Consider the following 57671-nt stretch of genomic DNA (forward strand, 5'->3'; position numbering starts at 1 on the left):
TAGCAGCGACTTTATGTCGCGAAAAAGCACACCGTGGCAGCGACTTTATGTCGCGAAAAAATACATCGTAGCAGCGACTTTATATCGCGAAGAAACACATCGTAGCAGCGGATTTTACGTAGCGGAAAAACACATCGTAGCAGCGACTTTATGTCGCGACCAACAATAAAAAAGCGGCCAATAGGCCGCAGTTAGGAAGTGAATTGGTACTAGCCTATTAAAATTACAAAACCTTAAAACACGTACTTCACTGAAAGTTGCAGTCTATCTAAATCACCTTCGAGGCCACTTTCTGTTTCCCGAGTACCCATCTTATATTCAGCACCAAAGGTAAGTTTTTTCACGGGTGAATAAAGTAGGTTTGCGCTGTAACTCATACTTGATTTTGTCGGATCGCCAGTTACCGCCAGCAAATCGCTTTCGTTATCAGCATTAAAGAATGAGTATAAGAATGTTGAGCGGAACTGATCATTCCAGCTATGTTGGTAAGCAATAAAGCCCGACGTCGAGTCAATTGCATGTAACGAGTTACCGTCGTATACCGCACCATTAGCAACGTTCAGTCCTACATAACGACCAAGCCCTTGGCCTTGGGTCAGCATAAACTTCAAGTTATTGTTGCCAAAATTAACACGACCAGATGCACTGACCCCAAATGAGCTTTCAGACTCATCAGCTCCACCGACTTTATAGGTTATTTGGCGCGCAAGTGCCGCTACCGCAATATGACCCCAATCTGCATTGTGTGTGTAACGTGCAGTGAAATCAGGCATGCTAGCGTCATCAGTGACGACACGGCCACTATCTGCAGTGGTAACCGTGCTTTCTGGGTTTTCAATAGAGAAAGACCAGTTTCCCGTGGTGTATTTAGCCATGGCTTGGCGTACGAAAACAGTGCCTTCAGCTGGGCCAACGAAATCTAAAGTCTCTGGTAGCGCGCTAACATTTTGGAAGTTTGACCAAGCTTGACCGAACAAGAAGCCTTTGTAGCTCACAAAGGCTTGGCGAATACGAGGTGAGTAGGAGTTACTCACACGCTCATTGCCTCCAGATGTAGAAATAAAGTCTAGCTCGATTTTAGTCTTGATACTGCTGCCATCATCAAGCTTAGTATCGGTCCCGAAGCTAAAGCGAGATTGGCGAGCGTGCATATCAAACACAGCATCGCTATCTGAGTTAACCCCGACAGGAGTCGTACCAGGAACGTAAAAGTCTCGGCCGATATTTTGCGCACCCAGCGCGCCGTCAGAAAAGTCACTCCAAATGGCATCTAGCTTGATATAACCACCATAGTTAACTTTAGTATCGCCAATCTCAGCCGCAGTGGCAGGGAGAGCGCAGAGGCTACTGATAGCAACTGCGAGCAGTTTTTTATTAATGTTATTCGTTGTCATAATCCAGTTCCTCAATAGCTGTGCTTTGCAGTTGGCAGCAGCCGATATTCATATTAATCATCACTAACTGTTGTTTAAGGTTGGTTTTTACTCAATTACCTATTGGTCTATTAGACTAAGGTGGCATACAGTAAATGAGCGGAGGATAAGGCGATCATAACGTTTGAATTAGGTACAGTCGGTAAGTTGTATGAAACTTTTACGTTTGCAGCTGTTCTACAACTAAGGTCTAATACTTAAACACCCAAGGCTGGGTGATCCTTAGGAAAAGCGTGTCTAGCAGACCTAGACCTCTAAATATAATGGAGATGACTATGTCACAGAGCATTTATCCAGTTCCTGAAAAAATCAAGAACGCAGCATTAATCAACGACGAGCAATATCAAGAACTATATCAAAAGTCGATTGATGACCCCGCAGAGTTTTGGAAAGAGCACGGTCAACGTTTAGATTGGTTCAAACCTTATAGTAAAGTTAAAAATACCTCATTTGATAAAGGCCATATCAATATTAAATGGTATGAAGACGGCGTACTAAATGCCTCTTATAACTGTATCGATAGACACCTCGAAAAGCGCGCCGATAAAGTTGCGTTGATTTGGGAAGGTGATAACCCAGAACAAACAGAAAATATTACCTACCAACAACTGCATGATGAAGTCGCAAAGCTTGCCAATGGTCTTAAGAGTCTGGGCGTTACAAAGGGTGACCGCGTGGCAATCTACATGCCGATGACTCCACAAGCAATTTATGCCATGCAGGCCTGTGCAAGAATTGGTGCTATCCATTCCGTTGTGTTTGGGGGCTTTTCACCTTCTGCGATTGCAGACCGTATTAAAGATTCTGGCGCCAAAGTGGTCATCACCTCAGATGAAGGTCGTCGCGGTGGTAATTGTGTGCCGCTTAAGGCTAATGTTGATGAAGCGGTAGCACAAGTTGGCGTCACCACTATTGAGCATGTGATTGTACATCAATTAACAGGTGGCGATGTTGAATGGAATGCTCACGATGTATGGTGGCATGAATTAGTTGCTGATAAGCCAGCCGAATGTGAACCTGAAATGATGAATGCGGAAGATCCGCTCTTTATTCTTTATACCTCGGGCTCTACCGGTCAGCCGAAAGGGGTAGTGCATACTACGGGTGGATATCTAGTGTATGCATCAATGACCCATGAGTATGTATTCGACCTTCAAGAAGATGATATTTACTGGTGTAGCGCGGATGTGGGCTGGATCACAGGTCATAGTTATATTGCTTATGGTCCACTGGTGAATGGTTGTACTCAAGTTGTATTCGAAGGCGTGCCGACCTATCCGACGTCTGGTCGCATGGGTGAAATCGTTGATAAACATGGCGTTACTATTCTCTATACTGCGCCTACCGCGATCCGTGCTTTGATGGCGAAAGGGGACGAGCCGACAGCAAGTTCTAAGCGTGATAGTTTACGTATTTTGGGTTCAGTCGGTGAGCCAATTAATCCAGAGGCTTGGTCTTGGTATTATGAGCAAATTGGTAATAGTGACTGTCCTATCGTAGATACTTGGTGGCAAACTGAAACGGGCGGCATCATGATCACGCCACTACCTGGCGCGACTGCACTTAAGCCGGGTTCTGCGACCCGTCCATTCTTTGGTATTGCTCCTGCACTATTTGACGCGGAAGGCAATACGCTGACAGGCGCGACTGAAGGAAATCTGGTGATTTTGGATAGTTGGCCTTCACAAGCCCGTACGGTTTATGGCGACCATGAGCGTTTTGAACAAACGTACTTCTCGGCTTATCCGGGCGTTTATTTTACGGGCGATGGTTGTCGCCGTGATGAAGACGGTTACTACTGGATCACCGGTCGCGTGGATGATGTACTTAACGTTTCAGGTCACCGCCTCGGTACTGCTGAAATCGAAAGTGCGTTAGTCGCTCACGAAGCGGTTGCTGAGGCGGCTGTGGTAGGCTATCCACACGACATTAAAGGTCAAGGGATCTATGTCTATATAACGCCAAATGAAGGGGTAACGGTATCTGACGAGTTAACTAAAGAGGTGAGAAATTGGGTGCGTAAAGAGCTAAGCCCAATTGCAACCCCTGACATGATCCAATGGTCTCCAGGTTTACCTAAAACCCGTTCTGGTAAAATCATGCGCCGTATTTTGCGTAAGATTGCAGCCAACGAGTATCAACAGTTAGGGGATACTTCTACACTTGCCGATCCAAGTGTGGTTGATGAATTAATCGAGAATAGATTGAATCGTTAACTGAATAACTTGAATTGCGACCTAATATAAACATACTATAACGGCTGTTATCTTTACGATAACAGCCGATTTTTTAGGAGCATAGCATGTATCAGTTTTTAATCGCGGATGATCATCCTCTATTTCGAGAGGCGCTTAAGGGGGCTCTAAAAGCGCAGTTTGAAGGACTAGAGGTATTCGAATCTGAAAACTTTGACACTACGCTCTCGGTCTTACAACAACAAGAAGAACTAGACCTACTCCTGCTCGATTTACATATGCCGGGCAATGGTGATTTATATGGACTAATTCGGATCCGTGAGGATCACCCAAGTCTTCCAGTTGTTGTGGTTTCGGGAAGCGAAGACCTTTCTATCATTTCTAAAGTGATGGGATACGGCGCGATGGGTTTTATCCCAAAAGCGGCGTCAGTAGAACAAATTACCGAAGCCATAGAGCAAGTGCTCGAAGGTGACACGTGGTTGCCTGAAGGCATGAAAGACAAAGTGGCTGAACTTGAAGGGGAGGACAAAGAGCTTGCCCAACAAGTGGCCTCGCTCACGCCGCAGCAATATAAAGTGCTACAATATTTACACGAAGGCTTGCTGAATAAGCAAATTGCCTACGAGCTAAATATTTCAGAGGCAACGGTGAAAGCACATATCACCGCTATCTTCAGAAAGTTGGGTGTCTATAATCGTACTCAAGCCGTATTGATTGCTTCAAAACTACAACTAGAACCTATCGAAGCGAGTGACTAATTTCGCATCATTGCTTGCAAGGTGCTTACCTTGCAAGCAATGATGCTTTAGCTTAACTCTTTAAACGCCTGACTTAGTCCCTCTATTGTTAGCGGATACATTCTGTCTTGCATTAATTGATTTATTAGCTCTATCGAATGGTAATAAGACCAATAGCTTTGCGGCTGAGGGTTAAGCCAAGCCACCTTACTAAAGTGATTGGTTAAACGATTCAGCCAAGTAGCACCTGCTTCTTGATTCCAATGCTCTACGCTACCTCCGGGATAGGTGATTTCATAGGGGCCCATTGTCGCGTCACCAACAAATATTAGTCGATAGTCTGAACCGTAACGGTTAATTAGCTGATAAGTATCAAGCAATTCGCTGTCACGACGGTCATTATCGTGCCAAACATGTTCGTACACACAATTATGAAAGTAAAAAAACTCAAGGTGCTTAAATTCACTGTGTGCGGCACTGAAGAGTTGTTCACAAAGCTGGATATGGTCATCCATAGAGCCGCCAATATCAAACAGCATCAATACCTTCACTGAGTTATGTCGCTCAGGAGCCATTTTCACATCCAGCATGCCGCCTTGTCTTGCGGTAGCGCGAATGGTTTCATTAAGATCGAGCTGAACGCTTGCTCCACTGCGCGCAAATTTACGCAATTGCTTGAGTGCAAGCTTAATATTGCGGCTGCTGATGTCGGTATTACTGTCAAGATTGCGATACTGCCGTTTATCCCAGACTTTTACTGCTCTGCGATGGCGATTTCCATCTTGGCCAATGCGGATCCCTTCAGGATTATAGCCGTAAGCGCCAAAAGGCGAAGTGCCTCCTGTACCAACCCATTTATTGCCGCCTGCGTGACGTTTTTGTTGCTCAGCCAAGCGTGCTTTCAACGTTTCAAGGAGCTTATCGAGTCCACCCATGGCGTTAAGTTTGGCTTTTTCTTCTTCAGACAGCGACTTCTCAAACTCTTTACGCAACCAATCCTCAGGCAATTGCTGCTGTTGAAGTTGTGAGAAGAGATCAATTGACTCTATTCCCTCAAAGTAATCAGCAAACGCACGGTCGAATTTATCAAACAAGGTTTCATCTTTCACGAAGATGGTTTTTGCCAAAAAGTAAAAGCCGTCCAGATCGGCAAAGCAAACTTCTTTATCCAGCGCCTCTAAACAGTCTAGTAATTCGCGCAGGCTCGCTTTGATACCGTAACGTCTAAGCGTGAGTACAAAATCGATGAGCATGATCAGCGGCGGCTCATAAAGGCAAGTTTCTCAACCAAAGAAACATCTTGCTCGTTTTTAAGTAGCGCACCAAATAACGGCATTAGGCCACCTTGGTTAGATTTGTCATGCAACGCGTCAGGGGAAATATCTTCCGCTAATAATAGTTTTAGCCAGTCGAGTAATTCACTCGTGCTTGGCTTTTTCTTTAGGTTTGGTGTGTCGCGTAATTGGAAAAAGCTTTCGAGTGCTCGTTGTACTAAATTTGCTTTAATATGTGGAAAATGCACGTCTACAATCTGCTGCATCTCTTCTTTGCTCGGAAAGTCGATGTAGTGGAAAAAGCAGCGGCGTAAAAAGGCATCTGGTAGCTCTTTTTCATTGTTTGAAGTGATAATAACGATGGGGCGCACCTTTGCCTTTATTTGCTCGTTAGTTTCGTAGACATGAAACTCCATTTTATCGAGTTCTAACAGCAGATCATTGGGGAATTCAATATCGGCTTTGTCGATTTCATCAATCAGCAGAACGGGGCGCTTTGTGGCGGTAAATGCCTGCCACAGCTTACCTTTGATGATGTAATTGCCAACGTCATTAACGCGAGGATCGCCAAGTTGACTGTCGCGTAAACGCGAGACCGCATCGTATTCGTACAGGCCTTGCTGGGCTTTGGTTGTTGACTTTATATGCCATTGAATTAGTTCGGTATCTAAACTTTTTGCCAATTCTTCGGCGAGTAAGGTCTTGCCAGTACCAGGTTCACCTTTAATGAGGAGTGGTTTTTCTAAAACGATGGCCGCATTCACGGCCTGTTGTAGAGCAGAGGTAGCAATATATTGATCAGTACCTTTAAACATAGTTCAACTTCTTGTGGTCAGATGAGATAGGCTCATCTTGCCACAATCAGCTTTTCGCTGCCAACCCTGCTTCGGTTTCGATTAAGGTAAAGCGAGGCACCGCTTCGCCTTCGACCATAACGTCTTCTAAAAACATTTCAAGTGGTCGAACCCAAAAGCTCATATCTCCATATAGGGTTTGATAAACCACTTGCTTCTCTTGCGTTTCACTGTGCGTTGCCAAGGCGTGCACTCGATATAATTTTCCTTTGTAGTGGCGGTAAATTCCAGGTGTGATATCCACTAATTCAAGCTCCAAAAAATAAAAGCCGTACGTGACGGGCTGAAATGTTATAATCCGTGCCATTAAGACTGAAGGTGTTTAAAGATGAATTATATTGCGCTGGACGATTATAAGAAAGCTTGGGTTTTCAAACATAAAGATCTTCCAATCGAAGAATCCGACCTGGCATTGATAAAACCAATGTCAGCGGCGCGCGCTGCGGTGCTTTGGAGCACTATGGTAAGCAACGAAAAAGATCACCCTGATTTCTTTGATAAAACTGACTGGGTTGGTAAAGCGGACTCATGGCAAGAAACCCTCAATTGGGAGCAACCGTGGGAAGCGGGAGAAGCATTTCCTGAAACTATCGAGCAATTTCTTGATTGGCAAGCTAATACTACCGTGTATTTTTGTCTCTCTCGAGATGATGTGATCGAGACCCGCTTTGACGTGTTTAAGCGATGTTGGCAGAACTTTATGTTTTTGACTGATGGTAGTTTCTTAATAGGAAAAAAACGCAGTTCGGTAGTACAATTTATGGCTGAGGGGCAAGCAAAATTAGGAACCAAGCCGTAAGCAAGTACAACTGAGCAGTTTGCTTTGATTTGAAACATGGCTAGTGTATAAAGGATGTACACCAGTCTACTAAAGTAGATTGCATTGACGGGAGGCGTTTTGGAGCAACAGCAAAATACAATCTGGTATGACGAAGCATCTCGCCTTGTATTTGCCGAGCTTGTAAACGTATTTTATGCCAGAGAGTTGCCGAAACTTGCTGAACTCTCAGATCATACTCGCCTTCAGCGTTTGTTAAACAGCCTGCCGTATTATGTTGAGCGCGCGGCCACACATATTATTCATGGTGATGTCCCGCTTGAGCTAGATAGTTTCAATGGATGTTGGTTAGCAAAGCAAAAATCACAGCCTAAATGTGATGACGCTGCCAACGCAGCATTTTTTACTACTAAGGTGAAAGTGGGGCTGGTGGTTCCCGTGCTATATGCAGACTCGACGGGGACAACCGTGAGGCTCGACAGTGTTGACCAAGTGGGTGAGGCTGACAAATTGCACTGCAACCAATTTGGCTGGTTTAGTGTTAGTGGCAATAGCTTACAAGCAAGTGATGAAGCGCGTGTACAACTGCTAAAACCGACGAAAGCGTTAATGACAGCTGCCTGTTGTGGCCATTCTTGGCACTTTGGCAAGGCGGTAGTACCACGAAGGCTGACGCTAAGGGAAATGCTACTTGCCAGTGCAATTAATTGGCCACAAGTACAAAAAACAAAAACGAGTCAACGATCCTAATCGACTCAAAAAACAGAAGTTTGGATTAAGCAATGCGATTTTTTCAGTTAGCGCTGTTGGTTTTAGCGCTATTTATTCAGTACAGACTTTGGTTCGGCCACAACGGCGTGGAGGACTACACTCGGATAAAATCCGTGGTTAAATCGCACCAAGAAACCAATGCCAACCTCAGTAAACGAAATAAACTATTAAAAGCGGATATCGAAGATTTAAAACTCGGCCTTGAAGGTGTTGAGGAGCGCGCTCGTCATGAGCTTGGCATGATTAAGCCTGGCGAAACTTTTATCCGTGTATTACCGAAAGTACCTCATGAAAAGAAACGATAAACTTGCAGTCGTCATCCCCGCAGCTGGGGTTGGCAGTCGTATGCAGGCGCAGATGCCTAAACAATATATTCCACTATTAGGTAAACCGATCTTAGTACATACACTGGAAAAACTAGCCGGACTTGAGTGCGTCAATCAATTTATGGTTGCCGTTTCCAAAGAAGATGGATATTTTTCATCGGCGTTACTACCTGATAGCCGTTTTAGCTACTGTGAAGGTGGACAAGAACGTGCCGACTCCGTTTTATTGGCGCTAAAAGCGTTAGCACCAAGTTGCCCTGACTGGGTGTTAGTTCATGATGCGGCTCGACCTTTAGTTGCGCTGGACGATATTCATCAGCTGATTTCACAATGTATAAATCAACAGCAAGGTGGCATACTGGCTGCCAAGGTTAAAGATACCATCAAACGCGGTGCGGAGTTGGTACAGGAGACCGTACCTAGAGCGTCGTTATGGCAGGCTTTTACGCCTCAAATGTTTAGGTATGAAGAGTTATTGGCTGCGCTGGAGCTTGGACTTTCTCAAGGTGCAAATATCACAGATGAAGCATCAGCGATGGAATTACAAAATCAGCCAGTCCAACTCATTGCCGCGCGTACAGATAACATTAAGATCACAACGCCGGAGGATTTACCTCTGGCGGAGTTTATAATTCAACAACAAGGTAAACAGCATGATTAGAATTGGCCACGGATTTGATGTTCATAAATTTGGTGGAGCTGGCCCATTGACGATTTGTGGGGAAAAAATTCCTTACGAACAGGGGTTTATTGCTCACTCCGATGGTGATGTGGCAATTCATGCATTGTGTGATGCCTTGTTGGGAGCGCTTGCGCTGGGAGATATTGGTAAGCACTTTCCTGATACCGCGAGTGAATTTGAAAATATCGACAGTCGTATTTTATTACGCCGCGTGATGGAACAAGTGAAAGCGCTTGGCTATCAAATAGGCAATATCGATATCACGATTGTCGCGCAAGCACCAAAAATGCGACCACATATTGATGCGATGCGCGGTAAAATCGCAAACGACTGTGAAGCGCAGCTGGACCAAGTTAATGTTAAAGCAACCACTACTGAAAAGCTGGGTTTTGAGGGACGTAAGGAAGGGATCTCAAGCCATGCTGTGGTGCTATTGGTAAAAGCATGAAGACACTAAATTATCTTTACGGCAAACCGTTATCTGATGGCGATTATAAGTCACAACCAGAAGACTTTAGAGTCGAAGAAATTTTAGATATTCCTTTTACTGGCGAAGGTGAGCACGTTTGCTTGCAGATCATAAAAAAGGGAGAAAACACTGCATTTGTCGCTAAAAAGCTTGCAGAATTTGCTCAAATTTCACCGCGAGATGTCAGTTATGCAGGAATTAAAGACAGACACGGCGTATGTACGCAGTGGTTTAGTGTGCCGGTGCCAATTAAAAAGTCGGTAGATTTTAGTGCATTAAATAGTGACTCTATTTTTGTGGTGCAACAAATACGGCACAATCGAAAGTTAAAAACAGGCTGTCATAAGGGTAATCGCTTTGCCATTACCCTCAGAAACGTGACTGCTCCACTTGATATTCTGTCGCGTATTAATGCCGTACGCCAAGGGGTTCCTAATTATTTTGGAGAACAACGTTTTGGTCATGATGGCCACAACTTAGCCATGGCAGATAGGTTATTTGACGGCGAAAAGATCCGCGATAAAAAGCTCAGAGGGCTGGTGCTTTCAGCCGCCCGCTCTCATCTGTTTAACGAAGTCGTCAGTCGCCGCGTGGCAGAGCATGGTTTGGCAACGACTTGGCATCGTGAAATCTTTTTACTGAGCGGTAGTAACGCCTTTTTTGATTCAGAAATTGATTGCGAGCTCATCGAACGGTTACTGAATGGCGACATTTTGCTTTCGGCGCCATTGGTTGGCAAAGGTGAAAAGGGCTTGTTGCCGCAAGAGCGTGAATGGTTGGCTCCTTTCGCTAAATGGCACGAAGGGTTGGCTGAATTTGGGATGAAAAATGAGCGTAGAGCGCTTAGATTAATACCCGAAGCACTTAAAGTGAGTATGGCTGACAACAGTACGCTCACCCTAGAATTCAGTTTACCAAAAGGAACTTTTGCCACGGCGCTGCTCAGAGAGCTTGTTAATCATAAAGATGCCAGTAAAAAGTTTAATAAACATGAAGAGTCGATACAGCAGTGAGATACTCATTGTCTAACAAGAAAAAGAGGTGAAATATGAAGATCCTATTGAGTAATGACGATGGTGTTCACGCCAAGGGTATTGCTATCTTGTATCAAGCGTTATCACAAATCGCGGACGTAACCGTCATTGGTCCAGATAGAAACTGTAGCGGTGCGAGTAACTCGTTAACATTATTAAACCCGCTCAGAGCGACTACGCTAGATAATGGTTTTATCTCCGTGAATGGCACGCCCACCGACTGTGTTCACCTTGGAGTGAACAAACTGATGGATGAATTGCCGGATTTAGTCGTTGCAGGGATCAACAATGGCGCTAACCTTGGCGATGATACGCTGTACTCTGGCACTGTTGCGGCGGCCACTGAAGGTCGACATGTGGGCTTACCTGCGATTGCCGTTTCTCTTTGCTCTAAAAATGAAGCCCACTACGAAACTGCAGCGCATGTCACGGTAGAGATCATTAAAAAGCTTGCAAACCACCCGCTACCAAAAGACCAAATCATTAATATCAACGTCCCTGATATTCCATTAAGTGACTTAAAAGGGATTAAAGTCACTCGACTAGGCTCACGTCATAAAGCGGATACCATGACCGAACAAATCGACCCATGGGGCCGAAGTGTGTACTGGTATGGCACGTTAGGTCATGAAAGTGACGCTGGTGAAGGCACGGATTTTCATGCTGTAAACAATGGTTATGCCGCTATCACACCGCTCAAGGTGGATATGACGGCTTACGAGAGCTTAGATGCTGTGGCGAGCTGGTTATCTTAAGAGGCGTATGTGCTGAATAATTATCAGGGCAGTGCCAACGCGCTGGTGGAACTGCTAACACAGCAAGGCGTAGAAGATAAAATGGTACTCAATGCCATCGCTAACACGCCTAGACACTTGTTTGTCGATGAAGTGCTTAAACATAAGTCATATGAAAATACTGCACTTCCTATCGGTCAAGGGCAAACGATATCACAACCTTTTATCGTCGCAAAAATGACTGAAGTGTTAAAACAAGTGGGTGTTAAAGGGCGCATTTTGGAAGTGGGGACGGGCTCTGGTTATCAGACCGCCATACTGGCACAAGTGTTTGAACAGGTTTTTAGCATCGAGCGGATCAAGTCGCTGCAGTGGCAAGCGCGCAGAAGGCTGCATTTGCTGGATTTATACAATGTTACCATGAAACATGGTGACGGTTGGAAGGGCTGGGCTTCAAAAGCGCCCTTTGCGGGGATCATTGTTACAGCCGCTGCACAATCAGTTCCAGATGATTTGTTGACGCAACTAGAAGATGGCGGTGCCATGGTCATTCCAATTGGGATTGAAGAGCAAATACTCACGTTATTTGTTAAACAAGGTGAGCAGTTTATTCGCCATGCTCTAGCTCCCGTGCGCTTTGTGCCTTTAATCGCTGGCGAAGTCGGTTAATTTGCTGGTTTTAAAAACAACTCCATAAAATATAACTATTTTTCCAGTAGAATGTGAAAACCAAGCAAAATTAAGTTAGATTGATATGATAGTCGTTGATAGTAGCACTGGAAAATATAAGTAATGCGCAAGTCTCAGGTCATCATATCGATTTATTTAAGCGGCCTGCTTGTTGCCTGTTCGTCGAATCATACGCCTGCACCTGTAACAACTTTATACTCTGGTAAGACCACCTCGTCACATAAAATTAATATTAACGGAAGCAGTTACAAAGTAAAAAAAGGCGATACTTTATTTGCAATTGCATTTAGCGCGAACAAAGATGTAAGAACACTTGCGAAAATCAATAAAATTAAGCCTCCGTACACGATCTATCCCAATCAGATCATTCGTCTAGAATATCCCAGAAATAAAAACAAAAAGAACATAAAATACACGAAAGTAAACCGCAAGTCTCAGTCTTTAAAACAAAAAAGTAACAAAACCTCCAAAAAAGAGCTTGATAAGCCAAATCAACGAGAGTATGTTCAAAGACAAGCCACACAAAAATCTAGTAGTACCAAGGCTTTGTATAATAATAAGGTACTATGGAAATGGCCTGCTGAAGGCAAGGTGACTCGTCACTTCTCTGTTAAAGAGAATGGTTATAAGGGATTGGAGATCTCAAATAAACTGGGCACTTCAGTTAAGGCTGCTGCTGGCGGTGTAGTTGTATATGCAGGGAGTGCGTTGCGTGGGTATGGCAATTTAATCATTCTGAAACATACAGATGATTATCTAAGTGCGTATGCCCACAACGCTAAGTTACTCGTCAGAGAACAGCAAAAAGTTAAAGTTGGGGAAAAAATTGCCGAAATGGGTAGTACAGATGCTTCTAAGACGGCGCTTAGGTTTGAGATCCGTTTTAAAGGTCAAGCTGTAAACCCGGCAAAATACTTGCCATAAAGTAATGCGAGTACATCGATTGGTTCGAGTACCCTTACTTTTATTCGCTTGGGGAGAATACTTATGGCTCACACTGCAAAATTACCTACAAAATCTACTCCTGAGTTAGACAAGCTCGAAGATGATAATATTGACGAACCGAAAGACGAATTACTTGAAGACCTCGAAGACGACGAAGAAGTTTTTGCCAAAGAAGAAGTGGTTAAAAACTTAGATGCCACTCAACTCTATTTAGGTGAAATTGGATTTTCCCCACTGCTCAGTGCAGAAGAAGAAGTTTACTTTGCGCGTAAAGCGTTAAAGGGGTGTGAAGCCTCACGTAAACGGATGATAGAGAGTAACTTGAGATTAGTGGTTAAAATCGCTCGTCGTTATAACAACCGTGGTTTGGCATTACTTGACCTCATTGAAGAAGGTAACTTAGGTCTGATCCGAGCTGTAGAAAAGTTTGATCCGGAACGTGGATTTAGATTTTCTACTTATGCAACTTGGTGGATCCGTCAAACCATCGAACGCGCTATCATGAACCAAACTCGTACCATTCGTTTGCCAATTCATGTTGTCAAAGAGCTCAACGTTTACCTACGTACAGCACGTGAATTGACGCAAAAGTTGGATCATGAACCTACCGCAGAAGAAATCGCTGAATGTCTCGACAAACCTGTCGAAGAGGTCAGCAAGATGCTGCGTCTGAACGAAAAGATTACTTCGGTTGATACGCCTATTGGTGGTGAAAATGACAAAGCACTGCTCGATATAATCGCGGATGAAAAGGGCGGTGGTCCAGAAACCGAAGTGCAGAGCAACGATATTAATAAGCACATTGTTGATTGGCTTGGAGAGTTAAATCCAAAACAGCGAGAAGTGCTAGCGAGACGCTTTGGTCTGCTCGGTTATGAGCCGTCTACGCTTGAAGATGTTGGCCGCGAAATCGGGCTAACGAGAGAGCGTGTAAGGCAAATTCAAGTTGAGGCATTGAGACGCTTGAAGGATATTTTACAACACGAAGGGTTAAGTACCGACAGCCTATTCGAGCAACAGTAATACTTTAATCAGTTAATGAAAAAGCCGCAATATGCGGCTTTTTTAATTTTTGCAGTGGTATAAAACCAACCAAGATAGAAAGCGATTACAAGCTTTCTATCTTTGCTTTTTGTTCAAGTAGCTTCGTTTTTGCATCGCTAAACTCAGCTAATTTTGCTTTCTCTTTAGCAAGTACCGCTTCAGGCGCATTACTTACAAACTTTTCGTTTGCGAGTTTCTTTTCGACCTGCTCAAGACCTTTTTCTGCTTTTTCAAGCTGTTTGGCAATACGTGCAAGTTCAGCTTCTACATCAATCAGACCTGCCATTGGGATCATGATTTCAAGGTCGCCGATAAACGCAGTCGCACAAGCTGGTGCTTCGTCTTTGCTTGCAAGCAAATCTACCGTTTCCAGTTTTGCCAGAGCACTTAAGAAAGCTTGGTTTTCTTCTAGACGACGTTTGTCATCTTCGCTTGCACCAGTAAGTAACACGTTTAGCGGCTTGCTTGGACTGATGTCCATTTCACCACGAATGTTACGGATAGCAATAATAAACTGCTTCACCCACTCAAGGTCTGCCATCGCTTGCGCATCAACTTTGCTTTCGTCGAATACTGGGAACGCTTCAAGCATAATTGTCTTCGCTTCGACACCTGCGATTGGTGCTACACGTTGCCAAATTGTCTCTGTGATATAAGGCATTAGTGGGTGCATTAAACGAAGTAAGCCTTCCAATACGGTGATAAGCGTATGACGTGTACCACGTTGCTGCGCTTCATTGCCTTTAAATAGAATTGGCTTAGTTAGCTCTAGATACCAGTCACAGAATTGGTTCCATGTGAACTCATAAATGGTATTTGCCGCAAGGTCAAAACGATAGTTATCTAAGTGCTCAGAGAACACCTTAACTGTATTTTGGAATTGGCCTAAAATCCAACGATCCGCTAGAGAATACACTTTTTCGTTATCGTTGAAGCCACAGTCTTGTTCTTCTGTGTTCATCAATACATAACGGCTAGCATTCCACAGCTTGTTACAGAAGTTACGGTACCCTTCAAGACGGTTCATATCCCAGTTGATATCACGTCCCGTTGATGCCATTGCTGCAAGAGTGAAACGCAATGCATCAGTACCGTGTGCTTCAATACCATCGACAAATGTTTTGCGCGTATTCTTCTCGATTTTTGCCGCAAGCTGTGGCTGCATCATGTTGCCAGTACGTTTTGTCACTAGGCTCTCAAGATCGATACCGTCAATCATGTCTAGTGGATCTAACACGTTACCTTTTGACTTAGACATCTTATCGCCATTTTCGTCGCGAATAAGGCCAGTCACATAAACGGTCTTAAATGGAACTTGAGGTTTACCATCTTCATCTTTGATGAAATGCATGGTCATCATGATCATGCGAGCTACCCAGAAGAAGATAATATCGAAACCAGTAACCAAGGTATCTGAAGGGTGGAATACCTTTAGATCTTCCGTGTTTTCAGGCCAACCTAACGTTGAGAAAGTCCACAGTGCAGAAGAGAACCAAGTGTCTAGTACGTCTTCATCTTGTGTCAGCGTTACGCTCGCATCTAGGTTATGGTTTTGACGAACTTCTGCTTCGTCACGACCAACATATACATTACCTTCGCTGTCATACCATGCCGGGATCCTGTGGCCCCACCAAAGTTGACGGGAAATACACCAGTCTTGAACATCACGCATCCAAGAGAAGTACATGTTCTCGTATTGCTTAGGTACAAATTGAATATCGCCATCTTCTACCGCTTTTACCGCAGGCTCAGCAAGAGGAGCAACGCGAACATACCACTGATCGGTAAGTAATGGCTCGATAACTACGCCAGAGCGGTCGCCGTAAGGAACGGTTAGACTGTGATCGTCGACTTTCTCAAGTAGACCAAGCTGTTCAAATTCATCAACGATTTGCTTACGCGCATCGAAACGGTCAAGGCCGTGGAAACGCTCTGGAATTGGTGCATCCATCGCTTCAAGTGGCTTACCATCAAAAGTAAAGCACTCACCCGTATTTAGAACAGCCGCGTCTTTGTTGAACACGTTGATCATTGGCAGCTCATGGCGCTTACCAACTTCGTTATCGTTAAAGTCGTGTGCTGGCGTGATTTTTACGCAGCCCGTGCCTTTTTCCATATCTGCATGTTCATCGGCAACGATAGGAATGCGACGGTTGACGATAGGAAGTAGAATTTCTTTACCAATTAAGTCTTGGTAACGTTCATCATCCGGGTTTACTGCAACGCCAGTGTCACCAAGCATGGTTTCTGGACGAGTGGTTGCTACGATAATATAGTCCTTACCATCTTTTGTGGTTACGCCATCCGCAAGTGGATAGCGTAAATTCCACATATGGCCCTGCTTGTCTTTATTCTCAACTTCTAAATCAGAAATCGCAGTGTGTAATTTAGGATCCCAGTTAACTAGACGCTTACCACGGTAAATTAAGTCATCTTGATATAGGCGAACGAATACTTCTTTTACTGCTTCAGACAAGCCGTCATCCATCGTAAAACGTTCTCTATCCCAATCTACAGACGCGCCTAAACGGCGTAACTGTTTGGTGATTGTGCCACCTGATTGCTCTTTCCATTCCCAGATTTTATTGATGAATTCGTCACGGCCTAAATCATGGCGTGATTTACCTTCTTCAGCTGCAAGCTTACGCTCAACTACCATCTGAGTGGCGATACCTGCGTGGTCGGTACCCACTTGCCATAGTGTGTTTTTGCCTTTCATACGCTGATAGCGGATCAAAGTGTCCATGATAGTGTCTTGGAACGCGTGGCCCATGTGTAGACTACCTGTGACATTCGGCGGTGGGATCATAATCGAGTATGCGTCACCATTGCCTGATGGCTTAAAGTAGCCATTTGACTCCCAGTCTTGATACAAAGACTGTTCAATATCTTGTGGATTGTAGGTTTTATCCATTACACAGAACCCTAAAAATGCTATTTCTCAATGTCTTCAGTGGAAATTGTTGCGCCAAGTGCACGAAGTTGCTTAAAACGTTCTCGTGCGGCTTGCTTAGCGCTGGCTTCAACAGGCACAAAATCTATCACCTGTTCAAAGCGACGAATAAAGTCAGGGACGACCCGAGCCAGATTAATGAGCACGGGGCGACGAGCAGCAGGAGGCATAGTGCCAATTTCCACCGGTGCGCCGCCCTTGGGGCCTTCGCCTTGTAAGTTGTGGGGCACAAACCTGTCTGCGTCAAAACACCAAAGGTGCTCATCGAATAAATGAGCGTCGTCAGTATTATCGACGTTAACAAAGATACGGTGTCCAGCTTGATATAAGCTCGCCGCAGTTTGTGCTGCCAGATCAAAATGAGCCGGAACGCTAATCCCCGGCTCATCGTTTTGTTTTAACACGTAAAAGCGCGCTTTGATAGTCATGATAATAATACCAATTGCGAGGAGTACTGAGGTTTGCCACAGGCTCCACAGCTGCTCAATATCTGTAATCTTGTTTACCGTGATAGCGTAGACGAAGAAAATCAGTATGCGCGGCTTAGTTTAAAACTAATTATAGCGCCACTTAAATGCACATAAATAAGCCTGTATTCTGCCATATAAAGGCAATACCATCAATCAAGAACCAGGCGAAGAAGAATAAAATATGGCAAGTGGTGAGAAGTGCTTGCTGAGATGGTTTAGTTGCTTTGTAGGCTTAATTTGGCGCGGGATATAGTCGCGGGGTAAACCCGCTGCTACATCATGTCGCGGGGTAAATCCGTTGCTACATGTCGCGGGATAAACCCGCTGCTACATGTCGCGGGGTAAACCCGCTGCTACATCATGTCGCGGGATAAACCTGCTGCTACATGTCGCGGGATAAACCCGCTGCTACATCATGTCGCGGGGTAAACCCGCTGCTACGGTTTGGATTAGCCTTTTGTAGCAGCGACTTTATGTCGCGACTTATGCTTGTTAAGTATCGCGACTAGACTATTAGTCTTGCTGCGCGTCCGTGATATTGGCGCGGTTAAGTAAGTATTGCATCAGCATAGGCACAGGACGACCTGTAGCGCCTTTGTTCTTGCCGCTGCGCCATGCTGTACCTGCGATGTCTAAATGCGCCCAGTTGTACTTTTTAGTAAATTTAGACAAGAAACACGCGGCTGTAATTGTGCCAGCTGCGCGACCACCTAAGTTCGTAAAGTCTGCAAATGGGCTCTCAAGTTGTTCTTGATAATCATCCCAAAGCGGTAGTTGCCACGCTCTGTCGCCGCTTTGCTCTGACGCTTTTAGCAAATCATGGGCAAGCGGGTTATGGTTCGATAATAAACCTGTTGCATGGCTACCAAGCGCAACAATACATGCCCCCGTTAAAGTCGCAACATCAACAACGGTTTCAGGCTCGAATGCTTCAACGTAAGTTAGTGCATCGCACAGTACTAAGCGGCCTTCGGCATCTGTATTGAGTACTTCAACGGTCTGGCCCGACATAGTGGTTAAAATATCGCCCGGACGGTAAGCATCGCCTCCAGGCATATTTTCGCAGCCAGCTAAAACGCCAATCACGTTAAGTGGCAGTTGCATTTGTACGACAGCTCGCATTAAGCCAAGCACGCCCGCGGCTCCGCCCATGTCGTATTTCATTTCATCCATCGCTTCGCCAGGTTTGATAGAAATACCACCTGAGTCAAATGTTAAGCCTTTACCCACAAACACGATTGGTGCTTGGCCTTCGTCACCACCGTTATAGTGGATAACTGACATCACTGATTCGTTGCGACTGCCACGGCCAACCGCTAGATATGAGTGCATACCCAGCTCTTCCATTTCTTGTTCGCCAACAAGGTTAACGGTAACGTTATCAAAGTCTTCAACCAACTGTTGTGCTTGCTCGCCCAAATAACGAGGGTTGCAGATGTTTGGCGGCATATTAGCAACGTCTTTACACAGCTTACTACCTGCTGCGATAGCAAGACCGTGCTCAATCGCGCTTTCACCGATTGTTAATTCACGACGCGTTGGTACGTTAAAGACGATTTTACGTAGCGGGCGTCTAGCCTCACTCTTTTTGCTTTTTAGTTGATTAAAGGTATACAGGCAATCTTGCGTGGTTTCGACCGCTTGGCGAACTTTCCAGTAAGTATCACGGCCCTTAACATGTTGCTCGGTCAGAAAACATACCGCTTCCATTGAGCCCGTTTCATTTAACGTATTGATGGTCTTAGAGATGATTTGTTTGTATTGTTTATCGTCGAGCTCTCTTTCCTTACCACAACCCACCAACAAAACGCGTTCGCTGAGTACATTTGGTACATGATGAAGAAGTAGAACTTGTCCTGGTTTGCCTTCAAGATCACCACGTCTGAGTAAATTTGAGATATAGCCTTCGCTTATTTTATCCAGCTGTTCACCAATTGGTGAGAGACGGCGTGGCTCGTATACACCTACAACAATACATGCGCTACGCTGTTTCTCTGGACTACCACTTTTAACGCTGAATTCCATTGCGACTCCTGAGTCTTTGTCATGTCATTTTGAACTTTTTATGCCAGCACACTTTCCTACATTAAAGTCATGAATATGCTTTAACCTTAGGTAGGATATTCCGGCGCATTGACATATAATAAAGTGACTAAAATAATCAGTTTACTCAATTTTTCCCACTATTCCAGTGAAACAAGACGTTTTATAGGGACGAACATTGCTTATTTTCCGCTATTTAACGGGTGAAGTACTAAAATCTCAGGTTGCGGTTTTTCTCACCTTAATGACAATATTTTTGTCACAAAAGTTTGTACTCATTCTGAGCTCAGCGTCTGAAGGGAGTATACCGGGTAAGTTAGTACTTGCTATGCTTGCGTTGAAACTGCCACAGTTGGCCGGATATATTTTACCGCTTAGTCTCTTTCTAGGGATCATTTTAGCCTATAGTCGCATCTACGCCGACAGTGAAATGACGGTACTGCGCGCTTGCGGGGTCAGTGAGTGGTATGTGGTTAGGGTGACTTTAGTCTCTAGTGTGTTTTTTGCATTACTGGCCGCTTGTGTGAGTATGTATATTGCACCTTGGGCGAGCGAAAAAGAGTACCAATTAAGAGAGCAAGCCGATGCGGAGTCGGGGCTTTCTACTCTCAGAGCCGGTAGATTTCAGCAAACGGGCAATGAAAAAGCGGTGGTATTTGTTCACGGCATTAGCGAACAAGGCCGCGAATTAGACAAAGTGTTTGTCGCGCAATTGCCCGAGAAGGACTCAAATCAAGCCGCTCGTTTAGTGTATGCGCAAAAAGGTGAAGTGATTGAGCTTGATAGTGGTGAGCAGCAACTACTCCTTCATGAAGGTAAGCGTTACGAGACTGATGGCTTCAGCCAAGCACTTAATCGCACTGAATTTGGTACTTATCAAGTGCAAATTAAAGAACAAGAAATTGAACACCAGCGCCGTAAATTAGAGGCTATTCCAAGCTTACAGTTACTTGAAATGGATACGCCAGAAGCAAAAGCGCAATTTCAGTTGCGATTGTCGGTGCCTATTTCCATTTTGTTACTCACTCTATTGGCTGTGCCTCTGAGTGTGGTTAACCCAAGACAAGGCAAGTTCGCTAAGCTCGTGCCAGCAATTACCCTGTATTTGGGTTATTTCATTTTACTCAATGCAGGCAAGTTTTTGTTAGCTGAAGAAAAAGTACCAGCCTCAGTCGGTCTCTGGTGGATCCACTTAAGTGTGCTCTTTATTGGCGTTTATTTAATTGCTAAAGGAAGACCTTTTGGTGTGTGGGTTCGCTCGGTATTTATGAAACGGGAGACGACGGTATGATGAAGACGCTAGATTGGTATTTAGGGCGTAGCATCTTACAAACCACAGGTTTCGCGCTATTAGTTTTTGTTGGGATCAATACGCTTATTAAGTTTATTGAGCAACTGCGCTCGGTTGGTCGTGGCAGCTATGATTTACTCGGTGCCATGCTCTATACCATTTACAGCATGCCAAGCGATATCGTGGTATTTTTCCCGATGGCTGCGCTGATAGGTGGCCTGATTGGGCTTGGTGCACTTGCCTCAAGCAGTGAACTAATTGTGATGCAAGCGGCTGGGTGGTCGCGTTTTCAAATTATTATGTCGGTGATGAAAACGGCAGTGGTGCTTGCACTACTGATGATGGCGCTTGGGGAGTGGGGCGCACCAAAAGCGGAGCAAACCGCAAAACGGTTAAAAAACGAAGCAATTTATGGCGGTGAAGTCTACAGCGCTCAGCGTGGTGTTTGGGCGAAAGATGGCGGCAATTTTATTAACATTGGTAATGTTGAAAAAAACGGTAAGCTTAAAGATATCGCGATTTATTATTTCGATGATTCACTAACACTGGCAAAAATAGTACGTGCTCAGTCGGCGCAAAGTATGTCTAACGGCTGGCAATTGCAAGACGTGGAAGAAGTACATATCGATCAACAGCAAATTACAACGCATTATTCAAAATCAATGCTCTACGAGTCTGAATTAAGCGAAGACAGATTGGGTGTCGTGTCGGTAGAGCCTGATGCTTTGTCTTTTACGGGGTTATGGTCATTTCTCGCTTATCTAAAGCAAAATGAGCAAGATTCAAGTAGCTATGAACTCGCGCTGTGGCGTAAAGTGATGCAGCCGCTGACGATTGGGGTTATGCTACTAGTGGCTTTGTCATTTATCTTCGGGCCACTGAGGACGGTGAGTATGGGCGCGCGGATTATTATGGGCGTGGTAACAGGCTTAGCCTTCCACCTGAGTAATGAAATTTTTGGCCCTATTGTGATGGTATATCAAGTTCCACCGGTGGTTGGCGCGTTAATGCCAAGCTTGTTATTTATTGGATTGGCTATCCATCTGCTGAAGAAACAAAATTAACGTTTTGAATTAAATAAAGAAATAGGCCTCATGTTGAGGCCTATATTTTTTATGGACATGGCTAATGGAATAGGCTGCTATTTGAAGCTTAGATTAATCTAAGCTGTTATAAACCTTTTTATTTTCCTCTTTGCTGAGTACTACCACTTCAGTGCCACACAGCATATCCTGGAGCGATCTTTTCTTTTTAAAGTCTAACAACACTATCAGATTACCCAGCCCAAGTAGTGCGCATAGGCTACGAGCGATTGCTTTTGGCCAAGTTAACAGTGTTCCGTCGGGGTTTTGCACTTTTAGGCGCCATGCGCGCATGCCGATAGTTTGACCGCTCTTAGTCCAAAAATAGGCAAAAAACAGCACTGAAACCAACACTAATAAAGTGGCTCTAAGTGTATATAAAATGGGATCCGCTTGGATCAGCGCCGATACGTCTTCATGATTACCAAGCGTGAGCACGTTAAATGAAATTAAGGCATTGATAGTTAGTAAAAATAACACGGTAGTCAGCATTGCGAACGCGACGACCACTAAGCTGTCGTATATAAGTGAAGCCAAGCGACGGCTGAAATTCGCTGGAGCAAAATGTGACATAACAACTCTCATAATTACAAGGTTGCGGGGTATTTTACACATAAACCGATAAAACGTTTACTGAATTACATTAACTAATGGATTAGTAATGCCCTGTCTTTATAGCTTTGACATGAATAAAGTTGAATTTAGAGCAATATTTAACTGCTTGTGTGCAAATAACAAGCAGTTAACGCCTTATTGCAAAAAAATTACTTGCCGTTCTTAATCGCCTTTGTATAATGCAAAGCATAGAGACGAAGGCAAATAAAAAAAGCCTGAGCTCAAAGTGGTTTTTCTTTATTTTCTCTTGTTTTAGAAGATGAAAGAAAAATTATGCCAGTGTGATGGAATTGGTAGACATGACGGATTCAAAATCCGTTGCCTTCGGGCGTGGCGGTTCAAGTCCGCCCACTGGTACCACTTTTTATAACCCTTGCTTTTTAGCAGGGGTTTTTTTATGCCTCAAATTTATGCTTTGAAATTATGATATCGGACTTGGACGCCACGCGGGTGGCGCTAATACAGGTTAAGAGTCCGCCCACTGGTACCACTTTTTATAACCCTAACCAATTGGTTGGGTTTTTTTATGCCTCGAATTGTAGGTCGAGATTTATCTCGACGAACGAATTGGTCTTATCTCGACGAATTAATTTAAGCGCCACATCACTGGTGCTATTCGCCGCTACAAATCAAGCTGTCTCCACGATTCAACCCATTCTTCTAAACAGACAGTTACTTCCCCACAAAACTGGCGGTTTTCGGTAAATTGCCTATGCTTTTGTAATTAAATTGGTTTATTGTAGATTTAAGCTGCTAAATTTTATTAGGCAAGAGAGGCGATGAAGGTAACTGTAGAAAAGCAAACCATAGTGCTGTTATCGTTGTTTACCATCGTGTTCTGGAGTTTGACTTTCTACGCGGTAAAGCTTATTTCTCACTCTATTGTGGTTCAGGAAGTAAGCGAAAGAACCGAAACGGTAAGGTCTAACATTTCACTTGTCCGCGCTAAAATTGAAAACGCCATATTTATGGACACCTATCTGGCTGAGAGTTTAGCGACCTTTGTTACAATTGATCCTGACTTTGCAATTGAGCATTGGTCTCATGTGGTTGCTAAAGCCGTTGAAAAGTCGACGCTGATTCGCCATGTCGGTCTCGCACCAAATAATATCATTAGTCATGTCTATCCAGTTGAAGGGAACCGAGCGGCTATCGGTTTCGATTTTCGCACTAACCCTGAACAATTTCGCACTGTTGAAATTGCAAGAACCTCTCAAAAGGTATTTATCGCCGGTCCATTACAGCTAGTGCAAGGCGGTGAAGCGTTGATAGCGAGGTTTCCTGTGTTTTCGGATTATCCGAGGAATGAAAACTACTGGGGCGCGATTAGTGTGGTTCTAGATTATCAGAAGCTGCTTGAATACAGTGGCATTAACGAATTGGACAGTGCCACTTTAGCGATTCGAGGTCGAGATGGACTCGGTGAACAGGGGGATGCCTTTTATGGCTCTGCTACCTTGTTTGAAACACCAGATTTAGTCATCCCAATCAACTTACCATCTGGTGAGTGGCAGCTTGTGGCTGATTATCAAATAGACGAGAGCACTTATGCAAAAGCAAGGCAACAAGCTCAGATTTTGGTTACTGCTGTTGCCTCAATATTGTTTCTCTCGTTATTAGTGCTCTATCGATCGTATCACTTAGCACATACCGCCTCGTTGCAAGATGATTTAACTAAGTTGCCCAACCGTCGCTATGCGATTAGACAACTCAATACGTTACTTGGTCGTTCAGAGCAACCGTCATTTGTGCTGCTTAACCTCGATCTAAATAATTTTAAACAAGTAAACGATAAGTTTGGTCATGAAGTGGGAGATAAGCTGTTACTCCATGTCTCGTCAATTTTGATGAACTCAGTGCGTGTGTATGATTTTATCGCGCGATTGGGGGGGGACGAGTTTGTTATTATTTTGCACAGAGTTTCAGAGGACGCTTTGGTTAACTCAATTATAAAAAATATTAAGGAGCAGGTTGAAAAGCAACCGCTACAAGTTGATAGACACACTATTCAAACGACGGTGAGCGTTGGTTATGCTTTTCCTTCAGCAAATCAAGATAGTGTTTCGGAACTCATGGCTCGCGCTGATCACAACATGTATTACGATAAAAACCTGTCGCAACGACAACAAAAAGAAAGTGAGGTTTTGGAAACAAATCAGGAAACCCAATAGAACTATACTAAGCTTACAGAGTATCAATTAAGTGAGAATGTGCCGTGCAGCTAAAGCAGTCAGTTCTATTTTTCAAAATTGCCGCGTTGACTTCTGCGATTGTGATCATTTTTGTCAGCTGGTTTTTGTATTACGAAGTGAGTCGTAGTGCCCGCCTTACCGCACAACTTACTCAGCTGCAAACCGCTCTACAACGAACCATGGATCAAGAAGAGCATATTCTTATTCGAGCACAAAAAGATGATGTTTCTGCTATCCCACAATTAAAGTACAGCTATCAGGATAGCTTTAGTAGCTTGCTTAACTCTATGGCCAATGAAGAGGCCTTGCTGCCTTTGCTATTACAACTCGATGAACTGTCAAAAGCCTACTTTGGTAAACTAGATGAACTCATCCGTTTGCATGAGCAACTCGGCTATGACGAAAATGCAGGTATTTATGGTGAGTTCAGACGTAGCGCCCATGCCTTGCAGGATCGAATTTCTGGTAAGGCTATGCCTCAGTTGGAAATTGCCATATTGGAATTAAGGCGTCGAGAAAAAGACTTTTTGTTAAGAGCTGACTTAAGTTATTTACAGCAGCATGAACAACTTGTCATGCATGCTGAGCAACTAATCAAAGACAGTGCGCTTAGTGAAGAGATAAGCAACTTGCTTAAACGTTATGAAGCGGGCTTTGCAAGCTATGTTGCTATTTTGCGAAAGCTAGGTTTGCACGATGGTGAAGGCGTACGTGCGGAGCTATTCACCGAGAAGCAAAAATTAAGAAGCCAGTTTGAACTGGTATCAATCCGTACCCAAGCCGTTACGCAAGAACGTAAAGAAAGTATCATTTTATATGGCCTCATTTTAATTGTACTGATGAATATTGCTGTGCTTATCTTACTGAATTATCAAAATAGCAAAGTCACACGGCATATACTGGCTATCAATAAAGTACTCGTAAAAGTTGCTAAGCTTGAAGACTTTAGCTTAAGGGTGAATATTGACGGTAACGATGAGATTGCACAAATTGCTCATCAACTCGATGACCTATTAGCATTTATTGAAACCTTGCTTGCGCGCCTAAGCGCAGCGCAGCAACGCTTAATCGAAGAAGCCAAAATGGCGAGTTTAGGAAATATGGTGAGTGGCTTTGCTCATGAGCTTAATACGCCGCTTGGTGTTGCTATTACCAGTCAATCGCATTTAAAAGAGCAAGTCGCGACACTAAAATCACAACTTGAACTTGGTAAGTTACAGCGGCAAACCTTGACGACACTAATTACCGAGGCAGAAGCCGCGCTATATTTATTAGAAAACAACCTCCACCGTACAGCCTCGTTAGTAGATGATTTTAAGCTAGTGGCAGTGAATCGAGAGTTTGAAGAAAAGAGTACGTTCAACCTTAAGCATTTAGTTAAAAATGTCTTTGATTGCTACCAATCAGAATTAAACCAAGAAGACTATGCCATTGAACTCGAAATCCCCGAAAACTTAACTTTAATAAGCTACCCGTCGGTGTTTAGCCAAGTTGTTGGGTACAGTATTAACAACTGCATCAAGCACGCCAAGATTGACGGGCAAAAGCTCAATATTGTGGTATCTACCGTGTTAATTAATGACTATATCCATTTTTATTTTAAAGATGATGGTGCCGGTATAGATAAAGAGCTATTGCCTGCTATATTTGAGCCTTTCGTTACTTCAAAGCGTTTTTCGGGGGGGACAGGACTTGGCTTGAGTATTGTATATAACTTAGTAACACAGAAGTTGAAGGGCGAAATCAAAATGCAAAGCCCTGCGCATGGCGGTGCCTGCTTGCATATTATTTTAACTGGAACAGAGTTTAATTTTATAGAAGAGTAAGTAACCTGAGCTTTGGATAATTAACGCCTTTCTAGCAGCCAGTTTTTGTGCTAACTGCGTTGAATTCACTTCCAATAGCTAGCTATTGGTGCATAAATTCGTCTGGTTATCCCCAAAACTCTCTGGCTAGATAAGGAAATAATTTAATGTGAGTTTAAAAGCAATTAGTTAGCTCATTCCTTATCCAAACCTCAGGTTAAGTAATCTCAGCATGGAATAACAACTCGCGCTCTAGCGGTCGTTATTTCTTATACCGATTTGCTTATCTGAATACAGCTTATGTAAGGTAAATAAAGTAAAAAAAGCCAGCATGACTGATCATGCTGGCTTTTATTCGGTTCATTGGCAGTAGGAGTTAGTCTTTTTTGCTCGCGACCCACTCATCAACAAATGATTCAAGCACGTTTAGTGGAACTGGGCCATTTTTCAGTACGACGTCGTGGAACTCACGAATATCAAACTTATCGCCTAGTTCTTTCTTAGCGGCTTCACGAAGTTCTAGGATCTTCAACATCCCCACTTTGTACGCAGTGGCTTGTGAAGGCATAACAATATGGCGCTCTACCATCTTCACTGCGTCTGACTTAGCATTTGGTGTGTTGTTTACGTAGTAATCAATACCTTCTTGACGTGTCCACTTCATTGCGTGGATCCCTGTATCTACAACTAAGCGGCATGCACGCCATAATTCCATCGCTAAGCGACCAAAGTCTGAATAGGGGTCTTCGTATAAACCCATTTCTTTTGGTACAAGTTCAGAATATAAGCCCCAGCCTTCGATGTATGCAGTGTAGCCACCAAACTTACGGAATTTAGGCATATCTTCTAGCTCTTGAGCAATCGCGATCTGCATGTGGTGACCCGGAATACCTTCGTGATAAGCCAAGGCTTCCATTTGGTAAGTTGGCATCGCTTCCATGTCGTAAAGGTTTGCATAGTAAACACCAGGACGTGAGCCGTCAGGCGCGGGTTGCTGGTAGAAAGCTTTACCTGCAGATTTTTCGCGGAATGCCTCTACGCGTTTTACTATCATGTCCGCTTTTGGCTTAACGATAAACAGCTCATCCAAGCGTGACTTCATATTATCGATCATCGCTTTGGCTTCGGCTAAATATTGTGCCTTACCAGCTTCTGTATTTGGAAGGTAAAACTGTTTGTCGGTTTTCATGAACTCCATAAAGGCTTTTAAATCGCCTTTGAAGCCCACTTTCTCTTTGATTGCTCGCATTTCGTCATGAATACGCGCCACTTCAGATAAACCGATTTCGTGAATTTCTTCAGCGCTTAACGCTGTGGTTGTCGTACGTGCTAGGGCGTTATTATAAAATTTTTCGCCGTTAGGGAATTTCCACGCACCGTCACGTTTGTCTGCTTTTTTCTCAAGTTTATGTAGGTAACCAATCAACTTGTTATAAGCAGGCTTTACTGCTGTTGTTAGCGCATCTGTTGCTTCTTTTACCAGCGCTGATTTCTCGTCTTCACTGACTTCAAGTGTTGCTACTTTGCGTTTGAAGTCAGCCAGTAACGTTGAGTCGTCACCCGCAGCAAATGGCGCACCTTTAATGATATTTTCACTTGATTCAATGACGTGAGGGAAAACGAATTTTGGTGCAATAATACCTTTATCCGCACGCGCTTTTAAGTCAACGATGAGCTGATCAAATACAGCCGGTACGCCGTTTAAACGTGAAATATACGCTTTGGCATCTTTGACATCGGTAATTTGGTGCTGGTTGATTAAAAATGCAGGCACCATTGAGTGCGTACCATACATCTGATTTACCGGATATGAGTGATAACGCCATTTAAAATCTGCAATGGTGTTTTCAAGACCTTGCTTGAATAAGTCGTAGCTCACTTGCGTATTGGCATCTAGCTTATTTCGATCAATTGCATTAAGCGCAGCTAAGTCTTGTTTCGTCAGTTCAAGATCTTCAAGTTGGCGCGCTTCGCTGCCGTCATCCCACTTGTCGTAGTCTTGTTTGATACCCATATAAGTTTGGTAAACTGGGCTACGCATTACGCCACGGGTAAACGACGCTTCAAAAAGTGCGTTCGCCTTTTCTACTTCACTTTTTACGACTTGTTGTTCAGCTTTTGGAGCAGGTGCTGGAGAGTGTGTGGTTTGTTGACAGCCAGCAAAAAGCGCGACGCTTACCGCTGCTGCTAAAATGGTTAATTTACGCATTTTATACCCTTTTATTATATGTTGCCGAATGGCGGTTTTCATGCTGGTTGCAGTGAATGCCACCCGCATAATTTCTATATTAAACAAATAACTCTAGCAGATCGTTGAGATATCGGTGGCCTTTATTTGTAACTAGCCATGAATCGTTGGTTTCCTCAATCAAACCCTTATCTACGGCCTCAGCAATTTGCGTTGCAATAGCGCTAAGTTCAAGACCAGTGTAGTCAATAAACTGTTGTTTTGATGCGGCAGTTTTTAAACGGAACACATTCATAAAAAACTCAAATGGTCTGTCATCGCTTGCAACATGCCACTGCTCATACAAATAGGGTTTACTCAGATCCATATAGCCGCGAGGGTGTTTTACCTTTACGGTTCTTAAGATCTGTTGCTGCTCAGGCAAAGTGATTTTGCCATGTGCACCACAGCCGATCCCAAGATAATCGCCAAATTGCCAATAATTCAAGTTATGTCGACATTGAAATCCCGCTTTGGCATAGCCTGAGATCTCATATTGCTGGTAGCCGTGCTCCGCAAGTAATGCCTGACCTTGTTCTTGGATGTCCCACAGTGTTTCATCCTCAGGTAAAACCGGAGGCTTAGAGGCAAACTGCGTATTTGGCTCAATGGTTAATTGATACCAAGAAAGGTGTGGCGGTGCCATCGCAATGGCTTTTTCTAAATCACTTAAGGCATCGCTAACCGATTGATTGGGAAGGCCATGCATCAAATCAAGATTAAAGCTATTTAACCCTGCTTGATGGGCTTCTTGTGCGGCATTGAGCGCTTCTTGTTCGCCATGAATACGACCAAGTTGAGTAAGCTTTTCCTGTTGTAAGCTTTGCACGCCTATCGAAATACGATTGATGCCAGCCGCGACATAATGCTTAAAACGATCTGTCTCAACTGTACCTGGATTTGCTTCTAAAGTGACTTCAATGTCATCCTCAAAACCAATTAGCGCCTCAATTTCACTGAGTAAATAGCGGTACGCTTCACCTGAAAGCAGGCTAGGGGTGCCACCGCCAATAAAAATACTACTGAGTTTACGGCCCTGAACATAGTGAAGATCGGCTTTGATATCGTGGAGCAAATGTTGAATATATTCCGTTTCTGGAATATCGCCCTTTTTACCATGGCTGTTGAAATCACAGTAAGGGCACTTTTGCACGCACCAAGGTACGTGCACATAAAGACTTAATGGAGGTAGTTTCACGCGAGGCCTTGAAAGTGACTGACGAGTTGTTTAAGTGCCTGTCCTCTGTGGCTGATTGCGTTTTTTTCTTCCTTGGTTAGCTCTGCTGATGTGCAGTCTAAACCTTGTACCTTAAAGATTGGGTCGTAACCAAACCCTTCTCGGCCTTGTTGTGTTGTGGTGATTTCACCTTCCCAACTCGCCTGACAAATAATCGGCGTTGGGTCGTCAGCGTGGCGCATATAAACTAAAACACACCAAAAACGGGCGCTGCGCTCAGTTTGTTCACCAAGCGCTGCGAGTAAGTGATCAATATTTTTTTGGTCGTCGGCGTTTGCGCCAGCATAACGCGCTGAATATACTCCAGGTGCGCCGTTTAACGCGTCTACCTCAAGGCCTGAGTCATCGGCAATGGCAGGCAAGCCAGAAATCTTAGCAGCATGACGAGCCTTGATAATGGCGTTTTCCACAAAGGTCGTGCCGGTCTCTGCAACCTCTGGCACGTTGAAATCACTTTGCGGTAATACCTCAATGTCATACTGATTTAGCATCGCGCTAAGCTCTTTGACTTTACCTTGGTTGCCCGTGGCAAGTACCACTTTATTTGACATATTTTCTCTACTCTACATAAAACTTTTGTGAGAACGTGAGTTTGCGGCTTTGCTTACCTTCACTGATCTCAATGTCGAAACGAAAAATATCTTCATCGTCGTAATCTAATTGGGCAAGATAGTATATTGCCTCACCTTCTACGACTTCTTTAAACTCTAGCTGTACGGTTTTACCAAGTAAGTTTTTGGCGCTACCTGCAACGCGTGCCTTAACTGCTGGTTTTCCTGGCTTGTCGGCCAAGACCGAGATATTCACAATCGCTTTGTTACCACTACGAATTAAGCCATACGCTTTTGCAATTGTGGGCTGAACAAAGGTAGACGGGAAGGCGATATAATGCACTTCCCAAGGACCTAAGTCTTTAAATTGGCCGCCTTGTTCATCTTGAGCGAATACGCCTGGTGCAAGCAGCATCATTAACACAATAATAAATGGTTTCATTGGGATGCTCCTATCTCAGTAAATCCATCATTAGGATCTGCAAAAATTGCATGCCGATAATTAGGACTAAAATAGATAAGTCCAGTCCGCCTAGCGGTGGGATCACTTTACGAATAGGTCTTAGCATCGGCTCTGTTAATTGCTCGAACACGGCGGCAACTGGATTGTAGCCTTGCGCTACCCAACTTAAAATGGCACGAATAATAAGGATCCAGAACACCAGACTAAATGCTTCTTTTACTACCGTAATAGCGCCACCAATCAGCGCGCCTAAAGCGTCAAAGTAACCACCGAATAACGCCATCAGCGTCGCCATTTTGGCAAAACCAATAATGAATGCCAGCACCAAAGAGGCAAGATCTAAACCGCCCACGCCCGGAATGATTTTTCTCAGTGGGTTCACGGCAAAAGAGGTTGCTTTAACAACCGCTTGGCTTAGCGGGTTATAAAAGTCCGCTTTGACAAGCTGCAACCAGAATCGTAGTAATACGACCATTAAAAATAGATCAAATACGATCCCGACTAAAAATTGCATGGCATTCATTGGTCACCTTTAGATTTCTTTTTCCATTGCTTCAGCGCGCGCGATACATGCATCCATCGCGTCCGCTACGGTTTTTGGTAATTGCTGTGCTTTTAAATGCTCAACGGCTGCGTGGGTTGTGCCACCTTTAGAGGTGACGTTAGCGCGTAGCTGAGCAATGCTAATTTCAGGTTGCGATAATGCCATTTCAGCCGCGCCTAGCGCAGTTTGTTGCACAAGCTTTCTGGCTTCCTCAGGACTAAAACCTAGGGCTTTAGCCTTTTCTTCAATGGCTTCCATAAATAAGAAGAAATACGCTGGAGACGAACCTGTTACCGCAATAACGTCGTTGATTTTCGACTCTTCATCAAGCCACAGGGCAATACCTGTGGATGAAAATACTTGCTCAACATAGTCTTTTTCTTCATCGCTGATGTCGACGCCATACAAGCCAGACACACCGCGTCCAAGCAACGATGGCGTGTTAGGCATACAGCGCACCATTTTTACCGGTTGGCCGAGCATTTCTCTCAGTCGTGCAACGGTAATTCCGGCGGCGACAGAGATAAACAGTTTATTGCTAATATCAATATCTGCATCTTGAAAGGTCTGACACAGCTCGGCCATCATCTGTGGTTTTACAGACAAGACAATGACGTCAGCCGCGGCGACTGCTTCTAGATTATCTTGTGTTGTTTTTACCGATAATTGCTCTGCGACTTTGGCAAGTTTCTCTGCATTGCGGTTGGTGGCAATAATAGACTGCGCGTCAAAGCCACTTTTGATCATGCCACCGATAATGGCATAGCTCATATTTCCCGTTCCAATAAATGCAATTGTCTTGTTTGACATTGTGTTATTCACCTCACTGTCGTTTGCCAAAAATATCAGTACCAATGCGAACCATAGTGGAACCTGCTGCAATCGCAGTGTCTAAATCGCCACTCATTCCCATCGATAAGGTATCTAGCTGTTGATATTGGTCCTTTAGTCTATCAAAGCAAGCGCGCATTTGCTGGAAATATTGTAATTGCTTTTGTTTATCATCGGTTTGCTCAGTGATAGTCATCAAGCCACGAAGCTCCAATTGACGACAGTCATTAATAAACTGCGCGAGCGTATCAACCTCATTGGGATGACAACCTGATTTGTTGTCATCACCGCTAATATTGACCTGCAATAGCACCTTGAGTGGCTTCAAGTTTGTTGGTCTTTGCTCATTTAGCCTGCGTGCGATTTTCTCTCTATCCACGCTTTGTACCCAATGGAAGTTTTCGGCGACTAATCTTGATTTATTGGACTGGATTGGACCAATAAAGTGCCATTCAAGCGCTTTGTTTTGTTTAAAATAGGCAACTTTATCAACCGCTTCTTGTACGTAAGATTCACCGAATTGGGTTTGACCTGCCGCAATTGCAGCCTCAATATCGGCGATAGGTTTGGTTTTAGAAACCGCGAGTAATTGTACTGTTTCGCTGAATTGACAGTTTTGTTTGGCTTTTTCTATCCTGCCGTAGGCGTTATCTAAGCGTTCTGCTATTGTAACCATATAGTACTAGTGCTCATTGTGGAGTTATAAATGGATATTACAGAATTATTGGCTTTTAGTGTTCAACACAAAGCATCTGACCTACACCTTTCTTCGGGTGTTTCCCCTATGATACGTGTTGACGGGGACGTACGTCGGGTGAATATCCCGCCGTTAGAAGCAAAAGACGTCAGCAGCCTCATCTACGATATTATGAATGATAATCAACGTCGTGACTATGAGCAAAACCTTGAGGTAGATTTCTCGTTCGAAGTGCCAAATCTGGCGCGTTTTCGTGTTAACGCCTTTAATTCAAATCGTGGTCCTGCTGCGGTGTTCCGTACCATTCCAAATCAAGTGCTGAGCTTAGATGATTTGGGGGCACCAGACATTTTTACCAAAATTTCCGACAACCCACGTGGCTTAGTATTGGTAACCGGCCCGACAGGTTCTGGTAAATCAACCACGCTGGCTGCGATGGTGGATTATATTAATAACAACAAACATCACCATATTCTAACCATCGAAGACCCGATAGAATTTGTTCACGACAACAAGCAAAGCCTTATTAACCAACGTGAAGTACATAGAGACACACACAGCTTTAACGCGGCGCTGAGAAGTGCACTCCGTGAAGACCCTGACGTTATTTTAGTTGGTGAATTACGTGATCTTGAGACCATTCGTTTAGCGCTAACTGCCGCGGAAACAGGCCACTTAGTATTTGGTACTTTGCATACTACCTCAGCACCAAAAACCATCGACCGTATTGTGGATGTGTTCCCAGGTGAAGAAAAAGACATGGTGCGTTCTATGCTGTCAGAGTCGCTACAAGCGGTGATTTCACAAACGTTGGTGAAAAAAGTTGGCGGCGGGCGCATAGCAGCGCATGAAATCATGCTCGGGATCCCTGCTATTCGTAACCTTATTCGTGAAGACAAGATTGCACAGATGTATTCTGCAATTCAAACCGGTGCAATGCACGGTATGCAGACCATGGATCAATGCCTTACAAATTTATTAAACCGTGGTTTGATCACACAGCAAGATGCGCGTGCAAAAGCGCATGACAAAAATCAGTTTAATAGCGGCTATTAAGTAGTGGTGTAGCGATGAATATAGAACCGTTTTTGCAAACGATGGCAAATCAGCAAGCATCCGACTTATTCGTCTCGGCAGGGCTTGCGGTGAGCGCCAAAATTGATGGCGAACTTAGAGCATTAAGTGAAGAAAGCTTAGATGCCGAGCAGTCACTGAATCTTGTTACCTCGATTATGAGCGACAAGCAAAAGCAAGAATTCTTTAACACTAAAGAGTGCAACTTTGCGATTGCTAACGATATCGGGCGTTTTCGTGTTTCAGCATTTTGGCAACGGGATTGTGCGGGCATGGTTATCCGCCGTATCGTTACTGCTATTCCTGATGTCAATGAGCTAGGTTTGCCGTCGGTACTGACCGATGTGATCATGTCCAAACGTGGCTTGGTGTTATTTGTAGGTGGTACGGGCACGGGTAAGTCAACTTCGCTTGCAGCACTGCTCGGTTATCGTAATCGTAACCAACGTGGCCACATTTTGACCATTGAAGATCCCATCGAATTTGTGCATCAACACCAAAAAAGCATCATTACTCAGCGTGAGGTGGGCATTGATACTGACAGTTTTGAATCTGCCTTAAAAAGCTCATTACGCCAAGCGCCAGATGTTATTTTAATTGGTGAAATTCGCTCGCAAGAAACCATGGAGTATGCACTGAGCTTTGCTGAAACGGGGCATTTATGCGTTGCAACCTTGCACGCCAATAATGCCAATCAGGCCATTGACCGTATCATGCACTTAGTCCCTAAAGAAAAGCACGATAAACTGAAGTACGATTTGGCGCTGAACTTACGTGCTATTGTGGCGCAACAACTTGTGCCTTCTTCAAAGGGCGAAGGCCGAGAAGCCGCCATTGAAGTACTACTTAACTCCCCACTCGTTGCCGAGCTTATTAAAAAAGGCGATATTGGCTCAATTAAAGAGGCAATGGCAAAATCGAAAGACATGGGCATGCAAACCTTTGATCAAGCATTGTTTGAGCTTTATAAGCAGCAGCGGATCAACTATGCCGATGCCCTGCATCATGCTGACTCGCCAAACGATCTGCGCCTGATGATCAAGCTGCAAAATAATGAACAAAAAGGTGCGGGCTTCCTGCAAGGGGTTACGGTAGATGGGTTGGATTCGAAGAACTAAACGCAGTTATCTATCCTTCGCTTTTGTGCTGAGCTTTGCAGGTGTACTTGATGCCAGCGAAGCACTTAATGTTTTTATTAGAGATGATGTCCTCGCGGATTATCAACGTTTTGTTGGTGAACGCGACGTCACAAAAATCACCGATTTTAGTGGTCAGTATTTACGTCGCGATGTTGTCGATATGGTGGTAGCACAGCAAGCCTTGCAAAAAGGTGGCTTCGATAAAACGTTTATCTTTACTCCAGGTTTCGTCAGTTTTCGTGAATCCAATTTGCTTGAAAAAGGAGAGCAACTGCTTCACTTTGATAGCTATTGGAAAGCAGACCTTGAAAATAAAGGTCGGCTGCTTTTTATCAGTGAGCCGGTTATTCAAAAAGGTCAGTATTTTGCTGGTATTTATCACGGGATAGATAATCAAAAAGTAAAGCAGCTAAAAGAGGAGCAAGGGCTCACCCAGCTAACTTCGGTATCCAACCCTAAATGGCAGACCGACTGGCAAACCTTGGAGTCACTTCCGCTTAAACAGCTTCATGCTGAACCAGATTGGATGTCACAAGCGCGTATGGTGAGCAAAGGTTGGGTCGACTTTATGTTGATGCCGCTTATGCCGAAGCTAGATAATCGCTTTGTTTTGGAAGATGTTGAGCTCATTGCTAATGAGCATCTAGTCGTGCTGTTAAACGACAGCAGACATTTTGCGGTGTCTCGGCTTCACCCAGAAGGTGAACGAGCGTTTGCTGCATTACAAAAAGGCCTTGCAATACTACGTGAGCAAGGCCGGATCACTAGCGCGTATCAGCAAGCAGGGTTAATACCTGGTTTGAAGAAGTACCAAGTCGTAAACCCCGTACAGGAGCTTCGCTAGTCATTCATACTCCTGCTCGTGGCTAGAGTTGCTCTGCTAGCTGTACAAAAATGGCGACTTCACCATAGTGTTTAGAGGAATAAGAGTTGCCTTACTGCTGGTGATTGAAAGCGTTGAGAGTCCGTTAAATATGATGGACTTTTACAGACAGTTAGCCGTACCTTTAATATCAGTACTGAATTTTTGATATTAAAGGTCGGCGCTAGATTGATATTTTTAGTGTGTTATTGCTACACCGACTATGCCGTGTATGAATATCAATTCACTTGGTGGAAAATAAAGCTCAACAGGCCCAAGAGTTAGGCAGGCTATTCCCACATTGCCTCAAAGTAGCTTTCGAGAATGATACAAGCGGACATGCCGTCTACCTTACCTTTTGCGAGATTCTTATAGCCACCTTGTTCAAATAAGCGTGCTCTGGCGTCAGCTGTCGTCAAGCGCTCATCTTGTGTTTCTACCGGCAACCGGAAGTGGTTATGCAAGCGGTTAGCAAACTTTTTTGCTCTGAATGTTAAATCTTGATTGGTACCATCCATATTCAGTGGTAAGCCAACCACTAATAAATCAGGTTGCCACTCGTTAATGAATACCGCGATGTCATCCCAATTTGGAATACCATCGTTTGCCTTAACTGCACCTAAGCTTGATGCGGTTGCGGTGATTTCTTGGCCGATAGCCAAGCCGATACTTTTAGTGCCAAAGTCAAAACCGATGATGCTACGTTTACCTTTAGGCACTTTTTCTTTTTTGATTTCCATGAATACTTCGTTTATTAACCTAAGCTCAAAATGACAGGCTAGTTACGCATGACCCGCTTGCGAGCTTAATTGTGCAACGTCGAAACCAAGCATTTGCACTGCTTTTTCCCAACGCTTTTCGGGTGGCGTATTAAATATGATTTCGGGGTCAGCCTCGACGACTAACCAAGTGTTTTCTTTCAGTTCTTTCTCTAGCTGACCACTTACCCATCCGGCGTAGCCCAAGGTGATGATAAATCCTTCGGGAGAGTGTGATGACGTTAAAGAGGCTAAAACATCTTTTGATGTGGTGATCATAATTTCGGAACTAAGCTCTTGGCTTGAGGCGTAACCAAACTTTGGCGTATGTAATACAAAGCCTCTGTCGGTATGAACAGGCCCACCTGCGTAGATATTTACCTTAGCCGCTTGGCTAGATTTGTCGTTATCGATATCAATTTGATCAAGCAATTCGCCCACGGTGATATCGATAGGGTGGTTTACCACCAACCCCATCGCGCCATCTTCGCTGTGTTCACAAAGATAGGTTACCGTATGATTGAAAAAAGGGTCGTCCATGCTGGGCATTGCCACTAAAAAGTGATTAGCGAGTGATTTCATAACCAGACCCCCTTAATGGTTAGTTTTTAGTATGGTCGAGTTTTCGCTCGATCGCATCATAAAACTTATCCATAATTGAAATGTCATACGCCGCTTCAATTTCTTTTACGCAAGTTGGTGCGGTGACGTTGATTTCGGTGAGCTTATCGCCAATGATATCTAGGCCAACGAATATTAGGCCCTTTGCCTTTAACGTTGGGGCAATGGCTTCGGCAATTTTACGGTCCGATTCGCTAATAGGTCTTGCTTCACCACGGCCGCCTGCCGCGAGATTACCACGAGTTTCACCGCCTTGTGGAATGCGAGCCAAGCAGTACGGCATCACTTCACCATCTACCACTAACACGCGCTTATCACCGTCTTTAATGGCTGGAATATAGTTTTGCGCCATCGCATAGCGAGAACCATGCTCGGTAAGTGTTTCGCAGATCACGCCAATATTTACATCATCTTGTTTCACTCTAAAAATAGACGCGCCGCCCATCCCATCTAAAGGCTTGAGAATGATATCGCCATGTTTAGCTAAAAACTCGCGAATTTGTGATTGATTACGCGTAACCAAAGTATCTGGAGTATGCTCACTAAACCACGCCGTAAAGAGCTTTTCATTGGCGTCGCGCAGACTTTGTGGTTTATTTACCACAAGCGAACCCGCAAGTTCAGCGCGCTCAAGAATATAAGTGGCGTAAATATATTCAGTGTCAAAAGGCGGATCTTTACGCATTAAAATAACGTCAAGGTCGCCCAAATCGATTTCTTGTTTCTCAGCTAGTTCATACCAATGGGAAGTATCGTCAAATACCTGCGCTTTTGCCGCGGTTGCTTTGGCAACGCCTTGGTACAAGAAAAGGTCATTCATTTCCATGTAATACAATTCATAGCCGCGCTGCTGTGCCGCCAGCATCATGGCAAACCCGGTGTCTTTTTTAATGTTAAAGCCACTGATTGGATCGGAAATGATCCCTAATTTAATCGTCATAGACGCTCCCATTGCGCTTGCTGAGTTTACCCATGATATGGGGGTTGCTCTGTGTATTTAAAGTGCTAAATCGCCAAATTGCAGCTGTAGTGCGCTCAGTACCGTGAGAGCTGCGGTTTCTGTACGAAGTACACGTGGGCCTAAACGGACATCAACAAACCGCTGTTGAGCGGTAGCATCGAGCTCTTCATCGGTAAAGCCGCCTTCAGGCCCCACTAAAAAGCGGATCCCAGACTGACTATACGGCAGTGTTTTTATTGAATGTTCGGCGCGAGGATGTAGTGTGATTTTTAACTCGTCGCTTTGCTGTGCCAGCCACTCAGACAACTCCATCGGCGGGTGAATAATAGTGATGGTATTACGTCCGGATTGCTCGGCCGCGGCAATTGCTATCTTTTGCCATTGCTGGTGTTTTTTTGCTAGACGCTCACCACTTAATTTAACGCCGCAGCGTGTGGTAAACAAAGGGGTAATTTCGCTCACTCCCAGCTCTACCGACTTTTGAATTGTGAAGTCCATTTTATCACCGCGAGAAATCCCTTGCCCAAGATGTATGGCAAGTGGAGATTCTACATTTTTGTCTTCAAATGATTCAGGTACAGCAACGACTTTCTTTTTCCCAACTTCACTTAATTGACATAGGTACTCGCCGCCTTGTCCGTTGAACAGGCTGACTTTATCTTTGGTTGTCATTCTAAGCACTCGGCCTATGTGTCCTGCGGCGTCATCATCCAAAGTAACTGGCACACCAATGGCCAAAGGCGAGTCTTGATAAATATGTGGAATACGCATAATTCGATTATTCAGTTGCTGTTTTGTGGCAATGGTAAGCGCTCGCGCACGGTTAGTCTACATCATCCTGCCACTTTAGCTTTACCGCATAGTAACCCGGTGAGCTTGGCAAGCATCAAGTCAGGGTCGGGGAGGCCAGCGGTATCCGGATGACAAGATAAGTGATTGATTAATGCTTGTGAGTGCAGTTTAGTGATCTGAAAACCTTGTGGGGATTGTTCTATTAAAAACCGGTGGGGGTGAAGAGAATCAAAAATAAAGCGCTGCTCCTCGGTGGCTAAATGATAGTCCAGAGAATAGAGCAGCACAGCATTAACGTTATGATGACGGTGCAAATAGCTAGCAAGTTCAGAGACGCTGATTTCATTGTCAAAGTCACAATAACAGTAGTCTTTTATTTGCTCTTTAAACATCATCTTTAGCATTTGTTTGGTGTTGTCACCTGCGATAATTATATTACTGGCTTGGCTAGAGCGCACATTCTGCAAATGCTCGACGAGTTCTTGGCTAAAATCCCAATTGCTATCTACCAGTAAAAGTCCATCACTTAAAGCATTCATGCAGTATTGCGTTACACCGAAAACAAGTTAATAAGTAAATAGCCTATTGAGCAGAAAACTGCAAACTCCAAACATGCGATGCCAACGTTATCTTGGTGGTCTACCTCTAGACCAATATTGACCTTAGGTAAGGATAAATGCAGCAATACGTAGCTACCAATGTAAAGAAAAAGCCACATTACACCGCAATGCATGACAACCGAAAACAAGTTTTCTACCACTTTTGCTCCATGGTAGGGAGCGCTGTGCAGCCCCGCATACATGGCTAAAGAGAGGCCGATGGATTTGCCTGCATAACGAATACCAATAGAAGTGTTTCTGAGATTAAAATTTTGCTGTAAAGAAGCCCCTTGATTGAACTTGGCAAAGCGACTTTCTCTGATTTTACTATCTAGCGTATAAAGCAGCTGCAATAGCATAAAGCCGAGGGCTACGACTAATAGATCGCTCCAGCCTTTCGGGTGCACCCAATGATATAAACCAAGCACCAATATGGTGTTACCGAGTAACATGCCGGAGTCCACCATCGCGGCGCAGATATTTTGCTTTAAAATCGCTTCTTCTTCGTCAAACTGATACAGAATCCATTTGCGATGGATCCATTGGCCGAAGTATACAAAGGCAATGATCAACCCTATATGTAAGGCCACTTGCAGAGGGTGTGCCTGCGCCCTCACCACGCCTAAGTCATTGAATAAGTATGCAACACAAATACACAGCATCGTCACTTGACTGGCATAGCTGATCCCAAGTGCAAAGTTGTCACGTTGTGCTAGCTCGTCATCCAGTAGATTGTTAGCGCTACGTTGGATCATTAAGCGCAGCAAAATAGTTAAACCGCAGACAATGACAAAGCAAATCAAAATCGCTAAAAAGTTGATATTGTTTAAAGACAAATAACTCATACTCGGTGTAAGGTTGTGTTTTAGATAGAGTTACTATAACACTGCTCACAAAGAGAGCCAGTCTACCGTGGAGTTTTTTATGTCGGAATTGTTTGTTCAAGCAGCGCTAAATACGCTTGCTCAAGAGCGTTACCAAATGATTTATGGTGATGCGCCGATGGAGCCCAAACTGGCACGGTTACTGGCGCTGAGTGATTTTGCCGAGCGTACGCTTACACGATTTCCTGAGTGGGGAGCTTGGCTGCTCGATGAATCGCAGATGCAAATGCGCGACTGTCCTGATGTGTTTGACTTCTCCGCGCCATTGGTTGAAGAAAAACAAGCTTGGCAGCAGCTGCGTCACTATCGCTTAAAGTATTGGCTTAAAGTGATGTGGCTGGATTTGGTTGCAGGCAATGAGATTGATGACAGTATTCGCTATATTTCGCAGCTGTCCGATACCTTGATTTCAAATGCGTACCGATGGGCGTACTTAAGCGTAGAAGCGCAATCAGGCTCACCAAAAGATGAGGCTGGTAACTCGATACCTATGACGGTATTAGGCATGGGAAAGCTTGGTGGTAAGGAGCTGAATTTTTCCTCCGATATCGATTTGATCTTTGCCTATCCACGAAGTGTCGACACATCCGGTGGCCGGCGTAGTATTGAGGCGCAAGTTTTTTACACTAGAGTGGCACAAAAACTTATTTCAGCGCTTAATCAAGTTACCATTGATGGCCAAGTATTCAGAGTCGATATGCGTTTAAGACCATTTGGGGATAGTGGTCCTTTGGTAATGAGCTATGCCGCGATGGAAGATTATTACCAAGATCAAGGTCGAGAATGGGAGCGCTATGCGATGTTAAAGGCGCGGCCAATTGGTGAGCCGTCGCCGTATTGGCAAGAGTTTTACGACCTAATTCGGCCGTTCGTCTATCGCCGTTATATCGACTTTTCTGTGATAGATTCACTGCGAAAGATGAAAAACATGATTGCCCAAGAGGTGAGACGCAAAGGCTTAACGAATAACATAAAGCTGGGCGCTGGTGGCATTCGAGAAGTAGAGTTTATTGTGCAGGCTTTGCAACTGATACGCGGCGGTCGCGAAACGCCATTACAAACCCCTTCATTGTTACAGGCATTAGAAGAGCTTGAAACGCTTGATATTGTCCCTGTCGAGGTCAAAAACCGTCTGTATGAGAACTATTTAGTGCTGCGTAAAGTTGAGCAATATCTACAAGCATTTGACGACAAACAAACGCAAACTTTACCCGACAACAACTTAGATTGTCTGCGCCTGAGCCACTTATTGCGATGTAACGATTACGCCGAAGTCGAGCAAATGCTAAAGGTTGTGACGCAGCATATCCGGGCTGAGTTTAGCCAAGTCATTGGTGAACCGCCTGAAGAAGAATTAGATGAAGACGATAGCGCGGTTTACGCGTGGCAAACGGGAGAAATTGCTCAGCTAGGCCAGTGCCGAGCTGCACCGTGTTTTGAGACTTGGCAAACTGACTTGATGGAGTTTAAACAAGGGCTAAGTAAAAAGCAGGCGGGCACTCGTGGTCGCGATATTCTCGATAAGTTAATGCCAGCCTTGCTACGAGAGCTTAGTAAACAAAACATGGAGCCGGCGCTTGCTCGCGTGCTCAGTGTGATCAATCAAGTAGCGTCTCGTACTGCATATTTGGAGCTACTTTACGAAAATCACGGTGCGTTGACTCAACTTATCAAGCTTTGTTGTCATAGCGCGTGGATTGCTGAGCATATTGCGAAATACCCGATCCTCCTTGATGAGCTTATCGACCCACAAACTCTCTACAAACCTTTGCCATTAACGTCCTATAAAAACGAGATCCAGCAAGCATTTTTACGTATAGATGAGCAAGATGTTGAGCTACAGATGGAAGCGCTGCGACAATTTAAACAAACGCATCAGCTAAAAGTCGCGGCTGCAGACGCCACTGGCGTGTTGGATATTATGAAGGTGAGCGATCATCTAACTGCGCTTGCTGAGGCGATTATCGCAAAAGCCGTCGATATTGCTTGGGGGCATATGGTGGCGCGTTTTGGTGCGCCTGAAGGTGCAACAATAGAAGAAAAAGGCTTTGCTGTAATAGCGTATGGCAAGGCTGGGGGATATGAGCTCGGTTACAACTCAGATCTAGACTTAGTGTTTGTGCATAATCGTGACGGCGAAAGCCAAACTCAGGGTGATAAAGCTATCTCTTCAAGACAGTTTTATATGAAGCTGGCACAGCGTTTAATGCATTTGTTCAATACCAAAACGCTCTCTGGCATGCTTTACGAATTAGATACTCGACTTCGCCCTGAAGGAAACTCGGGCTTACTCGCTATCAATCTAGAAAGCTTTTACCAATACCAGTTAGAGCAAGCTTGGACATGGGAGCATCAGGCGCTAGTGAGAGCTCGTATGGTGTTAGGTGAGTCGAAAATGGCCGCACGATTTGAGGAAATACGTCATGCAATACTAATGCAGCAGCGAGACGTGCCTAAATTAGCGGAAGATGTTCGCAATATGCGTGAAAAAATGCGAGCCCACCTTAACCAAGATAGTGACAGTCACTTTGACTTAAAGCAGGGAATTGGCGGCATGACGGATATTGAATTTATCAGTCAGTACATTGTGTTACGATATAGCAGTCAGTATCCAGCACTTTGTACTTATCCAGATAATATACGTATTTTAGAGCAAGCGGGTGAAGTTGAAGTGATTGATAGTGATGAAATGAAGCACTTAATCTCTGCATATTGTTTGTTTAGAGATCAATATCATTTTAATAGCTTAAACCAATTAGGTAGGGTTGTTGGGCGTGAAGCGTTTGATCAACACGCACAACAAGTCACTCAAGTTTGGCAGCGGGTACTTGCTTAACCCGCTAGCTTACGGCAGTTTTCACGTACATAGATTGGTGGGTTTTCGGTGATAACCGCAGCACGCTCTCGCGGGCAGAAAAATGTGTAGACTTGAAATTCAAAGTCGTCGTTTATCGCCGTTCCAACCTGATAGAGTGCAGAAACAAAGTCAGTATCGAGACGGAAGTTATACTTCACCACATAGTCACGCTCTAGATACCAAAACAGTTCCACACCTTCTTCTTTGGCTTGCTTTGTAAGTACATCTTTTAAAGTATCGCCTGTGTCAAAGCGTCTTGGTTGTTTTTCACCGGTCCATTTAGGGTTAGATGGTTTAACTGCGAGCGCTCTTTGTGCTAGCGCATCGTCAAGCGGATAGGTGGGCTTTCCGAGTGTGATAACATACTTTTCACGATCGGTATCACGATTGCTCATGCTATTTCGAAAGCTTTCGTAAAATTGCGACAGGCCTTGCGCTGCAACATTGGTGGTTTCCCTAAAGTTCATATCTTTAGAGGCACCAAAAAGAAAATAGTAGGCAGCCCAAATGAGTAACACACCTAGTGATAGGTGTTTAGTCCAAAACCAGATTGACGATAATTTATTTTTTTTCTTCTTAGCCATTTCAAACTACTCCAAGACTCTAGGCCCTAATAAAACGAAGGTGCCTTTTCATCAGGTCGCGTTTTAAAGCGACGATGCACCCACATATATTGATCCGGCGCACAATTGATTGCTTGCTCCATTCTCTCGTTGACGCGAGTAACATCTGCAAGATCATTGCCACTTGGGAATGCTTCTAAAATAGGTTGTATGTCTAAATGATACATCCCTTTTGCGTCTCTCGTACAGTGTAAGCTTAAAGTCTCAGCCTTTTTGCTTGAAGAAAATAATAAAGTACCAGTTGTTGTTGCTGCATCAGGAACCGCAAAGAAAGGGGCAAACTCACAGCGCTTGCGGCCATAATCTTGATCTGGCAAGTAATAACACACGCGTTTGCTTGAGAGTGTTTTCAATAAGCCTTTGACGTCTCGCTTAGTGACTAAATACTCATTTGAGCGTAGTCGCCCACGGGTCATAAAAAACTCCATAAGTGGATTATTGTGTGGGCGATAAAAGCCAACACCTTGCACTTTTGTGCCTAGCACTCGGCTTGCCATCTCAAGATGCAACATATGGGGAACCAGCATAAGTACCCCTTTTCCTTGCTTTTGCACGGCTTCAATATGCTCTAATCCCTTAATAGAGCCCACTACTTGATTGATGCGCCACTCTGGCCACCACCATGCCATCCCCGTTTCAAGAGTTGCTATGCCGGTATTTTCCATATTTTTTAGTAGCATAGCTTTGTGTTCTGCTTCACTTAGCTGTGGAAAGCAAAGTTTCAAATTGACATCAGCAATATGACGGCGGCGTTTCATATATTTATGAACTAGACGTCCAAGGCCTCTACCCAGTGTAAATTGAACACCTTGTGGGAGCCATGAGATCAAATACAGGGCGAAAACACCAAGCCAAGTCAGCCAAAATTTAGGTGCTAAGAATGACCATCTGAAAGGTGAGTGAGTAACCAAAGTAATATACCTGAGACTTAATTGAAGAGGCTAGTTTATCTATATTGCTGTAAAAATACAAAAAGCCAGCATAGCTGGCCTTTTCAGAGGTGATAATCGAAGTACTTAGCCTTCAATCAAACCTTGGTTAATTGCTTCAAGATCGGTACGAGATAGTGTACCTGCTGCTTGTTTTAAGCGTAGCGATGATAGTACGTAGCGATAACGGATATCAGCTAGGTTACGTTTCGCGTTATACAGGTTTTGCGTGCTGACTAGTACGTCAACGATGGTACGAGTACCTACATCAAAACCCGCTTCAGTTGCTTGTAATGCACTTTCTGCTGAAACAACCGCTTGCTCTAGCGCACGGTAAGTTGCAACGTCTGAAACCACTTGGTTATAAGACGTGATCACTGATCGTGTCATGTTACGCATTGCCGCTTCCATATCTTCGCTGCTAGCAACAAAGTTTGCGCGAGCTTGATCTGTTGCTGCAACTGTACGGCCACCTGTGTAAATTGGTACGTCTAACGTTAAGCCTACCGAAGTTCTGTCGCTACGTGGTGCATGTTGTCTACCTGCACTGTCAGCTAAAGAATCAGAGTAAGTAGCGTTTAAGTTTAGTGTTGGGTAATGCCCAGATTGAGCTAAATCAATTTGATCTTTTGCGATGTCTACCGCAGATTTTGCAACTTGAAGGTCTAAATTCTTCGCTTTTGCAATTTCGATAAAATCGTTCGTATTCTGCGTAGGCTTAACTGTTGAGAACTTTTCAGTGTTTAACTTATCTAGCTTAGCGTGGTACTTACCAGTAATCGTACGTAATGTTTCACGTGCTGTTTCAACTGCATTACTTGCTATGATTTCGTCTGCAACTGCACGGTCAAATTGTGCTCTTGCTTCATGCACGTCTGTAATTGCTGTCAAACCTACTTCGTAGCGCTGTTTTGTCTGCTCTAGTTGACGTTCAATAGCGCGCTTCTCGGCTTGTACAAACTCTAGGCTATCTAACGCACTTAGTACATTAAAGTAACCTTCAGCGATACGGACAATCAAAGTTTGCTTTTGCTGCTCATATTGAGTCGATGCTTGCATTGCACGTTTTTCTGCAATTGAAAGACCCTGCCAAGATGCCATATCAAAAATGGTTTGGCTTAGAGAGATTGAACGCTGAAAGGTGTCAGTGTCAGACTCAAACATGGTGTAGCCTGTCGAGTCATTTTGCTGGCTCGATGGACCTTCAGAGTTAACGTCTGTATAACTCATTTGAAAGCCAAGCTGAGGTAGCAATACGCCTAATGCTTGGTCTTGTGCATATTTTTGCGCATCAGCCTGCGCTTTAGCCTTTAATACGGTAGGATCGTTAGCCGTTGCAATGTCGTATACTTGCAGTAGGTCTTCCGCGTGGGACAGGCTGCTTGAAAGTGCGCACGACAACCCAACAACTAATGATAGTAGAGTTTTTTTCATTTTTCGCTCAGTCCTTAGACAATTTTTATACTGTCAGCATGTTACCTTGTTTTTGCGGCCCAATTAAAGACCAAATGCGTAAAACATCGCCAACAAGTGTAACAGAATATATTAATACCACTTGGGTATTGTAAAGTGGAAAAAGTTAAAGGTAAACGACTTCGTTTACTTATTCAGGTATGACCCTACTATAAGGGCGATTGGTTAGCTTTTAAACCGTTGCTATTAAAAAACACAGGATTATTTTATGAAACCTTTGAGTCAGTTCAACAAAGTCGACGTCAATGTTTCTTCAATAGAAACAATCTTCAATGGTTTTTTTACCATTCACAAGTACCAATTTACCCATGCCTTATTTAATGGCGGTGTATCAGAGCTGATAACTCGCGAGATATTAGAGCGTGGTCATGCGGTTGCAATATTGCCGTATGATCCTGTTACAGACAGTGTGTTGCTTATTGAGCAAATTCGCATTGGAGCGTTGGCTTCAAGACACTCTCCTTGGCTTTTGGAATGCATTGCAGGGATGGCAGAAGGGAGCGAAGACTATGAGAGTGTTGCAAGAAAAGAAGCCAAAGAAGAAGCTGGACTTGAGCTTGATAAGCTCATTTATATGCGCTCTTATTTATCAAGCCCAGGTGGTACAACAGAGCGACTATATTTGTATCTAGCGCTTGCTGATTTATCTAAAGCGAGTGGGGTTTATGGACTGGCTGAAGAAGGTGAAGATATTAAAGTGCATGTGATGCCACTTGATGAAGCCCTTGCACGTCTTGATAATGAGGAAATCGATAACGCTGCCACTGTTATTAGTCTACAATGGTTGGCATTAAATAAAGCGCGGATATAGAAGCAGTTTAGGAGTCGTATTTTTGTCACAAGTGCTGAGCTCAAAGCAGTATATTCAATCTCTGCCCCGTTACATCACGCTGTGCGAACGTAATTATTTACGGGCGCTAAAATTGCTACCTGAAGAAGTGGTCGGTGAGAGTCGAGTGATTGACTTAGCCTCTGCGCGATACAGTTTGAGCGTAGCTGGAGTCAGTAAATACACAACGGACATTCACATCGAGCAGATGGCGACAGTAAGCGCCCATTTGCCACACTTTTCGTTGTCTGTGCGCCTCTACCATGATGCTAAAGTGGCTGAAGTAATTCACCGTGATTATCATCGTCGAATAAAGCCATCCTATGGTTACCCAAATCCTGATATGTACCAAAAAGATGAAAAGTATCAAATAAATGCGTTTTTAGCTGATTGGCTTATGGTGTGTTTAGAAAAAGGCCGCGTGCATTTAAACTGGGATGTAAACAATGGCTTGGTTTGATCTCGAGCTGCAATTCGATAAAGCGCAAATTCGTATTGGTCATTTTACGGATTGCCATTTGTTTGCCACGCCCTCTGGGGAATATTTTGCGGTAAATACCGCCGCTAACCTTGAACGCACTTTCGCCGCGATGGCAAAAGAGCATTTCGATTGTGTGGTGTTTGGCGGTGATTTAACACAAGATCACAGTGCGGCTTCTTATCATGAGTTTGCTCGTATAGTGAGGGAGAGTGAGTTGCAATGTCCGGTGCTTTGGGTGCCGGGTAACCACGACGAGCTAGCTTTACTCGAAGAAATAAGTGCTGGGCAAATCGTCCGTCATAAATGCATCACAGGTCCGTTTGGGCAGGTGTTACTGTTAAACTCAAAGGGTGAAACACCCGCCGGATGGTGTGCTAAGTCACATTTAGGTGCGCTCAAAGACAAGCTTAACAATAATATCAACAACAATACGATTGTTTTTGCTCACCACCATCCTAGGCCGATAGATGGCTATTTAGATAAACATATGCTCGAAAATGGTCCTGCACTGTTAAACCTGTTGGTGGATTCAGAGCAAGTCTTAGGGCTATTTCATGGTCATGTGCATAATGAATATCAACAACAATTTCGCACTTTACCTATCTACGCTACGCCTGCAACATCAATCCAATTTGATAAGCACACAAAGGACTGGTATCAGTCTGATTTGGGTCCCGCTTATCGTGTCATCGTATTTAGTAAAAGCGCTATAACAACAGAGGTAAAATGGCTCGGAAAGTAGTTTATATTCACGGCTTTAATAGCTCTGAGCTATCCTATAAAGCGACGGCGTTTGGTGAATATATGATGGATAAACAAACGCCATACCTTGTCCCAAGACTACATTATGACCCGAGAGTCGCATTGGCACAGTTGGATAGCGTCATTGATTCTGATACTGTGTTGTTAGGTAGCTCGTTAGGCGGCTATTACGCCACCTACTTTTCGCAACATCTTGGCTGTAAAGCGGTGGTGATAAACCCTGCAGTTAGGCCTTTTTCATTATTAAATGACTACCTTGGACCACAATACAATCCTTATCAGGACTGTCATTATGAGCTGCAGTATGAACATATTGATGCGTTAAAATCCATGTATGTCGAGCAGCTGAGTAATCCAGAAAACTTGCTATTATTGCAACAAACGGGCGACGAGGTGCTGCCTTTTGCAGAGGCGGTGCGTTATTATAGTCATTGTCGTCAAATTATTGAGTTTGGTGGGGATCATAGCTTTGTTGAATTTCCACGCTATTTTGACACCATCACCAAATTTTTAACTATCAAAAATTAGAATTTATGCACAAAGCTCTGCTCAAAACTGTATGTTGTGCATATACTAGCGGATAAAAAGATAACTAGAACTAGCCTATGAGTCAGCAAAACTATAATGCCGAAGCTATTGAGGTACTCAATGGCTTAGAGCCAGTTAAGCGCCGTCCTGGCATGTATACCGATACCACCAGACCTAATCATTTAGGCCAAGAGGTTATCGATAACAGTGTCGATGAAGCCTTAGCCGGACATGCCACCAAGATCGACGTGATCTTGCATGAAGACAACTCCTTTGAAGTCATTGATGACGGTCGAGGAATGCCTGTGGATATTCACCCAGAAGAGGGCGTGCCTGGGGTTGAATTGATCCTGACCAAACTTCATGCCGGGGGCAAGTTTTCCAATAAAAACTACCAGTTCTCCGGTGGTCTTCATGGGGTGGGTATATCGGTTGTTAATGCCTTGTCGACTCGGGTCGAAATTACCGTTAAACGCGATGCGCAAATCTATGAAATGGCATTTGAAAACGGCGATAAAGTCGAAGACTTAAGAGTGACCGGCAGCGTTGGTAAGCGTAATACCGGCACCTCAGTACACTTTTGGCCCGACGCGAGTTATTTTGACTCAGCTAACTTCTCAATTACTAAGTTAAACCACTTGCTCAAAGCTAAGGCTGTATTGTGTCCAGGGCTTAGAATTCGTTTTGTAAATAAACAGACGAAAGAAACGCAAGAATGGCACTACGAGGCAGGTCTTGAGGATTACCTAAAAGACAGCGCTGAAGGCTACGAAGTGCTGCCGAAATCCCCATTTACAGGCAGTTTCAGTGGCTCAACCGAAGGGGTTGATTGGGCGCTTCATTGGTTGCCTGAGGGCGGCGAATCCATCGCTGAAAGCTACGTAAACCTTATTCCAACGGCACAAGGTGGAACCCATGTAAATGGGTTACGCCAGGGCTTACTTGAAGCGATGCGTGAGTTTTGTGAATTCAGAAACCTGATCCCGCGTGGCGTGAAACTGACGCCTGATGATGTTTGGGACCGCTGTAGTTATGTCTTGTCGGTTAAAATGCAAGACCCACAATTTGCCGGTCAAACTAAAGAAAAGCTGTCATCACGTTCGTGCGCTACCTTTGTGTCTGGCATTGTCAAAGACGCCTTTAGTTTATGGTTAAATGAACACACTGAAACTGCAGAGTTACTTGCTGAACTGTGTATTAGCAATGCGCAAAAACGTTTGCGTGCTGCGAAAAAAGTGGTTCGTAAAAAAGTCACTTCGGGTCCTGCTTTACCGGGTAAATTAACCGATTGTTCTGGAAGTGAAACTGAACGCTCAGAAATCTTTTTGGTGGAAGGGGACTCAGCAGGTGGCTCAGCAAAACAAGCACGAGACCGTGAGTTTCAAGCAATCATGCCGCTGCGCGGTAAAATCCTAAATACCTGGGAAGTGGAATCTGGACAGATCTTAGCCTCACAAGAAGTACATGATATTTCTGTTGCCTTAGGTATTGACCCAGACTCTGAAGATTTATCAGGTTTGCGCTATGGCAAAGTATGTATCCTCGCGGATGCGGATTCTGACGGACTTCACATTGCAACTTTATTATGCGCACTCTTTGTGAAGCACTTCCCAGAGCTTGTTCGTAAGGGCCATGTTTTTGTTGCCATGCCGCCGCTATTTCGTATTGATGTTGGTAAAGAAGTTTACTACGCCCTTGATGAAGATGAGAAAAAGGGCATATTAGATCGTATTGAGGCCGAAAAGAAACGCGGTAAAGTCAACGTACAGCGCTTTAAAGGGTTGGGTGAAATGAACCCGTTACAATTGCGTGAAACCACCATGGATCCAAATACTAGACGTTTAGTTCAGCTGACATTAGATGAGCCTGAACAAACCCTCGAAATGATGGATATGCTGTTAGCTAAAAAGCGCTCTGGCGACCGTAAAATTTGGCTTGAGCAGCACGGAGATAAGGCAGAGGTTTAACATGAAAATACATAGTAAATTGACCACGGTAGCGACGACGCTGGCAGTAGCGTTATTAAGCTCACCTGCGCTGGCAAATGATATGCTTTCGCGCCTTTCAGTACCTAAAGGGTATGAGCTGAGCTATTTTGCGAAAGATGTTGAAAATGCGAGACAAATGGCGGTGGGCAAAGATGGCACTGTGTATGTTGGCTCTCGTAAAGCGGGTAAAGTTCACGCACTCATTGACAACAACCGTGATGGCGTAGCCGACAAGAAAATCTTGGTTGCAGAAGGGCTGAATATGCCCTCCGGTATCGCCCTAAAAGACGGTGACTTATATGTTGCTGAAGTTGAGCGTATTGTGCGTTTTAAGCAAATCGCAAAAAACCTCAAGGCACCGGTAAAAGAAGTGGTGTTCGATGATTTGCCTGACAAACGTCACCACGGCTGGAAGTACCTGACAGTATCGCCGGAAGGCGAACTGATCATTCCAGTTGGCGTGCCTTGTAATATTTGTGCCGAAGACCCTAAGTTTGGCCGTATATTTTCACTAAATCTTGAGACGAAAAAGCTTTCGACGATTGCCAAAGGCGTGCGTAACTCAGTGGGTTTTGATTATCACCCAGTAACTGGAAAGTTATGGTTCAGCGACAACGGTCGTGACATGATGGGAGATGACATTCCACCATGTGAAATCAACCGTGTTGACGAAATTGGTCAGCATTTTGGCTTCCCCTATGTTCATGGCGGCAGCGTGCTAGACCCTGAATTTGGCGAGGGTAAATCGGTGACTGACTACGCCATGCCAGCACTTGCACTACAAGCGCACGTTGCACCGCTGGGCATTCACTTTTACCGTGGCGAGCAATTTCCAAAGGCAATGAAGCATCAGCTTTTTGTTGCTGAACATGGTTCTTGGAACCGCAGCAAAAAAGTGGGCTATCGAGTAATGCGAGCAAATGTGCAAGATGGCCAAATTAGAGGCTATGAGCCTTTCCTTACCGGCTTTATGGAAAACGAAACAACCCATGGTCGACCAGCCGCAATTGCAGAACTCGACGACGGTAGCCTGCTCGTTTCCGATGATTACGCCAATGCGATATATCGCATCAGCTACAACAACAAGTAAGGTGTAACATGACAGATCCTCAAGCCTTGTCCTTGCAAGGCATTGAACAACTTCCGATGGGGCGTTTTACTGAAGATGCCTATCTGAACTATTCCATGTATGTGATCATGGATAGGGCGTTACCACATATTGGTGACGGCCTGAAGCCTGTACAACGTCGTATTGTATATGCGATGAGTGAGCTGGGCTTATCTGCTCAAGCAAAATACAAAAAATCTGCCCGTACCGTTGGTGACGTACTGGGTAAATATCACCCTCATGGCGACAGTGCTTGTTATGAGGCCATGGTACTCATGGCGCAGCCGTTTTCTTATCGCTATCCGCTGGTGGATGGCCAAGGTAACTGGGGTGCTGCGGATGATCCTAAATCATTTGCTGCGATGCGTTATACTGAGGCGCGTTTATCTAAGTTCTCAGAAGTACTGCTGAAAGAGCTTGGCCAAGGTACGGTCGATTGGACCGCTAACTTTGATGGCACCTTAGATGAGCCGCAAGTGTTACCCGCGCGTTTACCACATATCTTGCTGAATGGGGTGACGGGTATTGCGGTGGGGATGGCAACCGATATTCCGCCGCATAACGTACGTGAAGTTGCTGAAGCTTGTTGTTTGTTATTGGATAAGCCTAAAACCGAACTAGAAGAAATTCTAGAATTGGTCAAAGCGCCAGACTATCCAACCGATGCGGAAATCATTACGCCGCAAGAAGAGATCAAAAAGCTTTACACCACAGGTCGTGGCTCAATCAAGATGCGTGCTGTGTACACCGAAGAGCAAGGCGAAGTGGTGATCACCGCGTTGCCACATCAATGTTCGGGTGCCAAGGTGCTAGAGCAGATAGCAGCACAAATGACAGCGAAGAAACTCCCTATGGTAGCGGATTTACGTGACGAATCGGATCATGAAAATCCGACGCGTATCGTCATCGTACCGCGCTCAAATCGAGTTAAGGTCGAGCCATTAATGGCGCACCTATTTGCCACGACGGATCTTGAAAAGAACTACCGTGTTAACATCAATATGATTGGTTTAGACGGGCGTCCACAAGTTAAAGACTTGCGTCAGATTTTATCTGAGTGGTTAGTATTCCGTCGTGAAACGGTGCGTAGACGTTTGCAGTATCGTTTAGACAAAGTGCTTGCGCGTTTGCATATTCTTGAAGGTTTGATGATTGCATTTTTGAATATCGATGAAGTCATCGAAATCATTCGCAACGAAGACAAACCAAAAGAAGAGTTAATAGCGCGTTTTGGTCTTTCAGATAAGCAGGCAGAAGCAATTCTAGACCTGAAATTACGCCACCTTGCAAAGCTTGAAGAAATGAAGATCCGTGGTGAGCAGGATGAGCTTGAAAAAGAGCGTGATGGATTGGAAAAAACCTTAGGCTCTGAGCGTCGTATGTCGACGTTGATGAAAAAAGAAATCCAAGAAGCTGCTGAATTGTATGGCGATGATAGACGCTCACCGGTAGTTGAGCGTGGTGAAGCCAAAGCGCTTAGCGAAAAAGATTTGATCCCATCAGAGTCTGTAACTGTTGTGCTATCTGAAAAAGGCTGGGCGCGTTTTGCAAAGGGCCATGATATCGATGCCGAAGGGCTAAGCTACCGCTCAGGAGACTGTTATAAAGCCTCTGCGAAAGGCAAGAGTAATCAGCCTGCGGTGTTCTTAGATACTTCAGGGCGAGCCTTTGCAACCGATGCGCATAGCTTACCTTCAGCCCGGAGTCAGGGTGAACCGATGACGGGACGCTTTAACTTAGCGTCAGGATGTAACTTTGAACATGTGGTCATGGGCGAAGAGAAATCGACTTATCTGATGGCGACCGATGGCGGTTACGGTTTTATCAGTGACTTTGCTGATATGGTGAGCAAAAACAAAAATGGTAAAGCGTTCGTTAGCGTGCCAAAAGGTGCGCATTTGATGGCTCCTATCCAGGTATTTGATGTTGCCACCGATATGTGTATGGCGATTTCGAGCGAAGGCAGAATGCTGCTATTCCCATTACGTGATTTACCTAAGCTTGGTAAAGGTAAGGGGAATAAGATTATCTCTATCCCTAGCGCGAAAGTGCAAAGCCGCGAAGAGTTTGTCAAAGTGTTAGCGGTAGTACCTGAAGGCGTTTCTGTTACCTTACATGCAGGTAAGCGCAAGCTAACCTTAAAGCCGAGTGATTTAGAGCACTATTACGGTGAGCGAGGGCGCAGAGGTAATAAGTTACCGCGCGGATTACAGCGCGTAGATAGCTATGATCTGGAGCACAATGGTGTTGAGACACCAGAAGACAATGACGCCAGCGTAGATACCGAAGAATAACCGATACAGGCCGCCCACCGCGGCCTTATTTTTATCTGTTGAAAACCATCGCGAGGTGAACTCGCTGCCACCAAATTAACCACTCCGTGTAGGTGTCTGTTCACCCATTGAACTTTGCGTAGGAGCCGGTTCACCCGGCGATCCTTAACTTTAGAATATGGCTCCTCAAATCAAAAAATGAAAATAAAAAGACACTATTATTGCAGCATTTTATTGCGCTTTACGTTAAAATATTCGGTTATACCAATTACACAAGTGCCTATGGCTTGCAAACAATTGTAATTGGTATCAATTGGCAGCGCTTGCTGCTTGTCACCATCACACGGGCTTCCTAACGGGGTATTTATGTCAGATAAGTGCTATATCACAGCGCAACAATTGCTAGAAGATTCATTTCGCTTAGCCGCTAAAGTTTATGAAGACGGGTTTAGACCTGACTTTATTATCGGTATTTGGCGTGGTGGTGCGCCTATTGGTATCGCAGTTCAAGAATACTACGATTACAAAGGTATAGAGACTGATCATATCGCAGTACGTACTTCTTCTTACTATGGCATTGGTAAGCAATCTAAAGAAATCAAAGTTCACGGTTTGCATTACATTGTTGAAAATGCAAACGCTGACGATTCATTACTAATCGTTGATGACGTGTTTGATTCTGGCCGCAGTATTTTTGCGTTGAAAGAAAAGCTTGCAGAGTTAATGCGCCTGAACTTGCCTCGCGATATTCGTGTTGCTTGCCCATACTACAAGCCAGCAAACAAAAAAGTACCAATGACACCAGATTATTTTATTCATGAGTCTGATGAGTGGTTGGTATTCCCTCACGAGCTGTCAGGTTTAACACCGGAAGAATTAGTGGAAGGAAAGTCTGACTTAGCAAATATTAAACACCTATTTGCAAAATAAGTTAATCAGTACTCAAGGGCGAGAAAGTACTCGCCCTAGTTATTCTAACCGCGAAAAATTAAGCTTGCGCGAAGCTATCAACAAAATCCTCAAGCGCGTCAACATCGACTGGCTTTAAGCCTTCACTACTACGTACTATCAAGCCCTTTTCTACCAATTCACTTACCACCCGACGATATGCACGCTCAGTGGTCGCAAATCTTTCGGCTTCAGCACTTACCGTTGAATAGGCACGAAGTAATGTTGGATTCGAATTCTCGGCACGTAATAAGCAGTCTTTAGCAATGTTGTAGCTCAGCGGCAACAGCAACTTGTCTAAGTTTATCTTTTGGTTTTCAGTAAACTTAGCAGCGATGGTTTGCGCGGTATATAGGCTCAGCTCCGGCTGCTCAAGCAGTAATTTTCGCCAATATTTTAGCTCAATGAGGTGATAGGTTACATCGCTCAAGCAAGTCACGGTATAAATACAAGGCTGATGATTCAGCGCTTCGATTTCGCCAATTAGCGTGTTGTTACAGTCCAGTTGTCCGAGTAATAGACGACGACCGTTACCGACATCATAACTAAAAGACACAGTGCCACTGGTCACCAATATGAGTTTACTCAATGGTTCATCTTGGTGGATCAAGACTTCTTTTTTGCTGTGCTGAAAACTATTACCAGCAAAAGCGAGTAACTGTTCGACCAAATTGGTTGAAAAATGATATTGAAACATCTAGATGGCTCTTCGGACAAATGTCCTATTTATTAAACTATAATGACGTTAGCATGAATTTTTCAGTTTTACGCTAACTCACACCGTTTAAGTAGTATCGGTTTTATCTCAGCGCTGTGGCGAAGAATTTAATAAACGATATTACCATTAAACCCCCACTTCCCGTGTTAGAGCTAATTTATTGGTGCTAATTTCTAGGGGCTTGTGGGTTAGCCTTTTTATTCTGCTCGATACGTAAATTCGAGCATAAACTATATGCTAACGCAACTTAGGGGAGAGGACAAATGAGTTGGGAATATTTAGGCTATTTAGCCTCTGCTTTTTTGGTCGTTTCTTTGATGATGAGCGATGTTGCTAAGTTGCGTTGGTTCAATTTAATGGGCTGTATTTGTTTTACCGCCTATGGTGCACTTATCCAAGCTTGGCCGGTGGCGTTAACTAATGGTCTACTGGCACTAGTTAACACCTACCACTTGGTGAAATTACAAAAAGATCAACGCTGATATTTAAGTTCACCTGCAATCCACGTCTGCTCGACTTTAATATCATCAATTTTATCTTCGCTTACGGTAAAGTAATCTTGGTCTATTAAGATAAAATCGGCCCACTTTCCTTGTTCTAAGCTTCCCAGTTTATACTCTTGAAATGCGGCATACGCAGCATCAACAGTAAATGCTTGGAGTGCTTGTTCTCTGGTTAGCTTTTCTGTTGGGCGCCAGCCATCCTTGGGTAAATCTTGATGGTCTTGTCTGGTGATAGCGGCATGCAGACCATGGAAAGGGTTTGCGAGCTCCACTGGAAAGTCAGAACCCGCCGCCACTCTACTTCCTTGCTTTAAGAATGTTTGCCATGCGTAAGCGCCGCTAAGCTGTTTGTCGTCTAGGCGCTTTTCGGCCATATGCATATCAGATGTGGCATGAACAGGCTGCATTGATGGAATAATATCTAACGTCTTAAAGCGGGGGATATCATCCGGATGGACAATTTGTGCGTGCTCAATGCGATTTCTGAGCAGTCTTCCACCTGCTTTTTTAAAAACGTGTTGATATGAGTCTAGCACGATGCGATTCGCTCTATCGCCAATGGCGTGCGTGTGTGCACTGTAGCCGCTGCGTATGGCTTGGGTGATCAATGCTTCAAGCGTCGCTTGGTTTTCGAGCATTAACCCTTTGTGGCCTTTGCGGTCATGATAGTCGCGAATAAGTGCCGCGCCTCGGCTGCCAAGTGCACCATCAGCATAGATTTTTACACTACGAATAGAGAGTTGATCTCGTGTATCTTTGAGCACTCCGGCGTCCAACATCTCTGCGAGTTTGGGGGAGCTTGCACTTAGCATAGCGTAGACGCGCAGAGGCATTGAGTGTTCCTTGGCGCGTGCTTGGTAAACCTGCCACGTGGTGTGGTCAATCCCGGCATCATGAGCTGAGGTAATGCCTAAACTCAGCAAGTGTTCTCCGGCTTTATTAAGCGCCTTGTTTACTTGTGCATCCGACTGAGCTGGGACATGAGTGCGAA

At 44.3% G+C, this 57671-nt stretch carries 55 protein-coding genes and 1 tRNA gene (1 of these 56 running past the window's edge); 30 read left to right on the plus strand and 26 right to left on the minus strand.

Annotation, left to right across the window (positions count from 1 at the left end):
• Window positions 1-233: 233 nt before the first annotated feature.
• Entirely contained in the window at window positions 234-1394 is a 1161-nt protein-coding gene (locus tag MHN32_RS09495) for a DcaP family trimeric outer membrane transporter (protein WP_235366976.1), read from the minus strand.
• A gap of 314 nt (window positions 1395-1708) precedes the next feature.
• Between MHN32_RS09495 and acs the strand changes: the two genes are divergently transcribed.
• The gene (acs, locus tag MHN32_RS09500) at window positions 1709-3649 is read left to right on the plus strand and encodes an acetate--CoA ligase (protein WP_239421603.1); all 1941 of its coding nucleotides are present in this window, start codon (window positions 1709-1711) and stop codon (window positions 3647-3649) included.
• A gap of 86 nt (window positions 3650-3735) precedes the next feature.
• Window positions 3736-4389 carry a response regulator transcription factor gene (locus MHN32_RS09505; RefSeq protein ID WP_010605647.1) on the plus strand — a complete coding sequence of 218 codons (654 nt, stop codon included), beginning with the start codon at window positions 3736-3738 and terminating at the stop codon, window positions 4387-4389.
• Between the two features lie 47 nt (window positions 4390-4436).
• On the opposite strand, the gene MHN32_RS09510 is transcribed toward MHN32_RS09505, so the two are convergent.
• The 3 genes from MHN32_RS09510 to MHN32_RS09520 are packed head-to-tail and all read right to left on the minus strand — an operon-like array spanning window position 4437 to window position 6740.
• Window positions 4437-5621 carry a VWA domain-containing protein gene (locus MHN32_RS09510; RefSeq protein ID WP_239421604.1) on the minus strand — a complete coding sequence of 395 codons (1185 nt, stop codon included), beginning with the start codon at window positions 5619-5621 and terminating at the stop codon, window positions 4437-4439.
• 2 nt (window positions 5622-5623) lie between these two features.
• Window positions 5624-6457, minus strand: a complete 834-nt coding sequence (locus tag MHN32_RS09515) for a MoxR family ATPase (protein ID WP_235366981.1) — start codon at window positions 6455-6457, stop codon at window positions 5624-5626.
• Between the two features lie 46 nt (window positions 6458-6503).
• On the minus strand, window positions 6504-6740 hold the full coding sequence (locus MHN32_RS09520) for a DUF1653 domain-containing protein (RefSeq protein ID WP_010377401.1): 237 nt from the start codon (window positions 6738-6740) through the stop codon (window positions 6504-6506).
• An 84-nt stretch (window positions 6741-6824) separates the two neighbouring features.
• Here MHN32_RS09520 and MHN32_RS09525 point away from each other — a divergent pair, with 84 nt between their 5' ends.
• From MHN32_RS09525 to rpoS, 10 genes are all read left to right on the plus strand, one after another.
• Complete coding sequence (locus tag MHN32_RS09525; RefSeq protein ID WP_045962078.1) at window positions 6825-7295, plus strand: DUF2947 domain-containing protein; 471 nt, start codon at window positions 6825-6827, stop codon at window positions 7293-7295.
• 84 nt (window positions 7296-7379) lie between these two features.
• Entirely contained in the window at window positions 7380-8024 is a 645-nt protein-coding gene (locus MHN32_RS09530) for a hypothetical protein (protein ID WP_010605643.1), read from the plus strand.
• 32 nt (window positions 8025-8056) lie between these two features.
• A complete protein-coding gene (ftsB, locus tag MHN32_RS09535) occupies window positions 8057-8350 on the plus strand; it encodes a cell division protein FtsB (RefSeq protein ID WP_010605642.1) in 294 nt (97 codons plus the stop codon).
• The gene (gene ispD, locus MHN32_RS09540) at window positions 8334-9032 is read left to right on the plus strand and encodes a 2-C-methyl-D-erythritol 4-phosphate cytidylyltransferase (protein WP_239421605.1); all 699 of its coding nucleotides are present in this window, start codon (window positions 8334-8336) and stop codon (window positions 9030-9032) included. Before ftsB ends, ispD begins: the two co-directional genes overlap by 17 nt.
• Window positions 9025-9501: a 2-C-methyl-D-erythritol 2,4-cyclodiphosphate synthase gene (gene ispF / locus MHN32_RS09545; RefSeq protein ID WP_010605639.1), complete on the plus strand. Its 477-nt coding sequence runs from the start codon at window positions 9025-9027 to the stop codon at window positions 9499-9501. Before ispD ends, ispF begins: the two co-directional genes overlap by 8 nt.
• The gene (locus MHN32_RS09550) at window positions 9498-10535 is read left to right on the plus strand and encodes a tRNA pseudouridine(13) synthase TruD (RefSeq protein WP_010605638.1); all 1038 of its coding nucleotides are present in this window, start codon (window positions 9498-9500) and stop codon (window positions 10533-10535) included. The genes ispF and MHN32_RS09550 overlap by 4 nt, the downstream gene beginning before the upstream one ends.
• Window positions 10536-10570: 35 nt before the next feature.
• Window positions 10571-11311 (plus strand): 5'/3'-nucleotidase SurE, encoded by a 741-nt coding sequence (surE, locus tag MHN32_RS09555; protein WP_010377409.1) that lies wholly within the window; start codon window positions 10571-10573, stop codon window positions 11309-11311.
• 9 nt (window positions 11312-11320) lie between these two features.
• Complete coding sequence (locus tag MHN32_RS09560; protein ID WP_010605637.1) at window positions 11321-11959, plus strand: protein-L-isoaspartate(D-aspartate) O-methyltransferase; 639 nt, start codon at window positions 11321-11323, stop codon at window positions 11957-11959.
• Window positions 11960-12082: 123 nt separating this feature from the next.
• Entirely contained in the window at window positions 12083-12904 is an 822-nt protein-coding gene (locus MHN32_RS09565) for a peptidoglycan DD-metalloendopeptidase family protein (RefSeq protein WP_239421606.1), read from the plus strand.
• Window positions 12905-12967: 63 nt separating this feature from the next.
• Entirely contained in the window at window positions 12968-13948 is a 981-nt protein-coding gene (gene rpoS, locus MHN32_RS09570) for an RNA polymerase sigma factor RpoS (RefSeq protein WP_010605635.1), read from the plus strand.
• Window positions 13949-14033: 85 nt separating this feature from the next.
• On the opposite strand, the gene MHN32_RS09575 is transcribed toward rpoS, so the two are convergent.
• The 3 genes from MHN32_RS09575 to pepA form a co-directional block, all read right to left on the minus strand.
• Complete coding sequence (locus MHN32_RS09575; protein WP_235366994.1) at window positions 14034-16883, minus strand: valine--tRNA ligase; 2850 nt, start codon at window positions 16881-16883, stop codon at window positions 14034-14036.
• 20 nt (window positions 16884-16903) lie between these two features.
• Entirely contained in the window at window positions 16904-17350 is a 447-nt protein-coding gene (locus MHN32_RS09580) for a DNA polymerase III subunit chi (RefSeq protein ID WP_010377414.1), read from the minus strand.
• A gap of 555 nt (window positions 17351-17905) precedes the next feature.
• Window positions 17906-19417 (minus strand): leucyl aminopeptidase, encoded by a 1512-nt coding sequence (gene pepA, locus MHN32_RS09585; protein WP_010605633.1) that lies wholly within the window; start codon window positions 19415-19417, stop codon window positions 17906-17908.
• Between the two features lie 196 nt (window positions 19418-19613).
• On the opposite strand from pepA, the gene lptF reads away from it, so the two are divergent.
• Together lptF and lptG are read left to right on the plus strand one after the other, a co-directional pair.
• Entirely contained in the window at window positions 19614-20726 is a 1113-nt protein-coding gene (lptF, locus tag MHN32_RS09590; protein WP_102056161.1) for an LPS export ABC transporter permease LptF, read from the plus strand.
• A complete protein-coding gene (lptG, locus tag MHN32_RS09595; protein WP_102056162.1) occupies window positions 20723-21790 on the plus strand; it encodes an LPS export ABC transporter permease LptG in 1068 nt (355 codons plus the stop codon). Before lptF ends, lptG begins: the two co-directional genes overlap by 4 nt.
• A gap of 93 nt (window positions 21791-21883) precedes the next feature.
• On the opposite strand, the gene MHN32_RS09600 is transcribed toward lptG, so the two are convergent.
• Window positions 21884-22381 (minus strand): RDD family protein, encoded by a 498-nt coding sequence (locus tag MHN32_RS09600; protein WP_239421607.1) that lies wholly within the window; start codon window positions 22379-22381, stop codon window positions 21884-21886.
• 317 nt (window positions 22382-22698) lie between these two features.
• On the opposite strand from MHN32_RS09600, the gene MHN32_RS09605 reads away from it, so the two are divergent.
• From MHN32_RS09605 to MHN32_RS09615, 3 genes are all read left to right on the plus strand, one after another.
• A tRNA-Leu gene (locus tag MHN32_RS09605) sits at window positions 22699-22783 on the plus strand.
• A 419-nt stretch (window positions 22784-23202) separates the two neighbouring features.
• Complete coding sequence (locus MHN32_RS09610; RefSeq protein ID WP_239421608.1) at window positions 23203-24594, plus strand: diguanylate cyclase; 1392 nt, start codon at window positions 23203-23205, stop codon at window positions 24592-24594.
• Window positions 24595-24638: 44 nt separating this feature from the next.
• Window positions 24639-26441, plus strand: a complete 1803-nt coding sequence (locus MHN32_RS09615) for a HAMP domain-containing sensor histidine kinase (protein ID WP_239421609.1) — start codon at window positions 24639-24641, stop codon at window positions 26439-26441.
• Window positions 26442-26796: 355 nt separating this feature from the next.
• On the opposite strand, the gene MHN32_RS09620 is transcribed toward MHN32_RS09615, so the two are convergent.
• From MHN32_RS09620 to MHN32_RS09650, 7 genes are all read right to left on the minus strand, one after another.
• Entirely contained in the window at window positions 26797-28629 is a 1833-nt protein-coding gene (locus MHN32_RS09620) for a DUF885 domain-containing protein (protein WP_239421610.1), read from the minus strand.
• A 79-nt stretch (window positions 28630-28708) separates the two neighbouring features.
• Complete coding sequence (hemW, locus tag MHN32_RS09625; protein WP_039494444.1) at window positions 28709-29845, minus strand: radical SAM family heme chaperone HemW; 1137 nt, start codon at window positions 29843-29845, stop codon at window positions 28709-28711.
• Window positions 29842-30435, minus strand: a complete 594-nt coding sequence (locus tag MHN32_RS09630; protein ID WP_099030595.1) for an XTP/dITP diphosphatase — start codon at window positions 30433-30435, stop codon at window positions 29842-29844. The genes hemW and MHN32_RS09630 overlap by 4 nt, the downstream gene beginning before the upstream one ends.
• Before the next feature lie 7 nt (window positions 30436-30442).
• Window positions 30443-30877 carry a DUF4426 domain-containing protein gene (locus tag MHN32_RS09635; protein WP_010607717.1) on the minus strand — a complete coding sequence of 145 codons (435 nt, stop codon included), beginning with the start codon at window positions 30875-30877 and terminating at the stop codon, window positions 30443-30445.
• 10 nt (window positions 30878-30887) lie between these two features.
• Complete coding sequence (locus MHN32_RS09640; protein WP_010379021.1) at window positions 30888-31421, minus strand: YggT family protein; 534 nt, start codon at window positions 31419-31421, stop codon at window positions 30888-30890.
• A gap of 9 nt (window positions 31422-31430) precedes the next feature.
• Complete coding sequence (gene proC / locus MHN32_RS09645) at window positions 31431-32252, minus strand: pyrroline-5-carboxylate reductase (RefSeq protein WP_010607715.1); 822 nt, start codon at window positions 32250-32252, stop codon at window positions 31431-31433.
• Window positions 32253-32265: 13 nt separating this feature from the next.
• Entirely contained in the window at window positions 32266-32949 is a 684-nt protein-coding gene (locus MHN32_RS09650) for a YggS family pyridoxal phosphate-dependent enzyme (protein ID WP_010607714.1), read from the minus strand.
• 30 nt (window positions 32950-32979) lie between these two features.
• Between MHN32_RS09650 and MHN32_RS09655 the strand changes: the two genes are divergently transcribed.
• From MHN32_RS09655 to MHN32_RS09665, 3 genes are read left to right on the plus strand one after another with little or no spacing between them, the layout of a single operon-like run.
• A complete protein-coding gene (locus tag MHN32_RS09655; protein ID WP_010379026.1) occupies window positions 32980-34026 on the plus strand; it encodes a type IV pilus twitching motility protein PilT in 1047 nt (348 codons plus the stop codon).
• A gap of 14 nt (window positions 34027-34040) precedes the next feature.
• The gene (locus MHN32_RS09660) at window positions 34041-35162 is read left to right on the plus strand and encodes a PilT/PilU family type 4a pilus ATPase (RefSeq protein ID WP_010607713.1); all 1122 of its coding nucleotides are present in this window, start codon (window positions 34041-34043) and stop codon (window positions 35160-35162) included.
• Window positions 35140-36027, plus strand: a complete 888-nt coding sequence (locus MHN32_RS09665; RefSeq protein ID WP_239421611.1) for a hypothetical protein — start codon at window positions 35140-35142, stop codon at window positions 36025-36027. Before MHN32_RS09660 ends, MHN32_RS09665 begins: the two co-directional genes overlap by 23 nt.
• 308 nt (window positions 36028-36335) lie before the next feature.
• Here MHN32_RS09665 and ruvX read toward each other — a convergent pair whose 3' ends face one another.
• The 6 genes from ruvX to MHN32_RS09695 form a co-directional block, all read right to left on the minus strand.
• Entirely contained in the window at window positions 36336-36785 is a 450-nt protein-coding gene (ruvX, locus tag MHN32_RS09670) for a Holliday junction resolvase RuvX (RefSeq protein ID WP_102056175.1), read from the minus strand.
• A gap of 42 nt (window positions 36786-36827) precedes the next feature.
• Window positions 36828-37385, minus strand: coding sequence for a YqgE/AlgH family protein (locus tag MHN32_RS09675; RefSeq protein WP_010607710.1), 558 nt, complete (start codon window positions 37383-37385; stop codon window positions 36828-36830).
• Window positions 37386-37404: 19 nt separating this feature from the next.
• Entirely contained in the window at window positions 37405-38364 is a 960-nt protein-coding gene (gene gshB / locus MHN32_RS09680) for a glutathione synthase (protein WP_174170323.1), read from the minus strand.
• Window positions 38365-38421: 57 nt separating this feature from the next.
• Window positions 38422-39156, minus strand: coding sequence for a 16S rRNA (uracil(1498)-N(3))-methyltransferase (gene rsmE / locus MHN32_RS09685; RefSeq protein ID WP_239421612.1), 735 nt, complete (start codon window positions 39154-39156; stop codon window positions 38422-38424).
• A gap of 62 nt (window positions 39157-39218) precedes the next feature.
• Window positions 39219-39716, minus strand: a complete 498-nt coding sequence (locus MHN32_RS09690) for a hypothetical protein (RefSeq protein WP_239421613.1) — start codon at window positions 39714-39716, stop codon at window positions 39219-39221.
• Window positions 39717-39727: 11 nt separating this feature from the next.
• The gene (locus MHN32_RS09695) at window positions 39728-40621 is read right to left on the minus strand and encodes a hypothetical protein (RefSeq protein ID WP_029215930.1); all 894 of its coding nucleotides are present in this window, start codon (window positions 40619-40621) and stop codon (window positions 39728-39730) included.
• Window positions 40622-40700: 79 nt separating this feature from the next.
• On the opposite strand from MHN32_RS09695, the gene glnE reads away from it, so the two are divergent.
• Window positions 40701-43496: a bifunctional [glutamate--ammonia ligase]-adenylyl-L-tyrosine phosphorylase/[glutamate--ammonia-ligase] adenylyltransferase gene (glnE, locus tag MHN32_RS09700; protein ID WP_239421614.1), complete on the plus strand. Its 2796-nt coding sequence runs from the start codon at window positions 40701-40703 to the stop codon at window positions 43494-43496.
• On the opposite strand, the gene MHN32_RS09705 is transcribed toward glnE, so the two are convergent.
• From MHN32_RS09705 to tolC, 3 genes are all read right to left on the minus strand, one after another.
• A complete protein-coding gene (locus MHN32_RS09705) occupies window positions 43493-44101 on the minus strand; it encodes a TcpQ domain-containing protein (protein WP_017217000.1) in 609 nt (202 codons plus the stop codon). The two genes, glnE and MHN32_RS09705, sit on opposite strands and share 4 nt — an antisense overlap.
• 26 nt (window positions 44102-44127) lie before the next feature.
• Window positions 44128-45051 (minus strand): LpxL/LpxP family Kdo(2)-lipid IV(A) lauroyl/palmitoleoyl acyltransferase, encoded by a 924-nt coding sequence (gene lpxL / locus MHN32_RS09710; RefSeq protein WP_010607704.1) that lies wholly within the window; start codon window positions 45049-45051, stop codon window positions 44128-44130.
• Between the two features lie 105 nt (window positions 45052-45156).
• On the minus strand, window positions 45157-46503 hold the full coding sequence (gene tolC, locus MHN32_RS09715) for an outer membrane channel protein TolC (protein WP_010607703.1): 1347 nt from the start codon (window positions 46501-46503) through the stop codon (window positions 45157-45159).
• A 247-nt stretch (window positions 46504-46750) separates the two neighbouring features.
• On the opposite strand from tolC, the gene MHN32_RS09720 reads away from it, so the two are divergent.
• The 8 genes from MHN32_RS09720 to MHN32_RS09755 all read left to right on the plus strand — a co-directional run bounded on the left by MHN32_RS09720 (window position 46751) and on the right by MHN32_RS09755 (window position 55441).
• The gene (locus MHN32_RS09720) at window positions 46751-47353 is read left to right on the plus strand and encodes an NUDIX domain-containing protein (protein WP_102056180.1); all 603 of its coding nucleotides are present in this window, start codon (window positions 46751-46753) and stop codon (window positions 47351-47353) included.
• A 22-nt stretch (window positions 47354-47375) separates the two neighbouring features.
• A complete protein-coding gene (locus tag MHN32_RS09725) occupies window positions 47376-47831 on the plus strand; it encodes a DUF1249 domain-containing protein (protein ID WP_239421615.1) in 456 nt (151 codons plus the stop codon).
• On the plus strand, window positions 47818-48594 hold the full coding sequence (locus MHN32_RS09730) for a metallophosphoesterase (protein ID WP_239421616.1): 777 nt from the start codon (window positions 47818-47820) through the stop codon (window positions 48592-48594). The genes MHN32_RS09725 and MHN32_RS09730 overlap by 14 nt, the downstream gene beginning before the upstream one ends.
• Window positions 48579-49142: a YqiA/YcfP family alpha/beta fold hydrolase gene (locus MHN32_RS09735; RefSeq protein WP_174170318.1), complete on the plus strand. Its 564-nt coding sequence runs from the start codon at window positions 48579-48581 to the stop codon at window positions 49140-49142. Before MHN32_RS09730 ends, MHN32_RS09735 begins: the two co-directional genes overlap by 16 nt.
• A gap of 77 nt (window positions 49143-49219) precedes the next feature.
• A complete protein-coding gene (gene parE / locus MHN32_RS09740) occupies window positions 49220-51109 on the plus strand; it encodes a DNA topoisomerase IV subunit B (RefSeq protein ID WP_017216993.1) in 1890 nt (629 codons plus the stop codon).
• Between the two features lies 1 nt (window position 51110).
• Window positions 51111-52220 carry a PQQ-dependent sugar dehydrogenase gene (locus tag MHN32_RS09745; protein WP_174170316.1) on the plus strand — a complete coding sequence of 370 codons (1110 nt, stop codon included), beginning with the start codon at window positions 51111-51113 and terminating at the stop codon, window positions 52218-52220.
• A gap of 8 nt (window positions 52221-52228) precedes the next feature.
• A complete protein-coding gene (gene parC, locus MHN32_RS09750) occupies window positions 52229-54532 on the plus strand; it encodes a DNA topoisomerase IV subunit A (RefSeq protein WP_102056184.1) in 2304 nt (767 codons plus the stop codon).
• A 345-nt stretch (window positions 54533-54877) separates the two neighbouring features.
• The gene (locus MHN32_RS09755) at window positions 54878-55441 is read left to right on the plus strand and encodes a phosphoribosyltransferase family protein (RefSeq protein ID WP_010607696.1); all 564 of its coding nucleotides are present in this window, start codon (window positions 54878-54880) and stop codon (window positions 55439-55441) included.
• A gap of 58 nt (window positions 55442-55499) precedes the next feature.
• Here MHN32_RS09755 and MHN32_RS09760 read toward each other — a convergent pair whose 3' ends face one another.
• Entirely contained in the window at window positions 55500-56156 is a 657-nt protein-coding gene (locus MHN32_RS09760) for a Crp/Fnr family transcriptional regulator (protein ID WP_010607695.1), read from the minus strand.
• A 284-nt stretch (window positions 56157-56440) separates the two neighbouring features.
• Here MHN32_RS09760 and MHN32_RS09765 point away from each other — a divergent pair, with 284 nt between their 5' ends.
• Window positions 56441-56659, plus strand: a complete 219-nt coding sequence (locus MHN32_RS09765) for a YgjV family protein (protein WP_010379202.1) — start codon at window positions 56441-56443, stop codon at window positions 56657-56659.
• Here the strand turns inward: MHN32_RS09765 and MHN32_RS09770 are convergent.
• Window positions 56650-57671: the 3' portion of an amidohydrolase gene (locus MHN32_RS09770; RefSeq protein WP_239421617.1), read on the minus strand. Its footprint extends 619 nt past the window's final position; 1022 of the gene's 1641 nt are visible here — the last part of the coding sequence; its start codon lies off the right edge, out of view — the gene reads right to left on this strand; it ends in the stop codon at window positions 56650-56652. The genes MHN32_RS09765 and MHN32_RS09770 overlap by 10 nt on opposite strands.

The sequence above is a fragment of the Pseudoalteromonas sp. Of11M-6 genome (genome assembly GCF_022347905.1).
GTDB lineage: Bacteria > Pseudomonadota > Gammaproteobacteria > Enterobacterales > Alteromonadaceae > Pseudoalteromonas.

Bases quoted from the DNA above. Each gene is read 5' to 3' on its own strand.
- MHN32_RS09620 (WP_239421610.1), bottom strand. From the start codon at position 28,629: ATGCGTAAATTAACCATTTTAGCAGCAGCGGTAAGCGTCGCGCTTTTT.
- glnE (WP_239421614.1), top strand. From the start codon at position 40,701: ATGTCGGAATTGTTTGTTCAAGCAGCGCTAAATACGCTTGCTCAAGAG.
- MHN32_RS09705 (WP_017217000.1), bottom strand. From the start codon at position 44,101: ATGGCTAAGAAGAAAAAAAATAAATTATCGTCAATCTGGTTTTGGACT.
- MHN32_RS09765 (WP_010379202.1), top strand. From the start codon at position 56,441: ATGAGTTGGGAATATTTAGGCTATTTAGCCTCTGCTTTTTTGGTCGTT.
- MHN32_RS09760 (WP_010607695.1), bottom strand. From the start codon at position 56,156: ATGTTTCAATATCATTTTTCAACCAATTTGGTCGAACAGTTACTCGCT.
- MHN32_RS09600 (WP_239421607.1), bottom strand. From the start codon at position 22,381: ATGTCACATTTTGCTCCAGCGAATTTCAGCCGTCGCTTGGCTTCACTT.
- MHN32_RS09610 (WP_239421608.1), top strand. From the start codon at position 23,203: ATGAAGGTAACTGTAGAAAAGCAAACCATAGTGCTGTTATCGTTGTTT.
- parE (WP_017216993.1), top strand. From the start codon at position 49,220: ATGAGTCAGCAAAACTATAATGCCGAAGCTATTGAGGTACTCAATGGC.
- MHN32_RS09640 (WP_010379021.1), bottom strand. From the start codon at position 31,421: ATGAATGCCATGCAATTTTTAGTCGGGATCGTATTTGATCTATTTTTA.
- MHN32_RS09580 (WP_010377414.1), bottom strand. From the start codon at position 17,350: ATGACTATCAAAGCGCGCTTTTACGTGTTAAAACAAAACGATGAGCCG.
- proC (WP_010607715.1), bottom strand. From the start codon at position 32,252: ATGTCAAACAAGACAATTGCATTTATTGGAACGGGAAATATGAGCTAT.
- rsmE (WP_239421612.1), bottom strand. From the start codon at position 39,156: ATGCGTATTCCACATATTTATCAAGACTCGCCTTTGGCCATTGGTGTG.
- MHN32_RS09630 (WP_099030595.1), bottom strand. From the start codon at position 30,435: ATGTCAAATAAAGTGGTACTTGCCACGGGCAACCAAGGTAAAGTCAAA.
- MHN32_RS09505 (WP_010605647.1), top strand. From the start codon at position 3,736: ATGTATCAGTTTTTAATCGCGGATGATCATCCTCTATTTCGAGAGGCG.
- MHN32_RS09635 (WP_010607717.1), bottom strand. From the start codon at position 30,877: ATGAAACCATTTATTATTGTGTTAATGATGCTGCTTGCACCAGGCGTA.
- MHN32_RS09690 (WP_239421613.1), bottom strand. From the start codon at position 39,716: ATGAATGCTTTAAGTGATGGACTTTTACTGGTAGATAGCAATTGGGAT.
- rpoS (WP_010605635.1), top strand. From the start codon at position 12,968: ATGGCTCACACTGCAAAATTACCTACAAAATCTACTCCTGAGTTAGAC.
- MHN32_RS09510 (WP_239421604.1), bottom strand. From the start codon at position 5,621: ATGCTCATCGATTTTGTACTCACGCTTAGACGTTACGGTATCAAAGCG.
- MHN32_RS09575 (WP_235366994.1), bottom strand. From the start codon at position 16,883: ATGGATAAAACCTACAATCCACAAGATATTGAACAGTCTTTGTATCAA.
- MHN32_RS09745 (WP_174170316.1), top strand. From the start codon at position 51,111: ATGAAAATACATAGTAAATTGACCACGGTAGCGACGACGCTGGCAGTA.
- MHN32_RS09660 (WP_010607713.1), top strand. From the start codon at position 34,041: ATGAATATAGAACCGTTTTTGCAAACGATGGCAAATCAGCAAGCATCC.
- pepA (WP_010605633.1), bottom strand. From the start codon at position 19,417: ATGGAATTCAGCGTTAAAAGTGGTAGTCCAGAGAAACAGCGTAGCGCA.
- parC (WP_102056184.1), top strand. From the start codon at position 52,229: ATGACAGATCCTCAAGCCTTGTCCTTGCAAGGCATTGAACAACTTCCG.
- MHN32_RS09755 (WP_010607696.1), top strand. From the start codon at position 54,878: ATGTCAGATAAGTGCTATATCACAGCGCAACAATTGCTAGAAGATTCA.
- MHN32_RS09565 (WP_239421606.1), top strand. From the start codon at position 12,083: ATGCGCAAGTCTCAGGTCATCATATCGATTTATTTAAGCGGCCTGCTT.
- MHN32_RS09515 (WP_235366981.1), bottom strand. From the start codon at position 6,457: ATGTTTAAAGGTACTGATCAATATATTGCTACCTCTGCTCTACAACAG.
- acs (WP_239421603.1), top strand. From the start codon at position 1,709: ATGTCACAGAGCATTTATCCAGTTCCTGAAAAAATCAAGAACGCAGCA.
- tolC (WP_010607703.1), bottom strand. From the start codon at position 46,503: ATGAAAAAAACTCTACTATCATTAGTTGTTGGGTTGTCGTGCGCACTT.
- MHN32_RS09550 (WP_010605638.1), top strand. From the start codon at position 9,498: ATGAAGACACTAAATTATCTTTACGGCAAACCGTTATCTGATGGCGAT.
- MHN32_RS09525 (WP_045962078.1), top strand. From the start codon at position 6,825: ATGAATTATATTGCGCTGGACGATTATAAGAAAGCTTGGGTTTTCAAA.
- MHN32_RS09720 (WP_102056180.1), top strand. From the start codon at position 46,751: ATGAAACCTTTGAGTCAGTTCAACAAAGTCGACGTCAATGTTTCTTCA.
- ispD (WP_239421605.1), top strand. From the start codon at position 8,334: ATGAAAAGAAACGATAAACTTGCAGTCGTCATCCCCGCAGCTGGGGTT.
- MHN32_RS09730 (WP_239421616.1), top strand. From the start codon at position 47,818: ATGGCTTGGTTTGATCTCGAGCTGCAATTCGATAAAGCGCAAATTCGT.
- ruvX (WP_102056175.1), bottom strand. From the start codon at position 36,785: ATGGAAATCAAAAAAGAAAAAGTGCCTAAAGGTAAACGTAGCATCATC.
- MHN32_RS09735 (WP_174170318.1), top strand. From the start codon at position 48,579: ATGGCTCGGAAAGTAGTTTATATTCACGGCTTTAATAGCTCTGAGCTA.
- ftsB (WP_010605642.1), top strand. From the start codon at position 8,057: ATGCGATTTTTTCAGTTAGCGCTGTTGGTTTTAGCGCTATTTATTCAG.
- MHN32_RS09695 (WP_029215930.1), bottom strand. From the start codon at position 40,621: ATGAGTTATTTGTCTTTAAACAATATCAACTTTTTAGCGATTTTGATT.
- lptG (WP_102056162.1), top strand. From the start codon at position 20,723: ATGATGAAGACGCTAGATTGGTATTTAGGGCGTAGCATCTTACAAACC.
- gshB (WP_174170323.1), bottom strand. From the start codon at position 38,364: ATGACGATTAAATTAGGGATCATTTCCGATCCAATCAGTGGCTTTAAC.
- MHN32_RS09675 (WP_010607710.1), bottom strand. From the start codon at position 37,385: ATGAAATCACTCGCTAATCACTTTTTAGTGGCAATGCCCAGCATGGAC.
- ispF (WP_010605639.1), top strand. From the start codon at position 9,025: ATGATTAGAATTGGCCACGGATTTGATGTTCATAAATTTGGTGGAGCT.
- MHN32_RS09655 (WP_010379026.1), top strand. From the start codon at position 32,980: ATGGATATTACAGAATTATTGGCTTTTAGTGTTCAACACAAAGCATCT.
- MHN32_RS09495 (WP_235366976.1), bottom strand. From the start codon at position 1,394: ATGACAACGAATAACATTAATAAAAAACTGCTCGCAGTTGCTATCAGT.
- MHN32_RS09665 (WP_239421611.1), top strand. From the start codon at position 35,140: ATGGGTTGGATTCGAAGAACTAAACGCAGTTATCTATCCTTCGCTTTT.
- surE (WP_010377409.1), top strand. From the start codon at position 10,571: ATGAAGATCCTATTGAGTAATGACGATGGTGTTCACGCCAAGGGTATT.
- MHN32_RS09650 (WP_010607714.1), bottom strand. From the start codon at position 32,949: ATGGTTACAATAGCAGAACGCTTAGATAACGCCTACGGCAGGATAGAA.